This is a genomic window from Marinobacter sp. X15-166B (genome assembly GCF_001752365.1).
In the GTDB taxonomy this organism is placed as follows: Bacteria; Pseudomonadota; Gammaproteobacteria; order Pseudomonadales; family Oleiphilaceae; genus Marinobacter.
In genome coordinates this window covers 160,347-218,017 of the sequence record NZ_MEIY01000001.1, presented here as the reverse complement: position 1 = coordinate 218,017, position 57,671 = coordinate 160,347, and the positions used below count along the sequence as shown (strand labels likewise).

General features: G+C 55.0%; 54 protein-coding genes and 1 pseudogene (1 of these 55 only partly in view). 38 read left to right on the top strand and 17 right to left on the bottom strand.

Annotated features, from left to right (window positions below):
* The 13 genes from BG841_RS01020 to pilB all read right to left on the bottom strand — a co-directional run.
* A protein-coding gene (locus BG841_RS01020) for an acyltransferase (protein WP_070055958.1) crosses the window boundary here: on the bottom strand, positions 1-395 show its 5' portion. Its footprint begins 544 nt before the window's first position; only the first 395 of its 939 coding nucleotides appear in the window; it begins with the start codon at positions 393-395; the stop codon falls past the left edge of the window.
* A gap of 46 nt (positions 396-441) precedes the next feature.
* Complete coding sequence (locus tag BG841_RS01015) at positions 442-1,188, bottom strand: glucosaminidase domain-containing protein (protein WP_322853350.1); 747 nt, start codon at positions 1,186-1,188, stop codon at positions 442-444.
* On the bottom strand, positions 1,172-1,360 hold the full coding sequence (locus BG841_RS17575; RefSeq protein ID WP_322853349.1) for a hypothetical protein: 189 nt from the start codon (positions 1,358-1,360) through the stop codon (positions 1,172-1,174). Before BG841_RS17575 ends, BG841_RS01015 begins: the two co-directional genes overlap by 17 nt.
* A 124-nt stretch (positions 1,361-1,484) precedes the next feature.
* Positions 1,485-2,039, bottom strand: coding sequence for a YfaZ family outer membrane protein (locus BG841_RS01010; protein ID WP_070055957.1), 555 nt, complete (start codon positions 2,037-2,039; stop codon positions 1,485-1,487).
* A gap of 111 nt (positions 2,040-2,150) precedes the next feature.
* A complete protein-coding gene (yacG, locus tag BG841_RS01005; RefSeq protein WP_070055956.1) occupies positions 2,151-2,342 on the bottom strand; it encodes a DNA gyrase inhibitor YacG in 192 nt (63 codons plus the stop codon).
* The gene (locus tag BG841_RS01000) at positions 2,343-4,688 is read right to left on the bottom strand and encodes a hybrid sensor histidine kinase/response regulator (protein WP_228141559.1); all 2,346 of its coding nucleotides are present in this window, start codon (positions 4,686-4,688) and stop codon (positions 2,343-2,345) included.
* A 36-nt stretch (positions 4,689-4,724) separates the two neighbouring features.
* Positions 4,725-5,471, bottom strand: coding sequence for a tRNA (N6-threonylcarbamoyladenosine(37)-N6)-methyltransferase TrmO (tsaA, locus tag BG841_RS00995; RefSeq protein WP_070055955.1), 747 nt, complete (start codon positions 5,469-5,471; stop codon positions 4,725-4,727).
* Positions 5,468-5,731: a hypothetical protein gene (locus BG841_RS17245; protein ID WP_228141558.1), complete on the bottom strand. Its 264-nt coding sequence runs from the start codon at positions 5,729-5,731 to the stop codon at positions 5,468-5,470. The genes tsaA and BG841_RS17245 overlap by 4 nt, the downstream gene beginning before the upstream one ends.
* On the bottom strand, positions 5,731-6,576 hold the full coding sequence (locus tag BG841_RS17240) for a hypothetical protein (RefSeq protein WP_228141557.1): 846 nt from the start codon (positions 6,574-6,576) through the stop codon (positions 5,731-5,733). Before BG841_RS17240 ends, BG841_RS17245 begins: the two co-directional genes overlap by 1 nt.
* A gap of 38 nt (positions 6,577-6,614) precedes the next feature.
* Complete coding sequence (gene coaE / locus BG841_RS00985; RefSeq protein WP_070055954.1) at positions 6,615-7,214, bottom strand: dephospho-CoA kinase; 600 nt, start codon at positions 7,212-7,214, stop codon at positions 6,615-6,617.
* 95 nt (positions 7,215-7,309) lie between these two features.
* Positions 7,310-8,185: a prepilin peptidase gene (locus BG841_RS00980; protein ID WP_070055953.1), complete on the bottom strand. Its 876-nt coding sequence runs from the start codon at positions 8,183-8,185 to the stop codon at positions 7,310-7,312.
* 119 nt (positions 8,186-8,304) lie between these two features.
* Positions 8,305-9,525, bottom strand: coding sequence for a type II secretion system F family protein (locus tag BG841_RS00975; protein ID WP_070055952.1), 1,221 nt, complete (start codon positions 9,523-9,525; stop codon positions 8,305-8,307).
* 2 nt (positions 9,526-9,527) lie between these two features.
* Positions 9,528-11,243 (bottom strand): type IV-A pilus assembly ATPase PilB, encoded by a 1,716-nt coding sequence (gene pilB / locus BG841_RS00970; RefSeq protein WP_070055951.1) that lies wholly within the window; start codon positions 11,241-11,243, stop codon positions 9,528-9,530.
* A gap of 343 nt (positions 11,244-11,586) precedes the next feature.
* Between pilB and BG841_RS00965 the strand changes: the two genes are divergently transcribed.
* The 3 genes from BG841_RS00965 (at position 11,587) to BG841_RS00955 (ending at position 14,483) form a co-directional block, all read left to right on the top strand.
* Complete coding sequence (locus BG841_RS00965) at positions 11,587-12,027, top strand: pilin (RefSeq protein ID WP_070055950.1); 441 nt, start codon at positions 11,587-11,589, stop codon at positions 12,025-12,027.
* Positions 12,028-12,450: 423 nt separating this feature from the next.
* A complete protein-coding gene (locus tag BG841_RS00960; RefSeq protein WP_070055949.1) occupies positions 12,451-13,926 on the top strand; it encodes an O-antigen ligase family protein in 1,476 nt (491 codons plus the stop codon).
* A 116-nt stretch (positions 13,927-14,042) separates the two neighbouring features.
* A complete protein-coding gene (locus BG841_RS00955) occupies positions 14,043-14,483 on the top strand; it encodes a pilin (RefSeq protein ID WP_070055948.1) in 441 nt (146 codons plus the stop codon).
* Between the two features lie 72 nt (positions 14,484-14,555).
* Here BG841_RS00955 and BG841_RS00950 read toward each other — a convergent pair whose 3' ends face one another.
* Positions 14,556-15,230 carry a class I SAM-dependent methyltransferase gene (locus BG841_RS00950; RefSeq protein ID WP_070055947.1) on the bottom strand — a complete coding sequence of 225 codons (675 nt, stop codon included), beginning with the start codon at positions 15,228-15,230 and terminating at the stop codon, positions 14,556-14,558.
* A 375-nt stretch (positions 15,231-15,605) separates the two neighbouring features.
* Between BG841_RS00950 and BG841_RS00945 the strand changes: the two genes are divergently transcribed.
* From BG841_RS00945 to BG841_RS00930, 4 genes and pseudogenes are all read left to right on the top strand, one after another.
* Positions 15,606-16,712: a polyamine ABC transporter substrate-binding protein gene (locus BG841_RS00945; protein WP_070055946.1), complete on the top strand. Its 1,107-nt coding sequence runs from the start codon at positions 15,606-15,608 to the stop codon at positions 16,710-16,712.
* A gap of 4 nt (positions 16,713-16,716) precedes the next feature.
* Positions 16,717-17,800 (top strand): annotated as a pseudogene (locus BG841_RS00940) (ABC transporter ATP-binding protein).
* A gap of 34 nt (positions 17,801-17,834) precedes the next feature.
* Positions 17,835-18,734, top strand: coding sequence for an ABC transporter permease subunit (locus BG841_RS00935; protein WP_070058626.1), 900 nt, complete (start codon positions 17,835-17,837; stop codon positions 18,732-18,734).
* Positions 18,727-19,548: an ABC transporter permease subunit gene (locus tag BG841_RS00930; protein WP_070055945.1), complete on the top strand. Its 822-nt coding sequence runs from the start codon at positions 18,727-18,729 to the stop codon at positions 19,546-19,548. The genes BG841_RS00935 and BG841_RS00930 overlap by 8 nt, the downstream gene beginning before the upstream one ends.
* Positions 19,549-19,748: 200 nt before the next feature.
* Here BG841_RS00930 and BG841_RS16385 read toward each other — a convergent pair whose 3' ends face one another.
* Together BG841_RS16385 and BG841_RS00925 are read right to left on the bottom strand one after the other, a co-directional pair.
* On the bottom strand, positions 19,749-20,054 hold the full coding sequence (locus BG841_RS16385; RefSeq protein ID WP_074454269.1) for a type II toxin-antitoxin system RelE/ParE family toxin: 306 nt from the start codon (positions 20,052-20,054) through the stop codon (positions 19,749-19,751).
* Between the two features lie 6 nt (positions 20,055-20,060).
* Complete coding sequence (locus BG841_RS00925) at positions 20,061-20,303, bottom strand: type II toxin-antitoxin system ParD family antitoxin (RefSeq protein ID WP_070055944.1); 243 nt, start codon at positions 20,301-20,303, stop codon at positions 20,061-20,063.
* Positions 20,304-20,590: 287 nt separating this feature from the next.
* On the opposite strand from BG841_RS00925, the gene BG841_RS00920 reads away from it, so the two are divergent.
* From BG841_RS00920 to BG841_RS00885, 8 genes are all read left to right on the top strand, one after another.
* Positions 20,591-22,003: a MipA/OmpV family protein gene (locus BG841_RS00920; RefSeq protein ID WP_070055943.1), complete on the top strand. Its 1,413-nt coding sequence runs from the start codon at positions 20,591-20,593 to the stop codon at positions 22,001-22,003.
* A 194-nt stretch (positions 22,004-22,197) separates the two neighbouring features.
* Complete coding sequence (nagB, locus tag BG841_RS00915) at positions 22,198-22,971, top strand: glucosamine-6-phosphate deaminase (protein WP_070055942.1); 774 nt, start codon at positions 22,198-22,200, stop codon at positions 22,969-22,971.
* A 100-nt stretch (positions 22,972-23,071) separates the two neighbouring features.
* The gene (cysQ, locus tag BG841_RS00910; protein ID WP_070058625.1) at positions 23,072-23,839 is read left to right on the top strand and encodes a 3'(2'),5'-bisphosphate nucleotidase CysQ; all 768 of its coding nucleotides are present in this window, start codon (positions 23,072-23,074) and stop codon (positions 23,837-23,839) included.
* Between the two features lie 36 nt (positions 23,840-23,875).
* The gene (gene rfaH / locus BG841_RS00905; protein WP_070055941.1) at positions 23,876-24,355 is read left to right on the top strand and encodes a transcription/translation regulatory transformer protein RfaH; all 480 of its coding nucleotides are present in this window, start codon (positions 23,876-23,878) and stop codon (positions 24,353-24,355) included.
* Between the two features lie 357 nt (positions 24,356-24,712).
* The gene (locus BG841_RS00900) at positions 24,713-25,477 is read left to right on the top strand and encodes a Wzz/FepE/Etk N-terminal domain-containing protein (RefSeq protein WP_070055940.1); all 765 of its coding nucleotides are present in this window, start codon (positions 24,713-24,715) and stop codon (positions 25,475-25,477) included.
* Between the two features lie 447 nt (positions 25,478-25,924).
* Positions 25,925-27,460: a hypothetical protein gene (locus BG841_RS00895; RefSeq protein WP_228141556.1), complete on the top strand. Its 1,536-nt coding sequence runs from the start codon at positions 25,925-25,927 to the stop codon at positions 27,458-27,460.
* Entirely contained in the window at positions 27,457-28,353 is an 897-nt protein-coding gene (locus BG841_RS00890; protein ID WP_198929145.1) for an NAD-dependent epimerase/dehydratase family protein, read from the top strand. Before BG841_RS00895 ends, BG841_RS00890 begins: the two co-directional genes overlap by 4 nt.
* A gap of 184 nt (positions 28,354-28,537) precedes the next feature.
* The gene (locus tag BG841_RS00885) at positions 28,538-30,277 is read left to right on the top strand and encodes a thiamine pyrophosphate-binding protein (RefSeq protein ID WP_070055938.1); all 1,740 of its coding nucleotides are present in this window, start codon (positions 28,538-28,540) and stop codon (positions 30,275-30,277) included.
* A 542-nt stretch (positions 30,278-30,819) separates the two neighbouring features.
* Here the strand turns inward: BG841_RS00885 and BG841_RS00880 are convergent.
* Entirely contained in the window at positions 30,820-31,959 is a 1,140-nt protein-coding gene (locus tag BG841_RS00880) for an IS110 family transposase (protein ID WP_070055937.1), read from the bottom strand.
* Between the two features lie 327 nt (positions 31,960-32,286).
* On the opposite strand from BG841_RS00880, the gene BG841_RS00875 reads away from it, so the two are divergent.
* The 23 genes from BG841_RS00875 (at position 32,287) to BG841_RS00770 (ending at position 57,587) form a co-directional block, all read left to right on the top strand.
* Positions 32,287-33,444, top strand: a complete 1,158-nt coding sequence (locus tag BG841_RS00875) for a polysaccharide pyruvyl transferase family protein (protein ID WP_070055936.1) — start codon at positions 32,287-32,289, stop codon at positions 33,442-33,444.
* Between the two features lie 270 nt (positions 33,445-33,714).
* A complete protein-coding gene (locus BG841_RS16380) occupies positions 33,715-34,680 on the top strand; it encodes a glycosyltransferase family 2 protein (protein WP_074454268.1) in 966 nt (321 codons plus the stop codon).
* 167 nt (positions 34,681-34,847) lie between these two features.
* Positions 34,848-35,996, top strand: a complete 1,149-nt coding sequence (locus BG841_RS16785; protein WP_141737041.1) for a glycosyltransferase family 4 protein — start codon at positions 34,848-34,850, stop codon at positions 35,994-35,996.
* A 369-nt stretch (positions 35,997-36,365) separates the two neighbouring features.
* Complete coding sequence (locus tag BG841_RS16780) at positions 36,366-37,313, top strand: hypothetical protein (RefSeq protein ID WP_158007584.1); 948 nt, start codon at positions 36,366-36,368, stop codon at positions 37,311-37,313.
* A 352-nt stretch (positions 37,314-37,665) separates the two neighbouring features.
* Positions 37,666-38,820: a glycosyltransferase family 4 protein gene (locus tag BG841_RS00860; protein ID WP_198929144.1), complete on the top strand. Its 1,155-nt coding sequence runs from the start codon at positions 37,666-37,668 to the stop codon at positions 38,818-38,820.
* A 12-nt stretch (positions 38,821-38,832) separates the two neighbouring features.
* Positions 38,833-39,864: a polysaccharide biosynthesis protein gene (locus tag BG841_RS00855; RefSeq protein WP_070055932.1), complete on the top strand. Its 1,032-nt coding sequence runs from the start codon at positions 38,833-38,835 to the stop codon at positions 39,862-39,864.
* A gap of 5 nt (positions 39,865-39,869) precedes the next feature.
* A complete protein-coding gene (gene wbjC / locus BG841_RS00850) occupies positions 39,870-40,997 on the top strand; it encodes a UDP-2-acetamido-2,6-beta-L-arabino-hexul-4-ose reductase (RefSeq protein ID WP_070055931.1) in 1,128 nt (375 codons plus the stop codon).
* Between the two features lie 55 nt (positions 40,998-41,052).
* Positions 41,053-42,183, top strand: a complete 1,131-nt coding sequence (gene wecB / locus BG841_RS00845; RefSeq protein ID WP_070055930.1) for a non-hydrolyzing UDP-N-acetylglucosamine 2-epimerase — start codon at positions 41,053-41,055, stop codon at positions 42,181-42,183.
* 15 nt (positions 42,184-42,198) lie between these two features.
* On the top strand, positions 42,199-43,377 hold the full coding sequence (locus tag BG841_RS00840) for a glycosyltransferase family 4 protein (RefSeq protein WP_070055929.1): 1,179 nt from the start codon (positions 42,199-42,201) through the stop codon (positions 43,375-43,377).
* Positions 43,370-43,978, top strand: coding sequence for a sugar transferase (locus BG841_RS00835; RefSeq protein ID WP_070055928.1), 609 nt, complete (start codon positions 43,370-43,372; stop codon positions 43,976-43,978). The genes BG841_RS00840 and BG841_RS00835 overlap by 8 nt, the downstream gene beginning before the upstream one ends.
* A complete protein-coding gene (locus BG841_RS00830) occupies positions 43,971-44,624 on the top strand; it encodes an acetyltransferase (protein ID WP_070055927.1) in 654 nt (217 codons plus the stop codon). Before BG841_RS00835 ends, BG841_RS00830 begins: the two co-directional genes overlap by 8 nt.
* Positions 44,625-44,668: 44 nt before the next feature.
* Positions 44,669-45,853 (top strand): DegT/DnrJ/EryC1/StrS family aminotransferase, encoded by a 1,185-nt coding sequence (locus BG841_RS00825; protein WP_070055926.1) that lies wholly within the window; start codon positions 44,669-44,671, stop codon positions 45,851-45,853.
* A 115-nt stretch (positions 45,854-45,968) separates the two neighbouring features.
* Positions 45,969-47,135 (top strand): nucleotide sugar dehydrogenase, encoded by a 1,167-nt coding sequence (locus BG841_RS00820; protein WP_070055925.1) that lies wholly within the window; start codon positions 45,969-45,971, stop codon positions 47,133-47,135.
* A 51-nt stretch (positions 47,136-47,186) separates the two neighbouring features.
* On the top strand, positions 47,187-49,121 hold the full coding sequence (locus BG841_RS00815; protein WP_070055924.1) for a nucleoside-diphosphate sugar epimerase/dehydratase: 1,935 nt from the start codon (positions 47,187-47,189) through the stop codon (positions 49,119-49,121).
* Between the two features lie 68 nt (positions 49,122-49,189).
* On the top strand, positions 49,190-50,119 hold the full coding sequence (gene galU, locus BG841_RS00810) for a UTP--glucose-1-phosphate uridylyltransferase GalU (protein WP_070055923.1): 930 nt from the start codon (positions 49,190-49,192) through the stop codon (positions 50,117-50,119).
* 253 nt (positions 50,120-50,372) lie between these two features.
* Positions 50,373-51,794: an MBL fold metallo-hydrolase RNA specificity domain-containing protein gene (locus tag BG841_RS00805; protein ID WP_070055922.1), complete on the top strand. Its 1,422-nt coding sequence runs from the start codon at positions 50,373-50,375 to the stop codon at positions 51,792-51,794.
* Entirely contained in the window at positions 51,791-53,053 is a 1,263-nt protein-coding gene (gene tviB / locus BG841_RS00800) for a Vi polysaccharide biosynthesis UDP-N-acetylglucosamine C-6 dehydrogenase TviB (protein ID WP_070055921.1), read from the top strand. The genes BG841_RS00805 and tviB overlap by 4 nt, the downstream gene beginning before the upstream one ends.
* A gap of 116 nt (positions 53,054-53,169) precedes the next feature.
* The gene (locus BG841_RS00795; protein ID WP_070055920.1) at positions 53,170-53,538 is read left to right on the top strand and encodes a histone-like nucleoid-structuring protein, MvaT/MvaU family; all 369 of its coding nucleotides are present in this window, start codon (positions 53,170-53,172) and stop codon (positions 53,536-53,538) included.
* A gap of 93 nt (positions 53,539-53,631) precedes the next feature.
* Positions 53,632-54,663 (top strand): GGDEF domain-containing protein, encoded by a 1,032-nt coding sequence (locus BG841_RS00790; protein ID WP_070055919.1) that lies wholly within the window; start codon positions 53,632-53,634, stop codon positions 54,661-54,663.
* A 70-nt stretch (positions 54,664-54,733) separates the two neighbouring features.
* The gene (gene sbcB / locus BG841_RS00785) at positions 54,734-56,179 is read left to right on the top strand and encodes an exodeoxyribonuclease I (protein ID WP_070058624.1); all 1,446 of its coding nucleotides are present in this window, start codon (positions 54,734-54,736) and stop codon (positions 56,177-56,179) included.
* A 299-nt stretch (positions 56,180-56,478) separates the two neighbouring features.
* A complete protein-coding gene (locus BG841_RS00780; RefSeq protein WP_070055918.1) occupies positions 56,479-56,829 on the top strand; it encodes an endonuclease domain-containing protein in 351 nt (116 codons plus the stop codon).
* Between the two features lie 229 nt (positions 56,830-57,058).
* The gene (locus tag BG841_RS00775; protein WP_070055917.1) at positions 57,059-57,301 is read left to right on the top strand and encodes a type II toxin-antitoxin system ParD family antitoxin; all 243 of its coding nucleotides are present in this window, start codon (positions 57,059-57,061) and stop codon (positions 57,299-57,301) included.
* On the top strand, positions 57,294-57,587 hold the full coding sequence (locus BG841_RS00770; RefSeq protein ID WP_070055916.1) for a type II toxin-antitoxin system RelE/ParE family toxin: 294 nt from the start codon (positions 57,294-57,296) through the stop codon (positions 57,585-57,587). Before BG841_RS00775 ends, BG841_RS00770 begins: the two co-directional genes overlap by 8 nt.
* The last annotated feature ends 84 nt before the right edge of the window (positions 57,588-57,671 follow it).

Below are 57,671 nucleotides of genomic sequence, written 5' to 3'. Positions count from 1 at the left end.
GCCACTCCCAGCAGCGGCACCCAGATGAGCTCTTTTTTGAGAAAGAAGCGCAGCATGGGGATGCGGCGATTCAGCGCGAACTGGATCGCCGGAATGTCGGTCCACGACTGATGGTTGCAGGTGACAAAATACCAGTGATCCCGTGTCAGATGCTCCACCCCGCGAATGTCCCAGTGGATGTTGTGCAGCAGCCGGGTGATCAGGTTGTTGAAACTGGCCCAATTGCTGGCAATGATGTTCAGGCCGATGGTGCAGCCCTTGCGCACCGGGGGCAGGGGCACCACCAGTTTGACCAAGGCCAGCAACAGTAACAGGGGGAAAAATAGTAACGTATGGAACAGGATCAGCAGCGCGGCAAGGCCACCTTTTATCGGCGCTGGCAAAAAACTGAGCATGTCGGGGTCTCCGGATCAGAATGATGCTGGGTAAAATCGGTTACTGTTAACCTTCGGACGCCGGGGCATCCGCAGATTCGACCCTGGGCAAGAGGTCGGCGGAGCGGGCCGCGGTAACCAGCCGGGTCAGTGTCTGCGGTTGCACACCCGCAACGCTCCGCGCAAATTGCTGGTCATAAAAACTCAGGTTATTAAACCGGATCATACTGCGAATTTCATCAATATAGGGCTGGCCCCGCTCGGAGTAATTCATCAGCCCCGCCGCCAGTGTAACACCGTCGGCGAGGCGTTCCTCGTCCCGGTGCCGTGCGCGCAACTCGCGCAAGTGCTGGTAGGAAGTGTGGCGGTTCAGGTTCTGGATGTAGGCGCGCACCGATTCGTAAGGTGAGCGGAAGCGGGCGACTTCGTGGAGGGCGCCTGCTACCCGGCCGGTGGGCACCAGGCCGCAGCCCTTGGAAAAGCACCATTGCCCGAATAGATTGTTGCCGTCGCGGGCAAACCGGGACGTGCCCCAGGCCGATTCATTGGCCGCCTGCGCCAGCACCAGCGACGGCGGCATGGTGTCCAGCCGCCGCCCGAGAGCGGTAAACATGGCGTCACTGGCCAGAGCCGCGTCCACTCGCAAACGTTGGGCTTGCGCCGACAGCCACGCCTGCTCGGCCGCTGTGAGCCCGGCTTTGTTCTGCAGCGTTAACAGGTACTCGCGCTCCAGCAAGATGCGACTGTTGGCCAGTACAATACGGGGGTAGAGGAAGGAGAAGAACGCGGCTTTTTTTTTACGTGGTGTCGGCAATCACCGAAAAGTCCGGCAACGGCGCCCCGGCCCAGGACGGCAGGGGGGGCAGACTGGCAAGCACCGGCGCATCGATCTTCGTTTCGCTGGGGGCAGGGCGGTAATAGGTGCCCCAGAGGGCAAAGCAAAGCAACGGAAACAACAGCAAAAAAACGCGACTGCAGGCGGACATGGAGCCCCTCATCTGAAAAAAACATGTCGCGATTATAACAGGTTATAAATCGGTGATGGCAAAGGGGACAGACTCTAGTCTGTCCCCTGTCCGCGCGGGGGCATCGGTCGCTCCCCGTCTGGGGTCAGAAATAGATCTTCAGGCCGGCCAGCAACCCCTTGTCGAGTTTGATGCTGCCGGGGCCGTCAAAGTCGGATTTCAGATAGCGGTAGCCACCGAAGAGTTCCGCATTGCGGATGACCCGGTAGCTGGCCCGCAGCTCCAGACTGGTGAGGCTGTCGGTATCGCCAAAGGACAGAATGCTGGGGGCATAGTGGGCCGACCCGTGGACCGAAAAACCGGGCAGGGTGGGGATATTGACGGTGGCGAAGCCGCCCAGACCCACCGCGCCGCCGTCGAGCCGGTCATCGTCCCAGCCCACCGCACGCATGCCGATCCCGGCGGTGGTCGGCAGGTTGCCCAGCGCAGTACGCCCCTGGGCGTGAAAATCCACATTGCCGATGTGGCGGCCGCCTTCGTGGTAAGTGTAGCCGGCACCCAGCTGCAGATCCGACCGGGACTCAAAGAAGTTTACCTGGCCTTTAACGGAATCGTTGGTCAGGCTCAGGTCAAAGTCTGAGGCGAATACCGGAGCTGCCAGCAACGACAGGGCAACAAGCGGAATACGACAGTGCTTCATGCTGTTTCCTTTCTGGTTAGTAAACTGGGTTGATGGCGGCATAGTAGCCGCGCCGGGGCAGGGGCTCAACTTACAAGGGTGTAAGTTGTTCCTCCCACGCCGGTTGCACGGTCAGTGCAGGTCCTGGTGGTGATTGCCCTGATCAAGGTCATCCGGATCCACGTTTTCCGCCGGTACCCGGTACTCTTCGTTGGCCCAGGCTCCGAGATCAATCAGTTTGCAGCGTTCGCTGCAAAACGGGCGGGTCGGGTTGCCGGTGTCCCATTCGCAGGGTTTTTTACAGGTAGGGCAATTAACAAGCATTCAGGGTACAACCTCAGCGTATTGTTCCAGGACCGCCCGGAGCATATCGATATTAACCGGCTTGGCGACGAAGGAATCCATCCCCGCCAGACGGCAGCGCTCTTCATCTTCTTCCGTGGCGCTGGCTGTCAACGCCACCACCGGCACCGGGGTGCGTTGTTCTGCCTGTTCCCAGGCCCGCAGCCGGCGGGTGGCTTCAAAACCGTCCACTCTGGGCATAATACAGTCCATAAAGATGATATCAAATGGGTGCCACTGCCACAGGCTCGCCGCCGCCTCACCGTCGTTGGCGGTCATCACCTCGCAGCCCAGTTTTTCCAGCAGGCGGCGGGACAAAGTGCGGTTCACCGGATTATCTTCCACCAGCAAGACACGCCACTGACGGCTGGCAACCGGACTGCGCCGCTCCTGAAGGGTGTCGGTTTGCAACGAGAAACGGGTCAGGAACTGACGGTCCTCGTTGGCAGCGTCGGCAAACAACTGGTGCAGCATCGGCGCCAGGCAGGATTCCCGCAGGGATTTACTCAAAAACGCGTCGGCGCCGGCCTGACGGAAGTATTCCGCATCGCCCCGCTGCGGGTTGGAGGAGAGAATCAGCAGGCGGGTGTTGCGCCAGTCGGGGTTGCTGCGAATCTGCTGACACAGCAAATCGCTGTCCATGTCGGGCACAAACCCATCCAGGACTACCCCGTCAAACACGTTCCCGGTATCCGCCGAGGCCCGCAGGGCGGCCAGCGCATCCGCGGCCGAGCGCACGGCTTCAATGTCTACGTCGTGGCGAGACAGCATCTCCAGGGTGATCTTGCGGGACAACTCATAGGAATCGACCACCAGAATTCGGCGCCGGTTGACCATGCGGGTATCCGGGCTGCAACGGGTCGCACCGTCGGCCGCGGCGGCCAGGGTCACCTCCACCCAGAAGGTGCTGCCCTCACCGGGCAGGCTCTCTACGTGCAGGGAACCCTTCATCAGCGTGACCAGCTGGCGACAAATCGTCAGCCCCAGCCCGGCGCCGGGCAATTGCCGTTGGAACCGCTGCCCCAGCTGCATGTAGGGTTCGTACACCAGCGGCAGATCGTCCGGATCAATGCCCACGCCGGTGTCCTCGACCGCCAGACGCAAACGGACGTCCTCGCCCTGGCGACCGAGCACCTCGACGCTGATCAGCACGTGGCCGGAATCGGTGAATTTGATGGCATTGACGGTCAGGTTGATCAGCATCTGCCGTAACCGCACCGGGTCGCCGATCAGTCGGAACGGCAGGTTTTCATCGACCCGCAATTCCAGCGCCAGACCCTTGTCCCGGGCCCGGGAGCCCAGCATGTGCACCATGTCATTCAGGGTTTCCCGCAGATCAAACGCTATCTCGTCAAGCTCCAGCTTGCCGGCCTCAATGCAGGAAATATCCAGCAGGTCGTTAACAATGGACGACAGGTTCTCGGTGGCGTTCTGCAGGGTGTGCACGTACTCCCGCTGCTCCTGATCCAGCCGGGTCTCTGCCAGCAGGCTGGCGTAGCCGAGGGCCGATTGCAGGGGGATTCGCAGTTCGTGGCTGATGTTGGCCAGAAACTGGTTTTTGGCGTGGTTGGCGCGCACCGCCTGATCCCGTTCATCCTCGGACTTGCGGGTGCTCTGCCGCAGATGGTCGGCGTCGTTGAGCAATTGCTGGCGCATGGTGTTCAGGGCCTGCTCCATTTCGCTGAGCTCGTCGGAGTGTTTCAGCGGTTTGCGCTTGAGTTGGAGCGGCTCGATCAGTGCGTCCATGTTCAGCCGTGCCGCGTAGCGGGCCATGGCCTCCATGTGCCGGGACAGCGTGAACCGCACGATGGCCAGCAGCCCCAGGGAGCCCAGCATCACCACCAGCGACTGGAACAGCAAGGTATACAGGGCCCGGCTGAGCAGATCCTGATAGGCCTGCTCCAGCGAAGACACCAGAGTCAGCTCCCCCAGGTTGATCGGTTGCCCGGTTCTGGGCAGGGCCCGGGTAAGGGTAAAGGTTTGGGTTACGTGGCGGCCGGCGGGAACGCTCCCGGCGGACAGGCGTTCCTCGTCGCTGATGGCGAGGCTTGCGAATTGAATGCTGGGCAGGGTGAGGAGGGTGTCCAGGGTGCTGGCGGCATCCCTGTAATTGAGCACCCAGATGTCATGGCTCAGGTTGCCGGCGGTCAGGTCCACCGCCCGCTGCTGGATGGTCTCCAGATGAGTGGTGCGGCTGGCGAGTTCCCCCATCAGTTGCAGGCCGGTCGCCAACAGCGACAGCGCCAGGCTGAACAGCAGCACATACACCAGCAGCCGCGCGGCCAGTGGGCGGACACCGATTTTTTTAAACGTACCGATCAATGGCAAAATGTACGGTCCTTTTGAGCAACCCCGGCCAGCAGTCTAACAGACCGTCAGCACCTCGACACCTGCCGCCGCACCGTCCACCGCCAGGAACCGGAACCGCACGTTCAAATCGTACAAATGCGCGCCGTAAATCCGGTCCTCGTCCCGGCCGCGGCGGAACGAGGGGCGCGGGTCGTAACTGACCACATCGTTGATCAGACCGCGCAGATCCGGGTAGCGTTGCGGGGGCAGTGCCGCCAGCTGCCGCTCCGCTTCGGCGCTGAAATGAACCGGTAGTTGCTCGGCAGGGGCTGCCTGAGCCCAGTCAAGCCGGGCGTCCGGCAGCGCATCGGCAAACGGCAGGTAAGGCTTGATGTCGAGGATGGGGGTGCCGTCAATCAGGTCGTGATCGCGTATGTTCAGGATCAGCTGTTGGTCGCGCCGCACCAGGCCCTCGTTTTTGACCACCGACAGCCCCAGGCTGTTGGGGCGGAACGGGGAGCGGGAGGCAAATACCCCGATTTTCTGGTTGCCACCCAGCCTGGGGGGGCGCACCACCGGCCGCCATTCCGCCCGGATGGCCTGGTGAAACTGGAACGTCAGCCACAGGTGGCTGCAGGCTTCCAGCCCCCGGAAGGCGTCCTCCCGATCAAACGGCGGCTGGATGCACAGTTCAGCCCAGGCGTGGCGGGTCAGTCCGGGCTGGCGCGGCACTCCGAACTTGTCTTTGAAGCAGGAGCGGGTAATGGCAATGGGGGTCAGGGTCAGGGCGTCGGCGGCCGGTCTGGAAGGGTGGCGGCTCATCGGTTCAGATTCCCGGAAAAATACAGCTCCATCCGCAACAGGAGCGAGGCCTCGTCTTTATAACTGTTCTCCCGCACAAACTCGATCGCCGGGATGATCTCGCCGAACAGCCAGTCGCCGTGAAGGCGGTAGCGGAAGGTGATATCCCCATAGGCGGCGGTGGAGCGCCAGTTGGGTTTGCTTTCACCGAGCGCACCAATACGGGGGTTCAGACTGGCCCGGTTACTCAGCTGCTTGTGGAAATTGAAATTTTGCGACATCACAAACTCCGAGTCCCGGTGGACCCACTCCAGCTCGGACGACGCCAGAAAATGCCAGCCGTTGCCGATTGGCCGGCCGAACCCCAGCCAGCTGCGCTCGCCCCAGCCGGATTGATGAAAATAAAAAACCGTTGGTCAGCAATCATCAGCCAGTGCTCATCCAGGACCCACTGTTTGCGCGCGGTGGTGCGCCAGAACGCATCGGCGGGGAAGCGCAAGCGAACCCCCAGATCGGTGCTCAGGTTGATGGCGTCGCCGATATCGGACAGGTAACGCAGCGCGCCCGTAGCGCCGGTGGAAGTGCGCTCGTCTTCGGTCAATTGCCGGCTGCGGCGTCGTTCTGACTGGGGGATCAGCTCGTCGCTCTCACTTTCGATGACCAGGCGCAGTTTTTCCTTGACCGTGGGCGCATCCAGACGGAAGCGGGCTTCGGGTTTGAATCCGGCCAGCTCCCGGTAACGGGATTCGGTGGCAAAGCCCACACGCAGATAGCTGCTGTTGCCCGGCACGGCGATGGGGCTGCCGGCAAGGGTGCGGTCGGCCCACTCGCCGAACGCCTGCACCATCTGGGCATTGGTGCGTTGCTGCCCGAGCACCCAGTTGCTGAATCCCAGCCAGTAGCTGTCCAGGGGTTCGGCCCAGTGTTCGTCCGGGGTGAAATCGTAAAAATGGGGCGGAATGGAGTCGACAGAAAGCAGTACCCGGGCGGGTGGCGGCGCAAAGGAGATGATCTCATCCGCGCAGGCCAATGAGTTGACGGCCAGACCGGACAGGCACGCCAGCAACCGGGTGAGCCAGAGCGGAAGCTGGCAGCGTAGGAATCGGGCGGCGGACTGATTTCTCAAGTGAACCTTCTTGGGAACGGTGGCTGTGTCCCGTTATTCTAGCTGAACGCCGCCACAAATTGCCGATGCAAACGTAAAATCTGTTCCGCCACGTCCGCCAGGGGGCGGTCATTGTCGATAATGTGATCGGCCCGGGCGCGGCGCGCTTCCCGGGGCAGCTGGGCCGCCATGATACGCTCCACCTGAGCGCGGTCATTGGCGTCGCGGGCCATGGTGCGGGCGATCTGGGTCGCTTCCGGGACGTCCACCACCACCACCCGGTCAACCAGTTCGTGCTGGTCGGTCTCCAGCAACAGCGGCGTGACCAGCAGCGTGTAGGGCAGGGGGTAATCCCGCGGTTGCAGCTGGCGCAGCAATTCCTCGCGGATCAACGGGTGCAGCAACTGCTCCAGCCAGCGTCGCTCGTCCGGTGCATTGAACACGATCCCCCGCAGTGCCGCCCGGTCGAGGGCGCCGTCTGCCGTCAGAATGTCTGCCCCAAAATGCCCGGCAATGGCTGTCAGCGCTGCGGTGCCCGGCGCCACCACCTCCCGGGCGACCACATCCGCGTCCACCCAGTGCACCCCAAGGTTGCCAAACATCCCCGCCACGGTGGATTTCCCCGAGCCGATACCGCCGGTAAGCCCAACAATCGCCAATCCAGACCCCTTTTACTTCTGGCAGGGGACAGACTTAAGTCTGTCCTCGACATACTACACGCATCAGGGGACTGGCTTCAGCCCGCCCCCGGCTACTATACCCCCAGATACCCAAACCAGAGGGCTTGAATCTCCGGGCCGAACCACAGGCACAGCACCCCCGCTGCCGCCAGATAGGGCCCGAAGGGAATCGGCACTTCCCGGCCATGCTTGCGGAACACCATCAGCGCAATACCAACCGCCGCGCCGACCAGCGACGACAACAGAATCACCGCCGGCAGCAAACTCCAGCCCAGCCAGGCCCCGAGCGCCGCCAGTAGCTTGAAATCCCCGTGGCCCATGCCTTCCTTACCGGTCACCAGTTTGAACAGCCAGTACACCGACCACAGCGATAAATAGCCGGCCACCGCCCCCCAGAACGCGCTGTCAAACTCGCCAAGCACCCCAAAATAACTCAGCAGCAACCCCAGCCACATCAGCGGTAAGGTCATGCTGTCCGGTAACAACTGGGTGTCAAAATCAATCACCGTCAGCGCCACCAGCGCCCACACCAGCACCAGCGCCCAGAGCCCGGCAACCGAAGGCCCCAGCGCCAGCACGGTAATCACTGAAAGCACCGCGGTCGCCACTTCGATCAGCGGATAACGGGGGGAAATTGCCGTCTGGCAGGCGGCGCATTTGCCTTTCAACAAAAGATAGCTGAGCAGCGGAATGTTCTGCCAGGGTTTGATCCCATGGCCGCAGGCGGGGCAACTGCTGTTCGGCGACGACAGAGTGACTGGCGTATGTTTGACCCGTTGCGCCTCCGGCACCTCCAGCAGGTCCTCGCACTGGCAGCGCCAGTCCTGCTCCATCATCTTCGGCAGGCGCAAAATCACCACATTCAGAAAACTGCCCACGCATAAAGAAACCAGCACCACCGCGGTATAGAGCAACCACGGCGTGTTTACAAACGTATTGAGATCAAGCATCAGAACGATAAAGCCTTAAGGTAGAAGAAAACCGGGGACAGACTTAAGTCTGTCCCCGTCTTGCTCAGACATTGGGTGTTTACCCCCTCTCTCCTCGTGGGAGAGGGGGTGTGGAACCATCACCCAACCACGCTACCCATCTGGAAGATCGGCAGGTACATGGCAATGATCAACCCGCCCACCAGCACCCCCAGCACCGACATAATCATCGGCTCCATCAGCGCGGTCAGGTTGTCCACCATGTCGTCAACCACCCCTTCGTAATGGTCGGCCACCTTCTCGAGCATCTCGTCCAGATTACCGGATTCCTCACCAATCGCGGTCAATTGCACCGCCATCACCGGAAAGACCTCAACGCTGCGCATGGACGCCTGCAGCTGGGTACCACTGGCTACATCGTGTTTGATTTTCATGATCGCATCGCGATACACCGCATTACCGGTGGCCCCGGCAACGGAATCCAGCGCGTCCACCAAAGGCACCCCGGAGGCGAAGGTGGTGGACAGCACCCGGCCGTACTTGGCCACGGCGGATTTGTCGATAATTTCCCCGACCACCGGCAGTTTCAGTACCAGCCGGTCGACCAGATCAGAAAACTTCAGCGAGCGCCGCACTGCTTCCTTGAACAGAAACAGGGTACCGACGATGCCCAGCAACACCACAAACCACCAGGATTGCATCCAATCAGAGAGCCGCACCACCATCTGGGTAAATACCGGCAGGTCCGCGCCAAACCCCTGGAACAGGCTCTCGAACTGCGGCACCACCTTGACCAGTAGAATGGCGGTTACGATGAGTGCCACCACCACGACGGCAATGGGGTAGGTCATCGCTTTTTTGACCTTCTTTTTCAGCTCTTCGGTTTTTTCCAGGTATTGGGCCACCCGGTCGAGCATCTCTTCCAGGGCGCCGGCCTTTTCACCGGAATCCACCAGGTTGCAATACAGATCGTCAAAGTGCTTGGGGTGGCGCCGCAGCGCGCCCGCAAAGCTGGTGCCGGAGGCCACGTCATTGCGCAGCGCCATCACCAGTTCCTGCAGTCCCTTGTTGTCCATGCCGTCGGCAACGATGTCAAAGCTCTGCACCAGGGGCACCCCGGCTTTCATCATGGTGGCAAGCTGGCGGGTCAGCATGGCGACGTCAAACGGGGTGATTTTTTTGCTGCCCCCAAACAGCGGCTTGGGCTTCTTGCGGACCTTGCCGGGGAAAATGCCCTGTTTGCGCAATTGCGCTTTCACCAGCGCAGTGCTGACCCCCGAGATTTCCCCTTTGGTTTTATTGCCCTTGCGATCCTTCCCCTCCCACACGTAGGCGGAGAGTTTCTGAGCTTTTTCTGCCATGCTTAATCCTTGGTTACCCGGTTAGCTTCTTCCAGACTGGTTACGCCCTGAACGACTTTGACCAGCGCCGATTCACGCAAACTGGCAAAGCCTTCGGTCTGCGCCTGTTTGGCAATCTGGATAGAGCTGGCTTCCTCCATAATCATGTTGGCCAGCGTTTCGGTTATCGGCACCACTTCGTATATACCGACGCGGCCCTTGTATCCCCCATTGCATTTATCACAGCCTTTGGGGCGGTACAACGTAAAGCCTGTGTCAATTTGTGCCTCTGTGAACCCTTCGCTCAAAAGCACGTCTTTGGGGACCGTGGCCGGCTGTTTGCAGGCATTGCACAGCCGGCGGCCCAGGCGCTGGGCGATGATCAGGCTCACCGTGGTGGCGATGTTGAACGCCGGCACCCCCATGTTCATCATTCGCGTCAGGGTTTCGGCGGCGCTGTTGGTGTGCAGGGTGGACAATACCAGGTGGCCGGTTTGCGCCGCCTTGATGGCAATCTCGGCGGTTTCCAGATCCCGGATCTCCCCCACCATGATCACGTCCGGGTCCTGGCGCAAAAAGGCCCGCAACGCCTCGGCAAAGCCCAGGCCGACGCGGGTGTTGACGTTCACCTGGTTGATCCCTTCCAGGTTGATTTCGGCCGGGTCTTCGGCGGTGGATATGTTGCGCTCGTTGGTGTTCAGGATGTTGAGGCCGGTGTACAGCGACACCGTCTTACCCGAGCCGGTCGGGCCGGTCACCAGAATCATCCCCTGGGGTTGCTCCAGCGCATCCATAAACAGCTGCTTCTGGTCTTCTTCGTAGCCAAGGGCGTCAATGCCCAGCTTGGCCTGGCTGGGGTCGAGAATCCGCAGGACGATTTTCTCCCCCCACAGGGTTGGCAGGGTGTTCACCCGAAAGTCGATCGCCCGGGTTTGCGACAGCTTCATTTTTATGCGGCCATCCTGGGGGACGCGTCGTTCAGATATATCAAGCTGGGCCATGATCTTGACCCGTGCTGCGATCTTTGGAGCCAGCTTGATCGAAGGCTTGGAGATCTCCTTGAGAATGCCGTCGGTGCGGTAGCGCACCCGGTAGGTTTTTTCATAGGGCTCGAAGTGAATGTCCGAGGCGCCGGTGCGAATCGCGTCCAACAGCATTTTATTAACGTATTTGACGATGGGAGCGTCGTCAATTTCGGCGGCAGTCGCGTCGTCATCGTCATCCCGGTCACCGCCTTCGGTTTCAACCCCTTCCAGATCCACGTCGTCCAGGTCGCCCATGGAGGTATCGTGGGATTCCAGATGAGCCTCAATGGCCCGGCGCAGCTGGGCGTCGTCCACCAACACCGCATCGGTGCTGAGCCCGGTGTTGAACTTGATTTCATCCAGGGCCTGCAGGTTGGTGGGGTCGGAGACCGCCACAAACAGCCGGTTACCCCGTTTGTAGAGGGGCAGGGCGTTGTGTTTGCGGATCAGTTTTTCGTCCACCAGCTTGTCGGGCATCATCTCTGGCACAAACGCACTCAGATCCAGCACCGACACGCCAAATTCCATCGCCGCGGCAAACGCCAGACCGCTGCTGTCGGCCAGTTCGTTCTGCACCAGGTAGGTGATCAGCGGGGTCTTGTTTTCAGACGCCTGCAGGAAGGCGTCCTTCGCGGTGGCCTCGTCCAGCAGTTCGTCTTCCACAAAGCGACGGGCCAAACCGGTGAGCGTCACATTTCTTTTGTCTGTAGCCATAGAATCTGAAGCGAGCTTCCCAAATTGCTGAAAAGGAATCCAAATAAAGCGGAGTCTGAACGCTCTAGAGTTTAGAGCTCCGGCGGAAGTTTTGAAAGCCAATGCGGCGCTGGCGTCACAAAAGCTTGCGGTCGGGCAAAGAGTGACAAAAAGCGTCACTCAGTGCCAGCGAAGGGCAGGGGTTGCCGGCAATCGGGTGGCGACTGAAATTGCATTTGTGCGCTAGCTCACTGATTTGGAAGGCGAATATATTAAGTGCTTGTGTTTGGCATACTCGCTGCTACAGTACCCGCAGGCCGCTCAGCAATGGAGCGTTACTATCCAGAAGTCATGGAGTTATGACATGAAAAAAGCTCAACAAGGTTTTACGTTGATTGAATTGATGATCGTTGTGGCGATCATCGGTATTTTGGCTGCGATCGCGATTCCGCAGTATCAGGATTACACGGCGCGCACGCAGGTTAATCGGGCCTATAGCGAGCTGTCACAGTACCGAACTGCAATCGAGGAAAGCATTCAGCGCGGACAAACGACTATCGCTGGTGCGGATGCCGGATATGTTCAATCTAATTTGACCGACGATGTTTTCGCAGCTGATGCAGACTTTACGGGTGGCACAGGAACTTTAGTTGCTACCTTGGCAGGCAACGCCGGTGCGGGCATTCAGGGTGCAACGATTACCTGGGAACGTGAGGCCGACGGCACTTGGACTTGTGAAGTGGCCGGGGCGGGAGCGACCTCATGGAAAGATAGCTATGCGCCTGCAGGTTGCACCACTACCTAACTTCAAATACGCTGCTTGAACGTTTGAAGTGGTTGTAAGCTGAATTTAGGGTTGTAGATGAGAAGGGGCTTGGCGGTGTTTAACCGTCAAGCCTTTTTTATTGCCGCGTTGTTGTTAATGATAACGAAGGGGAGGGGTATGGTTTATATCAATCTTCTGCAGGGCTTAGTGAGCGAATTGCGCGGAGTAGTGATGGCCGCAGTACGCCATGAAGTTTGCTAAACATTATTCGGTCCATCGAGCACTTTTCTCCAGAGGCGGGGGTGTCGCACTGTATAAAATGCAGTGGTTGACTGGAGAGTGTTTTGGGTATTGCCTAGTTCCGCACTGCTTTTAACGATCTCATGCATTTTTACTGCGGAGAAAAAGTTTGGGCTCGCCGTTTACTGACGGTATTCATGTAGCTATTGTCTGACAGAGGTTATGGTGCAAAAAGACTGGGGTGCTTTTCGGTGGCTAATCGCTGTCGCAATATTTGTCAGCGTGCTATTTGCAGACTTGCTGCCTCTGTCAATAGGTAGCTATGCGTTCCAGCGATATATACTGGCAGGGGGATTGGCGTTGACCGTCAGTTTGTCCGGGGCGTATTGGGTGAACCAAAAAGGTTGGGGGGAGTGGAGGAATATTTGGCCGGTATTGCTGGCCGTCGCTAGTTTAGTATTGTTGGCGGCTCCATATCATGACCTTTTGTATGTTTGGGTTGAACCAGGAATGTATGTGGCTTTCTTTCTTGGGTTCGTGCTTGTAGGTGGTTTGTCGGGAGAGGGCGGGCATAAACAACGTTGGGTTATTGAATTGGTTTATATTGCAGCGGCTGCTGTGTTCGCGTACGGGGCCGCGACCATAACGGTATATTTGTTTGCCTTGTCTGACCGGGTGGCGCACTTATCCAACTATATACCTTGGGGCTTTGTCAGTATGCGTTACTGGAGCCATATAGCAACCTGGCTATTACCTATCTTACCTTTGGCTGTACTATTAGGGCCACTCAAAGATGAGCGTCTCTGGCGCTTTTTCGTAGCACTGGGCGCTGCGCTCTGGTGGTGGATAGAGTTTCTGTCGATGTCCCGGGGCAGCGTGCTGGGTATTGCCATCGGAGTTGTTCTGGCTGCTGTTCTGATTGGTCGCCCAGCGCTACCTTGGTTGCGGGTGTTTGTGCGTTACCTGGCTTATGGTGTGTTTGCCTGGGTGATATTGTCAGTAATTATTCCCTCGATGTTTCAAGACGAAGTTGGTATGCGAATTTTGCACACTACTTCTTCTGGTCGGGTGCCATTGTTTATCGAGGCCTGGCGTATGAGCCTTGAAAACTTCCCCTTCGGCATGGGGCCGCAGTCTTGGTTGACCCACGACATATTGACGGATGAGTACCGTCAGTCGCCTAAGTTTGGTCACCCCCACAATATGTATTTAATGTGGGCGGCAGAGTATGGCTGGATCTTGATTGGCGCGCTTTTTTTCCTGGTCGGGCAGGCGATTCGTTTGTTCTGGCAGAGACGAGCTGAGGTGCACGCTGGTGACCGTGATGGATTGGCGTTGCCCTTGGCCGCATTTACCGCCTCCGTTTCTGCGGCGATGTTGCATGCAGGCGTATCCGCGGTTTTTATGGCGCCCGGTTCGATGTTGATCGGCTTTTTGGTGTTGAGTGTCTTCTGGGTGTTGATCACCCCGGAGCATGATCCTGCTACGCCCAAGCGCTCCAGGCGCCGCTTTGTTGCGGCCGGATTGGTTGCGATGTTTCTCGGAGGGCTGAGCTTATACTGGTTCAGTGAAGTAAAAGCATATTACAGCGCCATGGAAAATGATCTCCAGTATTACCAAAAGCATGTTCCTGCAGGAACACTGCCGCGTTTTTGGTTTCACGGTAATTTCCCCCGCCATCCGGATCAGATGCCATAAATGCGATTAAGGTTTTTTGAAAAAAGCGCGGATTTGACTCTGTACTATGGCTAAAAACACGCTGGCCCGAGACTTGCTTCGTTGTGTGTATCATTCACGCTCATCCAGAGATATTCATGACAAAAAACTCCGGTTTTACCCTGATAGAGCTCATGATTGTCGTAGCCATAATTGGCATACTGGCCGCTGTAGCCATACCGTCCTACCAGGGGTATATAGCGAAAACACAGGTGAACCGCGCCGTGGGCGAGCTATCCGCGTATAGGGCGCCATTTGAAGAGCGGGCAGGCTCCGGGGCGGCGGTCACTAATAGTGATATTGGTTACGCCCCCTCGAACCTCACCACGGGTAACCCTGCAACCGACATTGCAACGCTGGGCGCCGACGGATCGGGGCACCTGCAGGTGACCATGGGCGGCAATGCCCAACCAAATTTGGCAGGCCTGGTGCTGCGGTTTGAACGCACCGCGACAGGGGAGTGGAGCTGCGTATTGGACATCACCGCCGTGGCGGCCACCTGGAAGGCGGCTTATATGCCGGCTGGGTGTCGGCTATAGTGGTGATGTTCATGCTTGATGCTGTGAGAAAGACGGGGACAGACTTAAGTCTGTCCCCTTGATTGAGGTAGCTCAGTTCACCCGCTGCTCACCCTTCCGCTTAAACTTTAATATATGCCCCTTAAACGGCTGGTCCAGGTAGCTGGTGTCGTCCGGCCGGATGTGGGTGTTGCGGTAGCCGAATTTTTCCATTTTCACGCTGATTTTATTCTTGCGGCCACGGCCGGGGTCCACCAGGATTACCTTGCAATCCGGCGCGGCGTGGCGTTCGATGAAGCGGGCCAGCAGTTTGATGTGCTCGTCTTCGTAGAGCAGGTCACTGCCGATGATCAGATCAAACTGGCCGAGGTGGCGGGTTTGGTCAGCCCAGTCGACTTGCTGGTAATTGATTGCATCGCTGTTGTTCAGCTGGGCATTGCGCAGCAAAAAGTTGCCGGTTTCCGGGTGGTAGTCCGTCGCGGTAATGTCCGCGTTTTGCTTGTTCAGGACCAGGCTGGGTAAGCCGATGCCGCAACCAATTTCCAGCACCCGCTTACCGGCGGTGTCGTAATCGGCCATGAAATGGGCGAGCACCAGGCTGGAGGGCCAGATGATCCCGAACAGGGGCCAGGTGGCGGAGGAGATGCCCATTTTTTTGGCGGCGCCGTCCGGGTCATAAAACTGCTTGATGTCACGCAATGTACAGACATGAATGTCTACGCTACCCACCTCGAGGGTCTGGTAGCGAACACGAATTGGGGAGTCCATTTTTATCACGCTAATGAAGTAAAGGGATGCCAGTTTTATCGATATTTTTAAAACTGTGCTGTTCCATCTTATCTCAAGCTGTGTTATTAGCAAACGGGATGCCAGCGTGTCCGTAGCCGGCCCCAGACGTTCTGGGCGGGCGTAGGTACAACTCCCTTGCACCGATGCAAAATTGTGGTAGCGCACGGGGCAATCTCGAGGTATAAAGCGCGCGAATACGGTCGGTACCTCCAGCGGAGCCCCCACCGCCGATTCCAGGGCAAGCCTCAAAGGAGTCTGCGACACCCTCGCGACCTTCCCTCAGCCCACCTGCACAACACCGCGTGCGTCCGGCACGCTTTTTCTCCAATCCCTTTTAAGTGAGGGACGTTACCCATGTTGAAGTTGTGTAAGCCACAGGCGCTGGTCGCCTCTGCTGCGTTGTCTCTGTGTGTCTGGTCCGCCAACGCGGCGGAACAAGTGCGTGTGTATAACTGGTCGGATTACATCGCCGAGGACACTCTGGCGAAGTTCACCCAGGAGACCGGCATCGAAGTCGTGTACGACGTCTACGACAGCAACGAGGTGCTCGAAGCCGCCCTGTTGTCGGGCCGTTCCGGTTACGATCTGGTGATACCGTCCAACCACTACGTGGCCAAACAGATCACCGCCAAGGCCTTTGTGGCGCTGGATCACGGCAAGCTGCCGAATATGGCCAACCTCAACCCGGCGCTGATGAACGAACTGGAAAAGGTCGACCCGGGCAGCAAGTTCTCCGTGCCGTACCTGTGGGGCACCAACGGCTATGGCTACAACGCCGGGCGTGTCGAGAAAGTTCTGGGTGAGGGCGCGCCCACCGATTCCTGGGCACTGGTGTTTGATCCGGTCGTGACCGCCAAGCTGGCCAAAGGCGGCTGTGGCATTGCCATGCTCGATTCCGGTGAAGAGATGGTGCGCGCCGCCATGGCGTATATCGGCCTGAACCCGAACAGCAACAACGCCGACGACATCAAGAAGGGCGGTGAGGTAATCAAGGCGGTGCGGCCGAACGTCACTTACTTCCATTCGTCCCGTTACATTGGTGATCTGGCCAATGGCGACCTGTGCGTGGCCGCCGGTTATTCCGGTGACATCCTGCAGGCTGCGGCACGGGCTGAGGAGGCCGACAATGGCAACGACATCCGCTACACCATCCCCAGGGAAGGTGCGGTGCTGTGGTTTGACATGATGACCATCCCCGCCGGCGCGCCCAATGTGGATAACGCCCACAAGCTGGTCAACTTCCTGATGAAGCCGGAGGTCATCGCCGAGATCACCAACTACGTCTGGTACGCCAACCCGAACACGGCGGCCAATGCGTTTGTGAGTGCCGAAATCCTTGGTGACACCAGCATTTACCCCACAGACGACGTGATAAGCAACCTGTACATCATGGAAGGTCGGCCGCAGGACGCCCAGCGTCTGATGACCCGTACCTGGACCAACGTGAAGTCGGGGCGCTAGTGACGTGTTACTCAGCATCCGTGGGATTTGCAAACGCTTTGACAGCACCCTGGCGGTGGACGACGTCAGTCTCGACATCCACAAGGGTGAGATCTTTGCGCTGTTAGGCGGCTCTGGCTCTGGCAAGTCGACCTTGCTGCGCATGCTGGCGGGTTTTGAAACCCCCGACAGCGGCCGCATCGTGCTCGACGGCCAGGACATCACCGGCCTGCCGCCGCACCTGCGCCCGACCAACATGATGTTTCAGTCCTACGCGCTGTTTCCGCACATGACCGTGGAGCAGAACATTGCCATGGGGTTGAAACAGGACAAACTGCCGAAGGATGAGATCCGCGATCGCGTCGCTGCCATGCTCAAACTGGTACAGATGGAGCCCTACGCCAAGCGCAGGCCCCAGCAGTTATCCGGCGGTCAGCAGCAGCGGGTGGCGCTGGCCCGATCCCTGGCCAAACGCCCCAAGCTGTTGCTGTTGGACGAGCCCATGGGCGCGCTCGACAAAAAACTGCGCACCGAAATGCAGTTGGAGCTGGTGGATATTCTGGAGAAAGTGGGCGCAACCTGCCTGATGGTCACCCACGATCAGGAAGAAGCCATGACCATGGCCAGCCGCATCGCCATCATGTCGACCGGCCGTATTGCCCAGGTGGGTTCGCCCATCGATATTTACGAGAGCCCGAACAGCCGCATGACGGCGGAGTTCATCGGCTCGGTGAATATCTTTGAGGCCAATATCATGGAAGATAATCCGGACAGCGTGCTGTTGCACAGCGAGCTGCTGGACGCCCCGGTCTTTATTGACCGGGGCGTGACCACGTCGGCCGAAAACACCGACACCCTGGTGGCCCTGCGCCCGGGAAAAAATCTACCTGACGCCGGACAAGCCGGCCGGGGAGAGCAACTGGAGCCAGGGCACCGTGGATAATATTGCGTATCTGGGGGACATCACCTCCTACTACGTCAAGCTGGCCAGTGGCAAACGGGTGCAGGCCACCATGACCAACGTGGAGCGCCGTGGTGAGCGGCCCACCTGGGGCGACACCGTGTTCGTCTCCTGGGAAGCGTCCAGTCCTATTCTGTTGGGGAATTGATGCCGTGAATCGAAACCTGATCGCCGCTCCCTGGGTGGAGCGGGCGCGCGCTGCGCTGTTCCATCGCCGGGTGCTGCTGGGCATTCCGTTCGCCTGGCTGTTGCTGTTTTTTCTGCTGCCGTTTGCGCTGATCCTCAAGATCAGCCTGACCAATGCGGTGATGGCGATACCCCCGTACGAGCCGGTGTTCCGGCTGGTGGACAACACCCTGTCGGTGGTGGTCAATTTTGGCAACTATCTGTTTTTGCTGTCCGACAGCCTGTACGTGGCGGCCTACTGGGGCTCGGTGAAAACCGCGTTTATGGCGACCGTCGCTTGCCTGTTGATCGGCTACCCCATGGCCTATGCCATGGCGCGGGCACCCAGGCACTGGCAGCTGGTGTTGCTGCTGCTGGTGATGCTGCCATCGTGGACTTCGTTCCTGATCCGGGTGTACGCGTGGATGGGCATTCTCGGCAATCAGGGGTTGCTGAACAGCTTCCTGTTGGGGTTGGGGGTGATCAGCGAACCGCTGAAACTGCTGAACACCAACTTTGCGGTGATTCTGGGCATTACTTACGCCTACCTGCCGTTTATGGTGCTGCCCATCTACACCAATCTGGTGAAGCTGGACGTGCGCCTGTTGGAAACGGCGTCGGATCTGGGCTGCCGCAGCCTGACCACCTTCTGGGCGATCACCCTGCCGCTGTCCAGGGCCGGCATTCTGGCGGGTTCCATGCTGGTGTTTATTCCTGCGGTGGGCGAGTTCGTGATCCCCGAGTTGCTGGGCGGCCCGGACACGCTGATGATCGGTAAGGTGCTGTGGGAAGAGTTCTTCAACAACCGCGACTGGCCGGTGGCGTCGTCTCTGGCGATCGTCATGCTGGCGTTGCTGTTAGTGCCGATTGTGTTGTTCCACCGCTTCCAGAGCCGGGAGATGGCGAAGAATGGTTAATGCACGGGGTGTCAGCTTCTCCAAAATCATGCTGATTGTGGGGCTGGTGTTTTTGTACCTGCCGATGCTGGTGTTGATCGTGTATTCGTTCAACGCCTCCCGGCTGGTGTCCGTGTGGGCGGGGTTTTCCACCCACTGGTACAGCGCGTTGTTTCAGGACCAGCAGATACTGTCGGCGGTGTGGATGAGTCTGAAAATCGCCTTCTACTCGGCCAGTATGGCGGTGTGCCTGGGCACCCTGTGTGCGTTCGTGATCACCCGCTTCAAGCGCATGGGCGGGCGCAACCTGCTGTCGGCGATGATCACCGCACCGCTGGTGATGCCGGAAGTGATCACCGGTCTGTCGCTGCTGCTGCTGTTTGTGCAGCTGGCGGAACTGACCGGCTGGCCGGGGGACCGGGGCATGGTCACCATCTGGATCGCCCACACCACTTTTTGCAGTGCGTACGTGGCGGTGGTGGTCAGCGCGCGCCTGCAGGAAGTGGACCGCTCCATTGAAGAAGCCGCCATGGATCTGGGCTGCACGCCGCTGAAAACGTTTTTCGTGGTCACCTTGCCGATGATTGCGCCCGCACTGGTCTCCGGCTGGCTGCTGGCGTTTACCCTGTCGCTGGACGACCTGGTCATCGCCAGCTTCGTCTCCGGCCCGGGCGCCACCACCTTGCCGATGGTGGTGTTCTCCTCGGTCAGAATGGGCGTCTCCCCCAAAATCAACGCCCTGGCGGCGCTGATCATCCTGACGGTGTCGCTGATCGCGTTCATCGCCTGGTACCTGATGCGCCGCAGCGAAAAACGACGCCGCAACGGTTTTTAACCTCCCTGCCAATGAAAGGGGGCAGACTTAAGTCTGCCCCCGGATCCATTCCCCCTATCCCACCAGGGGCGAGGGGCTACTGCAACGCCTCAGGCACCGAGTGTTTACTCCCCTCGCCCCTGGCGGGAGAGGGGCCGGGGGAGAGGGGGTGGGTGATCCGACGTATCGGAGAGGGGGCAAAGCCAGATTCAACATTCCGATCAGCGTTCTGTGCCCGGTGTTGAAGCTACCCAATCTTCGCGCTCATGACGAACCCGGATAATGAACACCTCATTATCCGGCTCGATCCGGTAGATCACCAAGTGAGAGCCGGATGGATGAATTCGTACCGGTGGAGTGATCTCTGTGCGTTGAGGTGCAGCAGTCGGGTTGTCAGCGAGGAACTGAAAGCATTTTTCCAGTTGCGAGTGATACCGTTCAGCTTGGTGTAGCCCGAAGGAATGGACGCCTTCAACAAAAATATTGATGACATCTTCTTCGGCTTTTCGGCTGAGCACGTAAGCCATGCTGAATTAGCGGCTTGGGGTCAGTTTTCGGGCAGCGTGATGGAGCTCATCCATTGATCGGGAGCCCTTACCGCTGTTGATACCTTCTTCTACCATCGCTTGCATCCTTGCAATTTTCTCGGCCTTGTCCTGATCTTTGCGAATCAGATCGCGCACATAGTCGCTAACATTGCTGTAGCGACCGGTGCGGGTTTGTTCTTCGGCCCATTGTTTCATTGCGTCAGGTAAAGAGACGTTCATTGTTGCCATAGTTTGAGTCCTCCTGAAAGAATCATGGCAGATAATAACAAACTATGCCATTCGCCAAGTTTCCCCTAACGCGGTGCATTAGCCCCCTCTCCCGCCAAGGGCGAGGGCTACTGCACTGCCTCAGGCACCGAGTGTTTACTCCCTCACCCACCAGAGGCGAGGGAGGTACAGCAAGGGGATAGACTTTAGTCTGTCCCCACCTTCGCAGATAAATGGTGGATAATGCCGATGCCGCGCCCATGGGGAGTGGGTATGATCCGCCATTCCCCAATGTCTGGATCAGATGAATGTGTACTAATGCCGCATGGCGCAGTGTATTACTGAGCGTGTGTTTACTGGCGTCCAACAGTTTTGCCGGCGAGCGGCAGGCGCTCAGTATCGTCAACCCAGGTGCCCAGCCCGGGGCAGTCGCGCTGGGCGCCGCAATCCGGGGTGGCACCAACCCTTATCGGGGGGTCAAGCACGTGTCCAGCTTGTTGAACGGCAACAAACACGACCTGATCCCGCTGTACCTGTACGAAGGCGAGTGGCTGTTTGCCCGTGGCAGCTCCGCAGGCATCCACCTGCTCAACAACGACCGGTGGGCGGTCGACGCACTGGTCGATTACCGCTTTGATCGCCTGGAGCCGGATGCCAACGACTACTTTACCGGAATGAGTGAGCGTCGGCAGACCGTCGACGGGGGCTTGTCGGTGGCCCTGAAGAACGGCTGGGGGGCGGTGTCGGCCGCCTGGGTAAGCGACCTGATGGGCCGTCACAATGGTTATGAGTGGAACCTGAGCTACCGGTACCGGTGGCGCTCCGGGCGATTGACGCTGTCGCCCTTTGTCAGCTACATCTATCAGGACCGTGACCTGGTCAACTATTACTACGGTGTCCGTGCCGACGAAGCGCGGGCCGACCGCCCCGTCTATCAACCCGGATCAACGGACTTTTTACGGTCCGGCATCAACGTCTCGTACCAGTGGACGCCCCGGGTGCTGGTGTTTTCTCATCTCGCCGTGGAGCAGGTAAGCGAAGAAGTGCACCGCAGTCCCTTGGTGGATGAGCGCCAGCTCGGCGCCGCATGGCTCGGGTTCAGCTACCAGTTTGGCAGCGTGCTGGGCGACGCCACCACACCGGGGCGCTCCAGGCGCGAAGGGGAGCGTTCCTGGCGGGTTAACGCCGGCTATGCCGCCGAAGGCCCGTTCCACCGCACCCACCGGGGCGATCTGACCCGCAGTCAGGACGCCCATACCTACATCGGAGGCCTTACCGTCGGCAGATTGCTCTCGGAGGGAAAACACCTGGATTACTGGGGCCGGTTGTCGGTCAACCGTCGCTTCGAAAACGGCTACCAGAGCGACATTTTTGAGTACAACGCCTATGTGATGGCGATGACCACCCGGCATTCGCCCAAAACTCGGGAAGAACTGTTCCGCTACGGTTTGGGGTTCGGGTTCTCCTACGCCGACCAGATACCCGCGGTCGAGCAGGTCAAACAGGCCCGCCGCCAGCGCAACTCCGGGCGCTTCCTCAATTACCTTGAGGCCCAGTTTGATGTGCCCCTGCAGCTGCTGTTCGGTGACAGCGCCCCCCGACAATGTTACACCGGCCTGTCCTTGCTCCACCGCTCGGGCATCTTCGCCAACTCCGATCTATTGGGGAACGTGTCCGGCGGCTCCGATATGGTCACCGGGCATATTGAGTGCCGGCGATAAGTATTCATTCTGCCGGGGGTGGACCCTAGTCTGTCCCCATTGGCGTCAGACTGCCCCGCCGCGCTTCTGAGCCGATCCTTGCCTTCGTCTTGCTATGCCTCTCAATCCCCGTAAAATATTGCCGCAACTCTCAGGTCGATACGTCCGTTTCTGACCGATACCAACCACCGGGCAGAAACAAGCCACTGATAATTATGTATAAGATCTTTGACACGACCGACGAAGTATCACACTACGCGGCGGCGCGCCTTCTGGGCACCATCAAGGCAATCCCGACCGCAGTACTGGGTTTGGCGACCGGCAGCACCATGGTGCCGGTGTATGCGCAGCTGTTGCGTGGCTTGCAGCAAGCAGCTGTGGATGTGTCGACCGTTACCACGTTCAACCTGGATGAGTACGTGGGCCTCAGCGCGGGGCATGCGCAAAGTTACCATTATTATATGTACCAGCATTTATTCAATGAGCTGAACATACCGGCGCAAAACATCCACCTCCCCGACGGCATGGCCAGCAATCTCGACGAGGCCTGCCAGTCCTATACGGACACCATCAAGATCAGAGGGGGGCTGGATTTTCAGTTGCTGGGCATTGGCACCAACGGCCACATCGGTTTTAACGAGCCGCAAACGTCGTTTGCCAGCCGTACCCATGTGGTGGAGCTCACTGCGCAAACCCGCCTGGATAACAGCCGGTTTTTTGCGGATAAACATGAAATGCCCACCCGTGCGATCACCCTGGGCATTCTGGATATCCTCGAAGCCAAAGAAATTGTCCTGGTGGCCACCGGTCGCAACAAAGCGGACATCATGGCGGAGCTGTATCACAGCGAAATCGACGAAGCCTTGCCCGCCTCGGCCCTGAAACAGCATGCCAACCTCACCATCGTGCTGGACCGCGAAGCCGCCTCCGCACTGCCCCGCGAAGCCGTCGAAAAGAAAATCGCCAGCGCGCCTGCTGATTTCCTTTAAGCCCCTCGCCCCCGGCGGGAGAGGGGTTGGGGGAGAGGGGCCGGGGTGCTATCATCCCCGCTCAACCCCAGCCGCCTGACCCTAGTGGATGACCGCGCCCATGCATTACCCCGATCTGCTCCCTGACGTCCTCAACATCGCAGATGCCGCGGGCGTCAAAGTCATGGAGATCTACAACAGCGACTTCAAAGTGGCCTACAAAGCGGATAACTCACCCGTTACCGCCGCCGACCTGGCCGCCCATACAGTCATTCTGGCCGGCTTGCAAAGCCTGACGCCCGACATCCCGGTGTTGTCGGAAGAGGCCGCCACCGCGCCCTGGTCACAGCGGCGGCGCTGGTTCCGCTTCTGGCTGGTGGACCCCATTGACGGCACCAAAGAATTCACCCAGCGCAGCGGCGAATTCACCGTCAATATTGCCTTGATTGAGCACGGCCGGCCGGTACTGGGCGTGGTTACCGCCCCCGCCTTGCAACAAGCCTATTGGGGCGCAGCAGGCGAGGGTGCCTGGAAGCGCGACGGGGAGCCGGGGCAGCAAAGGGTCCGCCGCATTCACGTGGTGGTACCCAGCCCCACGGCCCGCGTGCTCGCCAGCAAAAATCACCTCGACGACGCCACCCGAGCCTATATCGGCACGCTCGGGCCCCAACGGTTGGTGCAGGCCGGCAGTTCGCTGAAGTTTTGTCGCATCGCCGAAGGCAGCGCCGACCTCTACCCGAGGCTGGGGCCGACCTCTGAGTGGGACACCGGGGCGGGCCACGCCGTCCTGGCCGCGGCGGGTGGTCGGGTCATCACTTTCAGCGGCGGCCCGTTACGGTACGGTAAGCCCGATGTGCTCAACCCGCATTTCATCGCAGCCGGAAAATAAGCATCTTCCATTCATTAACAGCAAGGAGCGCAGGGTATGAAATGGTACGCACTGCAACACAAGCCCGCGCAGGGCGACCGCGCGGTCGAACATCTGCAAAATCAGCGCATTGCGTGTTTTTACCCCAAGGTGCCGGTGGAAAAAGTCCGCGCTGGCAAGCGGGTAACCCGGCTGGAGCCGCTGTTTCCCGGCTATCTGTTTGTACAACTGGAGCCGACGGACCCCGCCTGGTCCAAGCTGCGCTCCACCCGGGGGGTATTGCGGGTGGTCAGCTTTGCCAACAAACCGGCCTTCATTGCCGATGAGGTGATACAGGCCATCAAGGCCAGCCTGCGGACGATTGACGAACTCGGTGGCCTCAAACCGGGCCAGCCGATCGCCATAGAAGACGGCCCGTTTAAGGGGCTCGAGGCGATCTTTCAGAGTTACGATGGCGACGAGCGTGCCATAGTGCTGATCAATTTTATGCAGCGCCATCAGTCGGTCGCGGTACCGCTTGCCAATATAAAAACATAGGGTGTCAATGACTGACAGCAGCAGCTTACGGGTCAAACCTTGCGTTTCGTACGCTTTGTAACCTGCAGTAACCGTTGTCGCTTGATATGAGCGCTTGGTGACGTACAATTGGCGCGCTTTTGTGAACGAGTACCACTTTAAATGCTACCTCGCCGCTGCCCTTCAGGGGGGCCGGGTCTGTGTTTTAATACAATGACCTCAAAACACTGGACTCTGGTTGGTGGGGCGGTAGCGTGCTTCACAGCGGCTACCCAAAGGTTACGGCGCGGCCATCCGGTAGCTGGATAACACTCGGCAACCATTGCAATATTGCACTCCGTTCCACCCTTTCAACCCTTACCATCAGGCTCTTTGAAAATGAACGAATCGCTGCCCCAGCGTACTGATTACGCGGACGAAATCAGTTTGGTTGATTTGGCAACCACCTTCATCCGCCGTCGCTATGTGTTTTATGTGGTATCTATTACCGTCACCCTGTCGGGGATAGCCTACGCGTTACTAGCGCCGGAAAAATACGAATACATCAGTCTGATACAGGTTGCGCAAAAAAACAGCGATGAGCCCATACAGTCAGTAGAAAGCACCATCGCCACCCTGGAGAGCCGCTGGTTGCCGGAAGTGGCGACCATTTACCGAGCCAAACACGGTAACCCACTGCCATTGAGCGTGACGTTCAGCAACCCCAAAAACACTGGCTTGATACGATTCGCTACTGAGGCGAAAAAGACTGAGGCCGATACAGTGACAGCCACTCATCAGGCTTTGATTGAGAGCGTCAAGCGCCATCAAGACGGATTGATCAAACACGCGCAAACCGGTCTGGCGCGGCAAATGGATTCGCTGGAGCAAGTCTTAAACTCCCTGAGAGGGCAACAAAATGCGGGGGAAGCGCTGGCCGCTGCTCTTGAGAAACGCACCCAACTTGAAAGTATGGCGGAAAGCCTGAGAAGCGTGGAAGTGCTGGTGACCAGCCGGGAAAGCGCAGCAAGAACAAGCCCAAAACGCAGCCTGATTGTTGTTTTGGCGGTGTTGCTGGGGGGGATGATGGGGGTGTTTATGGCGTTTATGAGTGAGTTTTTTGTTGCAGTAAGAGAGCAGCTGATTACTGCAGAGCCTGAATAACACCAATCTTGAATGTTTTTTAATTGGTGCTGGCGTGCCTTTCATCCCATGTTGCCGGCGTGTTCTTGCTTGCGTTTTTTGGGCTGAATAGAGAGAAACTCTGGATAAGCGGCCCTTTTCAGTTTTAAGGATCCTTTATAATGAATAGGTTACGTTTGTGAGATTCCAGCGTTGGAAAGAAAGTTTCCAAGCTTTCTTGGCTTTTGGGGGTTAGACAATATTTCCAGCCTTGGAACACAAAGTTGCCCCTTTCCAACAGTGTAAAAGGGTTTTCCAAGGGATGTGTCGAATTATGACCTGTCAAGTGTTTCCAGAATCAGATATCCATTTACCAAACTTGATACCAAACTGGCTGTATTATTTCAGGCTAGCTCGTAGTTTTAGTCTAAGTCCCTGCGCTTTTCGTTAATTGAATTAACTCCATTTTTGAAGAAAACACTCCATTACATGACCTCAGTCCGTAACAAAAGAATAGCAAATAACACGCTGATGCTCTATTTTCGTCAGCTCTTAATCCTAGTTGTAAGCCTATACACCGTGCGGATCGTCCTCGATGAACTCGGGGTGGAGGATTATGGCATCTACGGTGCCATTGGGGGGATTGTTGCGCTCAGCACCTTTTTGCCGGGTTCTTTGGCCCAGGCAACACAGCGTTTTTTCTCTTTTGCCCTAGGCGAACAAAACGACGAGCGGTTGAAAAAGACCTTCTCCGTAAATCTTGTGCTCTACGCCTCAGTTGCTTTGTTTGCATTTATAATTCTCCAAACAGTCGGCCTCTGGTTTGTTGATGCAGAGCTTGCTGTACCTGAAGGGCGATTCGAGGCAGCTAAAGTACTTTACCACTGCGCAACACTCACTTTTTTGGTCAGTGTGATCACCAGCCCTTTCATGGCCATAATCATGGCCCATGAAGATATGACGCTCTACGCCTATGTCTCAATTCTTGAGGCGTTTATGAAGCTGGGTGTGGTGTTTATGTTGCAATATATAGCTTGGGATAAGTTGGAAATTTATGGGCTGCTGGTGCTATGTGTCGGTGTTGTAAACGCCATTCTGTATATCGGCATATGCTTGTATCGCTACGAGGAGTGTCAGTTTCGGAAGATCTATTGGGACTCCGCGTTACTGAAAGAGATTATCGGCTTTACTGGTTGGACAGTCTTTGGGCAGATATCGACCATCGCCCGTACTCATGCCGTTACAGTTTTATTGAACCAGTCTTTTAGTCCGGCAGTTGTCGCGGCTAGAGCTCTGTCGGTACAAATCGCCAGTCAGGTCAATATATTTTCCGGAAACTTTAACGCCAGCCTTTATCCGCCTATCATTAAAAGCTATGCCGCTAATCAACGACAGGAAATGTACGGACTGATCACCGGCGGGTCTAAAATCACCTTTTTCCTGCTTTGGCTATTTGCCTTGCCGATGATGGTTGAAATGGAAACCATACTGGGCATCTGGCTGACGACCGTACCATCGGATACAGTGCTTTTCGCGCAGCTAGCTCTTGTAGAGGCTCTGATACTATCGGTGAGTATGCCGTTAACAGCTGCCGCAAGGGCTCCAGGAAAAATGAAGGCCTATGAGCTCACTCTCGGCACAATTCAAATTGGGATATTACTTACGGCATGGGCTGTCATTGCCGGAGGTGCTCCGGCTTATAGTGTGTTTGTCGTAGCCATCGTGGCTAACATATTGATGTTTGGTGTTCGGCTGTTTCTCGTCAACCGGCTCACCGGATTCCCGATGGCAAACTTTCTACGGTCCACAGCATTACCGGTTTTGATTATTGTTTTTCTTACAGCGCTTCCTATTTACGCTATGAATCAGTTGTTGCCGGTTGGGTATTATTGGTCGGCGCTCGTCATTTTTACCAGCTTCATTGTTTCTACCGTTGCCATGTACTTCATCGGTCTCGATAAAGCATGGCGCATGAAAGTGGTTGCTATGATCCGTTCACGATTACCTACGTTGCAAAGTGCATGACAAAAATCTTGGTACTAGGCGGTACGGGTGCGATGGGTAAGCACCTGGTGAATCTGCTTTCGGAACGAGGCGATAAGATTTGGGTTACAACCCGCTCCCCCCGTCAATCTACTGGCAACATTGAATACATCCAGGGTAATGCAAAAGAGGACAGTTTTCTTTCTCCATTGCTAGCCCGTGAATGGGATGCAATTGTCGATTTCATGGTATATGACACGTCTGCTTTTAAGCAACGTGCGCCAAAACTGCTGGCCGCGACTACCCAATACATTTTTTTGAGCTCAGCCCGCGTGTACGCCGATAGCGTTGAACCAATCCAAGAAGATTCTCCACGGTTACTCGATCGGTCTGACGATGATGAGTTTCTCAAAACCGACGAGTATTCACTGGCCAAAGCGCGGCAAGAGAATACCCTCCGCCAGTCTGCCTGTAAGAATTGGACGGTTGTTCGGCCTTACATCACTTATAGTGAGGAGCGCCTGCAACTCGGCGTAATGGAAAAAGAAGGCTGGCTGTACCGAGCGCTCAGGGGTCGCACCATTGTGTTCTCGGAAGATATAGCCTCCAAGCTGACAACCCTCACCTACGGCCTGGACGTGGCAGGCGCCATGGCGGCTGTGATCGGCGCGCCCAAGGCACTGGGGCAAGCTTATCACATTACTCAACAGGACGCCCTCAGTTGGCGCGACGTTCTTAACATTTACCTGGAAGTGCTGGAAAAGAAACTTGGGCTCCCCCCAAGGCGCTGCTACTGGGGCTCAACGATTTTTCCCGTTGTAAGCCTGCTGAGTATCAAATTAAATACGACCGCTTGTTTAACAGGGTATTTGATAACTCGAAGGTTGCCGAATTTGCCAATTTGGACGCCTTCTGGCACACAGAACAGGGACTGACCCGTTGCCTAGAAGAGTTTCTGAATAACCCCGAGTTTCTGTCGATCGACTGGCGTTCTGAGGCAATAAAAGACCGTTACACCGGAGAGGTGGCAAGCCTTAAAGAGTTTGATCACTGGAAGCAGATGATCAAGTACCTTATCTACCGTTTTATCAAAAATTAAACATCTCGTTTGGTAGAATTATGAGCAAGTTTTACACTGATGAAAAAAACGCCCTGATTATCATCGCGCTTTTGAAAGCGAATGGTATCAGGAAGGTGATTGCGTCACCGGGTACTACAAATATGGCTTTGGTTTGTAGTATGCAGAATGATTCATATTTTCAGGTTTATTCTTCCGTAGACGAGCGGTCTGCTGCTTACTTGGCTTGTGGGTTAGCTCATGAATCTGGTGAGCCCATTGTTATCAGCTGTACCGGTGCCACTGCATCTCGAAATTACTTGCCAGGGCTAACGGAAGCGTATTATCGAAAACTGCCAGTGCTTGCGATTACATCAACGCAAATGGTCTGTAGGGTGGGGCACCATGTTCCACAGGTCATTGATCGTAGCGTTAAGCAGAATGATACCCACCGATTCAGTGTCGAACTTCCCATCGTTAAAGACGATGACGATTGGTGGGAGTGTGAAGTAAAAGTCAACCAAGCCATCCTTGCGCTCAAACGCGGCGGCGGTGGGCCTGTACATATCAACTTACCCACACGCTACAGCCGGTCATATGACACTCAAACCCTACCAGATTGCCGAGTAATGGATCGGTTCAGCACTACCGACAAACTGCCAGAACTGAGAGGCCGGGTTGCGGTGTTCATTGGTGCTCACCGGGAGTTCACCACTGAGCAAACAAAGGCTCTGGATAACTTCTGCAGCAGCAACAATGCCGTGGTTTTTTGTGACCATACCAGTGGTTACAAGGGGCAATATCGCTTGCTCTACTCTCTCGCAGCCAGCCAGGACCAGATGGACCTAGCCTCCGAAAGGCCGGATGTAATGATTCACATAGGTGAAGTGACCGGCGACTACGCCGGTATGAGAATGGTGGGCGAAGAAGTCTGGCGCGTCAGTGAAGACGGCGAAATCCGCGATACTTTCCGTAAGCTGCGTTACGTATTCGAGATGGATGAAAAAACGTTCTTCGAGCGCTATACAGATCCATCCAAAACTTCGTCCGATAAATACTTGCAGCAATGCCTGGCTCGCCTGAAGGAAGTTAAGGAGGAGATTCCAGAGATTCCGTTTTCTAACATTTGGGTAGCACAGCGCACCGCATACAGGATTCCTGAAGACTCGGTTGTTCATTTTGGGATCCTGAATAGCCTTCGCTCGTGGAATTTCTTTGAGGTACCACATTCTGTTAGGTCTATGTCTAACGTAGGAGGCTTTGGAATTGATGGAGGGCTTTCCAGTCTGTTAGGCGCATCGCTCGCCAGTCCTGACAAACTCTACTTCTGTATCATCGGCGATCTGGCGTTTTTTTACGACATGAATGCGCTCGGCAATCGACACGCAGGTAACAATCTGCGCATTATGGTCATCAACAACGGCAAAGGCACTGAGTTCCGCCAATATAACCATGTAGCTGCACATTTTGGTGAGCAGGCGGACGAGTTTATTTCCGCTTCAGGGCATTACGGCAACAAGTCTCCAACCTTGATTAAACACTATGCCCAGGATTTGGGTTTTAAGTACATCAGTGCATCGTCCAAGGAAGAGTATGAGGCGGTGTATGGTGAGTTCTTAACGAAGAATACCAGCGGGCAGTCTATCGTGTTTGAGGTGTTTACGGATAGTGAGGAAGAAAGCCGGGCGCTGGAGATGATTAGGAATATCAAGAAGGATCATAAGAAAACGGCCAAAAATATGGCGCGAGGAGTGCTTGGGGAACGCGGGGTTAAAGTATTGAAAAAGGCTTTGGGCAAGTAATGAACGGGCTTACCCGCAGCCAGCCCTTTAGCTAAAGGAACTTGAAGGCATAGCCTTCCGAAGCAAAGATCCGTCTCAACCCGCGAACGGATACATCACCTACGCTAAGGGCGGCTCCGGAGAAAAGGTAGTGCCCACCAATCAACTGTTCGGTGTAACGGGATCGCTTCATGGCATGATCTCCTGTTCAAGGTCCTATCATGCCGGATTTTCCAGTTTTAAATGGACCTGAATTCTGGGGTAGGGTCACGCGTTGATATGACTCCCCACGTCAAGAGGTACGCACCAGTCCAGGCCCATTTTTTCAGAGCTACGATCCCGCTATTAAAGGGCGGGTCAGGACAGACGCTGAGGCCAGTAATCGTCGACGGTTTTCATGCTGATATCCGTGGGTTCTCACCACCTTACTTTTCCGTCGTGAAGCCGGTCCTCCGTCTAGGAACGAGCGTCTGGTCTGAGTCTTCAGCCAGGCTTCCTAACGCGCGTCGAGGGTTGCTTCACACTCCGCGGCCTGAGAGGCCTGTCCTGCCCCATAATCGTTGTCATAGCATCAACCTTGGATCCGGCTTGGCGATGACCACTTCCCGGGCAATAGCCCAAATGTGGCCAACCAGTTCTCTGGCAATCGCGGCGACCACCACGTTGCGGTGTTTGCCGCGCTGCATCAGTGCTCGATAGCGCCGGCAGAGTCGGACCTGGGTATCCCAAGCCTTCTCTACAATGGCTTTGGGCAGATCCTCCTGACGGAGTTGCAGGATTTTTGAGGTTTTCGCCGGGTATCGATACGCATGAGCGGCCTCAATGAGCATCCGTCTTGCCCGTTTGTTACCGGCACAGGTCAAGGGTCCGATTCGTCGCCGGTTGCCACTGGAGCGTTCACTGGGTGTCAGGCCCACATAGGCCATCAGCTTCCTGGGGTTATCAAAGCGCTGAAGGTCGCCAAGCTCAGCCACGACACCGGTGGCAACCAGCAGCTGTACACCCCGAAGCGCCTGGACGGCTTTGACCAGCGGGTAAAAACGCCAGCGCCGTACCTGATAGGCCAGTTCGGTGTCGAGCCGTTCCAATCGTTTGTGGCGCTCTACGATGGTGTAGAGCATTTCCCGGAACACTGTGTTCTGCGTCGGCGTGGGCATGACCAATTCTGAGAGCCACCGGATGTGTGCTGCCGACCAGTTGGCCGAGCCGGTATATCGGATATCGTGTCTCAAAAGAAACGCCTTAAGTTGGCACTTGGCATTCTTCAGATCCCACATGGCGGTTTCCCGGCCCCGGGAGAGATCGCGGATGGCCTCATCTTCCGGTTCCGGCACGTAGATGGGGTCAACGTCCCCGCTACGGAGCAGCTGCGCCAGTTGCATGCAGTCGCGTTTGTCGGTTTTCACCTGCTGCCCGGGCTTCTTCGGAATCAGTGAAGGTGCCACGATGAAGCAGGGATAGTCCCAACTGGATAACAAACGATAAAGCCAGTAACCACAGGGACCGGCCTCATAAACGAACTGAAGTTGGCATCCGGGGTGTCGGGATTCAAACTGCCGGACCATCTTGCGGATGGCGTAGTGCTGGGTGCCGATGGCACCCAGGTAAGTCACCGGTTCTTTTCGGGAATCTGTGGCATAGGCCACGGCAATGGAGTCTTTGTGCGTATCCAGGCCAATGAACAATGTGCTATGTTTTTTCATAGTGCTGCCCCCCCAATTTTACGCATGTGAACACGTAAAGTATGGCTCTGGCTGAGGCTAACCCACGAGGCGGGGGCAGCCCCCTAGTGGGGAGTCATAATGTCTATGAAATGAAACGGCAGCGCTTAAGAACCGAGTGGAGGGCCCTGTCGCATCGGTCGTTTCAGAATGCAAAAGCGACGGGCGACCTGTCATATTATTTGGTCACGCTGAAACTTGTTTATTTTCGGGATGCTCGCCAGGGCGTTCGTTTACTCGTAGAGTGCTTTCTTTTGTGAAGCGTAAGCTTATAGCGTTAATTAGGTTTCGATGGGACAGGGCGTTTAAATGGTAAAAAAGAAAGTCGCAATCCTCACCCAACCTCTAGGCCACAACTATGGCGGTTTACTCCAAGCCTATGCCTTACAAACCTATTTAAAAAAGCTGGGGTGTGAGGTGGAAACCCTGGACAGGCGCGCACCAGAGGCCGGGCGGGTATCCTCTGCGAAAAGTCACGCTCTCAATCTTGCCAGGCTAATGTTAGGTCGCATTAAATCGATACCTACCGCTAAGAAACAGACGCGGGCATTGGAGGAGCTGGCTAATTTTCGTGATCGACGGATAACCATTTCGCCAAGAATCACAAGTGAGCAAGAATTGCGGGAGTATTACCGAAACCGAAAGTTTGACGCTTTCGTAGTAGGCAGTGATCAGGTTTGGCGGCCGCGATATTCCCCCAGTATTCTTAATTTCTTTCTGAATTTTTTGGATGATCTAGGTAGTAAAGCTATTCGTGTGGCTTATGCAGCTTCCTTCGGTGTAGATGAGTGGGAATATCCTGAGAATGTCAAGGAAAAATGCAGGCCACTGGTCAAGAAATTTGATGCAGTATCGGTTAGAGAAAAGTCGGCGATTGAACTTTGTAAGACAAAGTTCGGAATAAACCCGGACTGGGTTGTAGATCCCACGCTTCTTTTAGCCCCAAGCGATTACGAAGCACTTGTTGCCCAAGATGTTGAAAATGAACATAATTCTCTCGTACTTTCGTACATTCTCGACTCTAGCGAGGACAAGCAGAAGATCTCGAAAGCCGTGGCAGAAATACTTCAAATTGATTCGCTTTATATAATGCCCGAAAAGCTCGTTTCTGAAGTGCGCTCCACTGATATTGAACAGTGCATTTACCCTTCGGTCGAAGCGTGGCTGAAAAGTTTCAGAGAAGCGCAATTCGTCGTCACGGACTCATTTCACGGTACGGTATTTGCTATTTTGTTTAATAGGCCGTTCATTGCAGTGGGTAACTCGAAGCGAGGGCTGGCAAGGTTTAATTCTCTTTTATCGATGTTGGGGCTTGAAGATAGATTGGTGAGTTCAGTGGCCGACATTGCCCCCGAAATAATTACCGACCGGATTGACTGGGGTAAGGTAAACGAACTCCGTGAGGAATATGCGAATGAAGGTCGAAAGTTTTTGAAGAACCATTTGTTATGCGGAAAGGCAAAGTAAGTCGTCGTAATGATACCCTGATTTGCTTTAGAGTGACGTGCCAACAAGTGACCTTAATTCTAGGAAAAACTTTCGGAAATATCAAAAGGTCTTCGCTTAAGCTTTAAATAGCGGCCCGGGGAACAGGACGCTAATATGTGTGTTTTCGGACCCGTGTGATGGAAGTCATGAGCAACGTTATAGCTAGCTGCCGTAGATTGTTGTCTTGTAATTGCATAAGCAGGCCTAATAACTTCGATTAAAATGCAAAGTCGTACGTGGGGTAAATAATTGAAAGGCTTAGTTAGTATCATTGTGCCAGTATATAATTCTGAAAATTATCTAGAAGAGTGTATAACGTCGATACTTGAGCAGTCGTATAAAAATATTGAGCTTATACTCATAAATGATGGGTCGGATGATGAATCTTTAAAGATCTGTAAGGCCTTCGAAGAGCGTGATGAACGAGTAAGAGTCATCGATAAGGAAAATGCAGGTGTTTCTGCAGCAAGAAACGATGGTATCGCTGCCGCGCGAGGGATGTATGTCGGATTTGTTGATAGTGATGACACCGTAAAAAGAGATCTATATGAGAAGTTGGTTGGTTTGTTGTCGAAAGATTTATCTCAGTGTGCTGTTCTCTCAAGTTATACCATAAACAATGATCATGAAAGACAGACCAAAAAAGATGGGGTGGTAACAAATCAAGAGGCACTAGGGCTGTTGCTGGAACTTAAGTTTCCAACATCGTTGTGGGCTTATTTGTATAAAAGGGAAGTAGTTCAAGAGATCAGTCTTAAAGAAGATATTCATTTTTTTGAGGATTTTGAGTTTAATTATAGAATCCTAAAGTCCTGCAGACTGATCTCCTTGTGTTCAGAGAATCTTTATTACTATCGGGATAATACCTCCAGTATCAACTCTCAAGGTGCAAACTCTAAAAGGCTTACTTGTTTGCTGATTCCAGAATATATGCGACAAGATATGAAGCGGGAAAAAAACCGGGTGGGATTGCGGAGGTTGTGCTATCTTGAAAGCTACTTCATTGTCGCTTTGCTGGTAGTTCTTCGCGCGCCTCTGACTAGTTATGAGCAGGAATACCTGAAGAAAGTGTGTAGCCACATTAGACGAGTGTGGTTTAGATTGATTCTATCAACATGTACCCCGCTGAAGTCTAAGGTTTTTATATTGTTGGCTGCTTTAGATGGCCGAGCTGCTATATTCTGCTGGGATCTTCTTCGACGAAGTAAACACTAGGGAAGGTATGAATAACCGCTATTTTTGGTGATCATAGATTTAACCAGCAAAAAACGAAGATTCAGACCGTCCCTAGGTGTTTTTCTTTATAAGGCTCTTTCAATCGTTTGAGTTTCGTTTTTGCTAACGAGGCCGCGGGTGTTCGATGACAAATGAGGTGATTGTTTGTGAAGGTTTTGTTTATAGGCCACTTTAGTAACTCTGAAGATGTTCAGGTCGGAGCATCTGCAGCAGGTGATTCTGTCCAAAGAAGAATTGTAACCAGTCTAAAGTGCATATCTAACGCTGAAGTGAACGCCGTGGCACAAAGACCGGCAAAATCTTGGCCAAAAGGAAGGTTTATATTCCGTCGGGCTCAAGACAGTTACGCGATCTATCCAATTACAATCAATGTGGCTTTTGTTCGAGATTTTGTTTTTGCAATATATTGTTTCTTTACAATATTGATGCAACGACCTGGTAAGGTTGTTCAATATAATAGTTACTTTTTTGTTAATGTTTTCGTTGTTTTCGCTTCGATTCTCACTAAGTCTCATACTACTATTATTATCCAGGATCATCGTAGTGGAGAGTTATTTAAGTATTTTGATCGGTTACATGATCGGGTCGCGTCAAAGCTTGTTCGTTTTTATAAAGTCGCAGTTCCTGTGACCGAACCTTTGGCTTTTGAGCTCGCTTTAAAAGAAAATAGCTATTATGTTTTTCCTGGGGCGATGGAGTATGATCGTCCATTTGAAAGTCAAGGTGGTAAGTGCAAAGCAACGACTTCGGCTAACTCTATTGTCAGTAGTAGTGATCGAAAATTGACCATAGTGTTTGCGGGTGCGCTCGAAAAGCATAATGGTATTTGTAAGTTGCTTGATGCATGGAAGGTAATCCCTGATAATTATGAGCTAATAGTGTATGGCAAGGGAGGACTGAAACAGTACGTAGCCGAAATAGCCCAGTCCTTACCAAATGTTACGTATCGTGGTTACGCAAATAAGGACGTGATTCATCAAGAAATGATGCAGAGCGATTTTAATGTATGTTTTCGTTTTAGTGATGGTATAGATGAGCGGTTTTTCTTTCCGTCAAAATTTTTCTCTGTTAACTGTTATCCGGGGTTTGCCTTGGTTAATAATTTCAGTGGGTTGCCTAGAGAGTTTCAAGAAGTTGGCTTTGTTATTAATGATGACATGTCAAATATCGTTGAGGTTCTCGAGTCAAAGGTGATGGACTTAAAGAAGAAAACAGTCAAGCGTCAAGAGTATTTGTTTGGGAATTATAGTTGGAGTAAGCTTTTTGTTAATGTTTTCAATGGGACAAATAGTTAGAGCTATATGTAGATGTTGTCGCGATTTTTTAGGGCTAGCTAAAGCGTGAGGCGGTGAGTGAGTTCATAGGGCCGGGATTCGGCATTGATGTTTGATGGGGAATGCCAAAATCATTCGAAAAAACACCCACTCCTTTTGGTTATCTCACTTAATTAAACACAGAGGTTTGACAGGCGCGTGGCTCACACTGCAGTGTTTAAACTAAATGCAAGATATACCTTGAGGCGTAATGGCGGCTAAGAGCCGCTTGACTGGCTGGAATAGAGATCGTAAATTTAATAATAGAGCCAACCCCGTACGCATCTGATATGCTCAATAATAGGGCGAGCTGTAGTTGATACGGGCGGCTTTAAGTTCAGGTGATTGTTTTTGATTGTTTATCATGAGTTCTCGCGTTTTCTGATTTCTATATTTGCTTATATTTGGTCATGCTATTTGCTTGGTTGTTATGTGAATGGTGATCAGTATTATTATCATCAGTATTATATGGCCGCAAGTGAGATAGATATTTCTAAAGTCGTTCATCTTGGAACTGCGATGCTTGGCGCTAGCGAGCCAGTTTCTTTAAGCATTCTTTGGTTCGGAGCAAAAATAGGTATTCCAAAGAATGTTTACGTATCTGCGCTTAATGTGCTATTGATTCTTGGTGTTTTTAATCTGTGTCGTAAATATAAGTGCCCTTGGTATTCATTTTTACTTCTTGTTTTTGGTTATTATTTTTTGGTTTTGATGACTAGTGCTGAAAGACTAAAAATTGGTTATTTGTTTATTGTTTGGTCACTTTCTTACACTGGCTTCTTCAGATATGCACTGTCTTCGTTTTCTGTTCTGTCTCATTTTCAAATGCTGGCGTTCTTGGTAGTCATTTTTTTTAAGATTGTTTCGAATGAGTGTATTAATATCTTGCGATCGAAAAAGATTGGCAAAATGTTCTTGTGGTTTTTGTTTTTATTAATAATTTTTGTTTTTCCAGTTTTGTTTTCTGTGGCCGGAAAGGTATACGATAAGATTTACATATATTATGGTGATGGCTTAAAGTTTTTTGATGTTGTGAATGTTTTTGCTTTGTTTGTTCTTGTGTTTTTGGTTTTTCGCAGATGGGATTTTCGAGTCTGGGGAGTTCTTTTGTTCTTACCCTTTGTGATTGTACTGGGAGGGTCTAGAGTTAATGTCATGGCAGTTTCATTTGCTTTTTATTTTTTTATTGTTTACAGGAAGATGGCGAGCCCATTTGTTTTGTTGATGCTTTTTTATTTTGTTTTTAAGTCATATTTTTATGTAAGCTCAATTGTTTTGCATGGCGATGGTTTTGTATGATTCGTTTCGAACTTTGTCTATTTGCATATCTTGATTCTATCGTGCTGCTTGTAAGGCTCTGGTGTTTCAGTCGGCATTTCAAGTAGTGGGTTCAAAGTGATTATTTGTTCATTTAAAAATATTACGTCGTCAGGGTTAGTGCTGGTGACTACAGTTTTAAATACACAACCAATGCTATGGTGTGTTTGTCGGTGTTTAAATTATTTCTCGGTAATCATGATAGCGCTTCTCAGAAGCAGGGAGCGCATATTCCTTATGTGGGATTGGAAAGGCGTCACAGGGTTTGTCTTAAGATTAGCAAGGTTAGGCGATATTTAACCTTTTGAGTTGAATTTATGCGGGATTAATGAGTTTGAGTAAACAAACTGTTAGAGTTCTGGTGTTTACAGGTTTTTACCTCCCCGGCTACAAAGGCGGCGGCCCCATAAAAACCATCAAAAACCTTTTTGATCAGGTAGGGGATGAAATAACCTTCAAACTCATCACTAGCGACAGGGATCTGGGTGATACTTCTCCCTACACCTCGGTAAGCCGCGGGACTTGGAATCAGGTAGGTAATGCCTCGGTGTTCTACGCTCAATCAGGCAAAACCGGTTACGCTCAAATAGCCCGACAGCTGCGCGTTAAAGATTACGATCTGGTTTATCTAAACAGCTTTTTCTCTCCGCGTTTTTCTTTTTTACCTCTGCTGATGGCTAAGGCCCTCCGACAGAGGGTGGTGCTTGGCCCGCGGGGCGAGTTTTCTGAGGGTGCCTTGTCACTTAAGTCCGGTAAGAAGCGGGTTTTCATAAGAGTGTTCAAACTGCTGGGCTTACACCGGGGCACGGTATTTCAGGCGTCCAGTGATTTCGAAGCGGATGACATTCGCCGGACGTTAGGCCAGCACGTTGATGTTCAGGTTGCGGAAAATATCGGGGCTCAGGAGTATGCAGAACAGCTTCCGTCTCGAGCTACTGGGCCTCTGAAGGCTGTATTTGTTTCACGTATCTCCCCGAAGAAGAACCTGTTGGGAGCCCTTGAAATGCTGCAACAGGTTCAACATCCCCTAGTTTACGATATCTACGGCCCTGTCGAAGACGAAGAGTATTGGCAGCAATGTGATAAAGTGATTGCCGGTTTGCCTCCACATATACAGGTTCATCACAGAGGCTCGTTGACCCCTGATGATGTGGTTAAATATCTTGAGAAATACGATGTATTCTTCTTCCCGACTAAGGGCGAAAACTACGGACATGTGATTGCAGAAGCACTTTGTGCCGGTCTACCCACTTTGATTGCAAACACCACCCCCTGGCGAAACCTCCAAGAACAAGGCATAGGCTGGGATCTCCCCCTCAACAGCCCAGACTCATTCAGCGCAGTGCTGGATGAGCTGGCTACCATGTGCGCAGATGAGCACCATCAAATGCGCCAGCGAGTGCTCGCTTGGGCCAAAAACAAATTCTCCCAGCGTGACGCCATAAAAGCTAACATCGCCCTGTTTAAATACGCCTACGAAAAGAACTAAGGACCACCCGATATGCCTTTCAAGAAGAAGACCCTGTTAATCACCGGTGGCACCGGCTCCTTCGGCAACGCCGTTCTTAATCGCTTTTTGGATACCGACATCGAAGAAATCCGCATCTTCAGCCGGGATGAGAAAAAACAGGATGACATGCGTAAGCGCTATAACAATCCGAAACTCAAGTTTTACATTGGTGATGTGCGTGATTACCAATCCGTATTGAGTGCAATGCGCGGTGTCGACTATGTCTATCACGCTGCGGCCCTAAAGCAGGTACCATCGTGTGAGTTTCATCCGATGGAAGCAGTAAAAACGAATGTTCTCGGTACTGAGAACGTTCTGGAAGCGGCTATATCCTGTGGTGTGAAACGGGTTGTATGTCTGAGTACTGATAAAGCGGTGTACCCCATCAATGCCATGGGGATTTCCAAGGCGATGATGGAAAAAGTCGTGGTTGCCAAATCCCGTTCCAGTAACGGTACAGTCATCTGTGCCACACGCTATGGAAACGTGATGGCATCCCGCGGTTCAGTGATCCCCCTGTTTGTTGAGCAGATCAAGGCAAGACAGCCGATCACTATTACTGATCCGGATATGACTCGCTTCATGATGACGCTGGACGATGCGGTCGATCTGGTTCTGTATGCCTTTGAGCATGGTCAGCCAGGTGAAATCTATGTTCAGAAAGCTCCCGCTGCAACGATCGAGACGCTGGCTCACGCACTGACTGATTTAATGGGCGTACCAGAGCATGAAATTCGCGTGATCGGTACCCGTCACGGTGAGAAACTTTTTGAAGCCTTGCTCAGCCGGGAAGAAATGGTGGCCGCCGAGAACCTTGAAGGCTACTACCGGGTGCCGCCCGACCTGCGGGACTTGAACTACGGCAAGTATGTTGAGCAGGGCGAGCAGAAGATTTCAGATGCCGTCGATTACAATTCCCACAACACCACTAGATTGGATAAAGCCGGCATGCAGCAGCTTTTAATGAAGCTGGATTTCATTCAGGCCATCGTCAGAGGCGAAGACGCACAACCTCAGGATTGATAGTTATGCACGTAGTCATTACAGGCGCAAACGGTTTTATTGGCAGAAACTTGCGACAGCACTTATCCGAAAAAGAGGGTGTTGAGGTCTCGTTGGTCACTCGTGAGTCATCGGATGATGAGCTTCAGACAGCGTTACGTAAAGCGAACTTTGTGTTTCATTTAGCAGGGGTGAATCGCCCACAAAATGTGAGCGAGTTTAAAGAGGGCAATACCGATCTGACAGTAAAGATCAGTCAGCTTTTAGCGGCGAGGGTTCGGGAAACCGGGGAGAAAGTACCCTTAGTCGTTGCTTCGTCTACTCAAGCTGCAGTTGAAAATGATTATGGGATCAGCAAGCGCAAAGGTGAAGTTGCCGCGCAAAAAACCGCAAGTGAAGCCGGGTTTCCGCTGTACATCTTCCGCTTGCCTAACGTGTTTGGGAAGTGGTCACGTCCTGACTATAATTCTGTGGTAGCAACTTTCTGTTATAACATCGCCCGGGACAAGCCTATTCAGGTTAATAACCCGGATGCAGAAGTCACGTTAGTTTACATCGATGATGTCGTGAACCGTTTTCTACAGCTCCTGGACGGTGCTCAGCCGAATCCGGTTGCTGAAGGTTTTGAGCAGGTGCAGCCGCAATATAAAATCACTGTGGGTGCATTGGCTGACACCATACGTGCCTTTAAAGCGAGTCGGGAATCGTTAGTCACCGAGCGGGTAGGGCAAGGGCTGATCAGGGCGCTTCATTCGACCTACGTCAGCTTTTTACCGCCGGAAGAGTTCGCCTATAGCGTACCCATGCACGGCGATGCCCGGGGCGTGTTTGTTGAAATGCTTAAGACGCCGGACTGTGGTCAGTTTTCTTACTTTACCGCGCATCCTGGAATTACCCGCGGCGGACATTACCATCACTCCAAAACCGAAAAGTTTCTGGTAATCAAGGGGCAAGCTCGATTCAAGTTTCGCCAGATTCAAACCGGTGAAGAGTATGAATTGGTTACCGATGGAACGGAAGCGAAGATCGTAGAAACGGTGCCAGGCTGGACCCATGACATCACCAATATCGGTGACGGCGAAATGGTGGTTATGCTCTGGGCCAACGAGATTTTTGAACGGAAAAATCCAGACACATTTGCCTGCCCCCTATAATTCGCAGGGTTGTTCCTACGTTTCAGTCAACAGATAACTGAGTACAGTTCTTACTATGAAAAAACTTAAGGTAATGACGGTTGTAGGCACTCGTCCCGAGATCATCCGCCTTTCCCGCGTAATGGCTAAGCTGGATGATTATTGCGAGCACATTCTGGTGCACACCGGCCAGAACTACGATTTCGAGCTGAATGAAATTTTCTTCCAGGATCTGGGCATTCGCAAACCGGATCACTTCTTGAGCGCCGCCGGTGCTACGGGAGCAGAAACCATTGGTAACGTGATTGTCGCGGTTGATAAAGTGCTGGCAGAAGTTCAGCCTGAAGTTCTGCTGGTACTGGGCGATACTAACAGTTGCATGGCGGTGATTCCCGCGAAGCGCCGCAAAATACCGACCTTCCATATGGAAGCCGGCAACCGCTGCTTCGATATGCGCGTACCGGAAGAGATCAACCGTCGCATTGTGGATCACACGGCGGATATCAACCTCACCTACAGCACCATCGCCCGCGATTACTTGTTGCGCGAAGGCCTGCCGCCCGACCGTGTGATCAAAACCGGCAGCCCGATGTTTGAAGTGCTGAACTACTTCCGTGACGGCATTGACGCTTCCGATGTTCTGGAGCGCCTGGGCCTGAAGGAGAAGCAGTTCTTCGTGGTCAGTGCCCACCGGGAAGAGAACGTGGATTCCGGCAGGAACTTCCTGGCTTTGGTCGACACCCTGAACGCAGTGGCGGAGCAGTACGGCTACCCGGTGATTGTCTCCACCCACCCCAGAACCCAAAAGCGGGTGGATGCCATGGGGGTGCAGTTCCACCAGAACGTGCGTCTGCTGAAGCCCCTGGGTTTCAAAGATTACAACAAGCTGCAACTGAGCGCCAAAGCGGTGTTGTCGGACAGCGGTACGATAAGTGAAGAAGCCTCTATCCTCAACTTCCCCGCTCTGAACATTCGCGAAGCCCACGAACGCCCCGAAGGCATGGAAGAAACTGCCGCTATGATGGTGGGCCTGAAAACTGAACGCGTACTGCAGGGTTTGGCCATTCTTGATAATCAGAGCAGGGGCGATGAACGCTCCATGCGGTTGGTGGAAGACTACAGTATGCCGAACGTGGCGGATAAGGTTGTGCGGATAATCCACAGTTATCGGGATTATGTGATGCAGACGGTTTGGAAGCAGTATTAAGGCAGCATAGCCCCTATGGCGCGTAAAAAAACGGGTTTGGTGATTGTTAATCGGAGTTTTTGGCCTCAAAGTCAGGTAATTGGCGAGGGGTTGTTGCAGTTTGCGGAGCAGGTGGCCGAGCACCATTCCGTGTGTGTGATTACCCAGGCCGATGGTGACCTTTCAGGCCTTTTGGAGAGCAAAGGGCGGGGTAAAGACGTTCAGGTTCGAGCCTGTAAGTCTTACACCACCTCAGCCAGTGGTGTGATAAAACGCATTGCTGAAGCCGTGTTCTTCATGCTGTGGACCTTCATCAGTCTGTTGCGCGCCAGGCCAGAGAATGTGTACGTATCCACCAACCCGCCGGTGGTGGTTCCGTTTATTGTGGCGGTTTATTGCCGGTTATTTGGTGCCCGCTATGTTTATCACCTTCAGGATATTCACCCGGAAGCCGCCAATATTGTGGTACCTGTAAACCGGGTATTGTTCCGATTGTTGCAAAGGGCAGACAATTACACACTGCGCCATGCGGATGCGATTATCACGCTCTCTGAAGATATGAAGTCCTATATCCGACAGCGCAGCGGCACTCAACGCCCAATACACCTACTGGACAATCCATCATTTGAAGTGACCGCAGTTTCGACGGAAAAGCGCACCAATGGTATCGTGTTCTGCGGTAACGCCGGCCGCCTGCAGCGTATCCCCCTGTTAATGGCGGCCATTCGGGATTACTTGCAACAAGGTGGTAAGATGCGTTTCACCTTCGCTGGTGGTGGTGTCCATGCGCCGGATGTGCAGGCATTGGCAGATACCTACGAGCAGGTGGACTACTTGGGCATTATTCCCGCCACGGAGGCCGCAGAACTGGTCAACCAGCACCGCTGGGCGCTGTTACCGATTGATGATGAAGTCACGAAATACGCCTTTCCTAGTAAGTCTTCCGGGTATGCCTTATCGGGCGCTGGGGTGTTGGCAGTGTGCGGCGAAGACACGAGTGTTGCCCGGTGGGTGGAGCAGTTGCAGATTGGGGTGGTTTGCCCGGCGAATCACGCTGCTCTAGTAAAGTGTTTTTTTTCGCTTGAGAAGCGTGGGGACGAGAATTATATGATGCGCTCAGGAATGCGCGAAAAGCTGTATATTCCATATTTTGCAAAGGAGCTTCGGCATATAACGGTTCCGGGTTCTATGAACGGTGAAATAAATTATGCTTAAGAGGCTCCTCGACATCATTGCTGCCACTTTCGGTCTGTTACTGCTATCGCCGGTCATTCTCATTGTTGCCTGGCAAGTCCGCCGCAAACTTGGCTCCCCCGTACTCTTCCGCCAAATTCGCCCAGGCCTCCATGGGAACCCGTTCGAATTGGTGAAATTCCGCACCATGTGCGATGCCTACGATGAAAGCGGAAAGCCGTTGTCGGATTCTGAACGGATCACGCCCTTTGGCCGTTTTTTGCGCTCCACCAGCTTGGATGAGTTACCCGGCCTTTGGAACGTGTTGAAAGGTGATATGAGCCTGGTCGGCCCAAGGCCGTTACTGATGGAATACCTTCCGCTGTACTCCAAAGAGCAGTATCGCCGTCATGAGGTTCGTCCAGGTATAACGGGGTGGGCGCAGGTTAACGGACGTAACGCCATTTCCTGGGAAGAAAAGTTCAAACTGGATGTGTGGTATGTGGACAATCGCAGCTTGTGGATTGATATCAAGATACTGATTCTAACTGTTAAAAAAGTTCTGGTGAGAGATGGGATCAGTGGTGAGGGTGAGGTGACCATGTCACGATTTGAAGGGGCCAGTAGAGGTAAATATGACTGATTGCTTAGTTGGAGTTTATGGCGCCAGTGGCTTTGGGCGTGAAGTACTTCCCTTGGTAAGAGAGCAGTTAGAAAGTCAGTATAATAATCTAAAATTGGTTTTCGTGGATGACGGCTCCGACGAGAGAGAGTTAAACCAGTATCCGGTTCTTCGGTATGAAGATTTTTTGCAGCTCGATGCGAATAAGAGGTTTGTGGTTTTTGCGATCGCAAACAGCCAGGTTAGAGAGGCTTTGGAAGCTAAGTGCGCAAAAGATAACCTTGAAGTGCTTAGTGTTGAGGCCGATAACGTAGTGGTTCTCGATTCGGTAGATGTGGGTAAGGGCGCCATTTTATGTCACTTCACGCAGCTTACCTCGAACATCAAAATCGGTAAGCACTTTCACGCCAATATTTACAGTTATGTGGCGCATGATTGTGTGATTGGGGACTATGTGACCTTTGCGCCGAGTGTGCGTTGTAACGGTAACGTTCATATCGAAGATCACGCCTACATCGGCACCGGTGCGGTTATTAAGCAGGGAGCCCCTGGGAAGCCTCTGGTGATTGGTAAGGGAGCAATAGTTGGAATGGGCGCCGTAGTAACCAAAGATGTTCCCCCCGGCGTAACCGTTGTCGGAAACCCTGCCCGCCCGTTTTCTCGTTAATTTCTGATCGCGCTTGCACTCTTTCATCGTTTAAGGACGAAGTGATGCTAAACACCCCCTTTTCCCCTTGGCCGTCCTTCACCCAGGAAGAAGCCGATGCTGTTTCCCGCGTGCTGCTTTCCAACAAAGTGAACTACTGGACCGGTAAGGAATGCCGAGAGTTTGAAAAGGAATTCGCTACCTTTTCTGACAGTGAGTACGCCATTGCCGTGGCGAATGGCACGGTCGCTCTGGATCTGATTATACAGGGGCTGGGTATTGGCGCTGGTGACGAGGTGATTGTGACCTCGCGCACCTTTTTGGCCTCAGCGTCCAGCATAGTGTTGGCCGGTGCGGTGCCGGTGTTTGCCGACGTGGATCGTGACTCCCAGAACGTCACCGCCGAAAGCATTGCGGCGGTGATGACCGACAAAACCCGCGCGGTGATGTGCGTGCATCTGGCGGGCTGGCCCTGCGATATGGATCCAATTATGGAGCTGGCCGAGCAGCACAATCTGTTTGTGATTGAAGACTGCGCCCAGGCCCATGGAGCACGTTATAAAGGGCGCTCCGTAGGTGGCATCGGTCACGCCGGAGCTTGGTCGTTCTGTCAGGACAAGATCATGACCACCGGTGGTGAAGGTGGCATGGTGACGTGTAACGACAAAGAGTTATGGTCGCGAATGTGGTCGTTTAAAGACCATGGTAAAAGTTGGGATGCGGTCTACGAGCGTGAGCACCCCGCCGGTTTCCGCTGGTTGCACGAAAGCTTTGGTACCAACTGGCGGATGACCGAGATGCAGGGCGCGATCGGCCGCATTCAGCTTGCCCGCATGGCGCAATGGCGAGAGGCTCGCCAACATAATGCCAGCATGCTCTGGGACTGCGCGAAAACGTTACCTGGTTTACGAGTGCCTGCTGTTCCAGAGACCATCGAGCACGCCGCTTATAAGTGCTATGTCTTTGTCGATACGAACAAACTGGCCGAAGGTTGGAGCCGGGATCGTATCCAGAATGCGATTGTTGAAGCTGGAGTGCCGTGTTTCTCGGGGTCTTGCTCAGAAGTTTATTTGGAAAAAGCCTTTGATGACACCGAGTGGCGGCCGAAGGTATCGCTACCAGTCGCTAAAGAACTGGGCGTCACCAGCCTGATGTTCTTGGTGCACCCCACGTTAACAACCGGTGAAATGGAAAAAACTTGCCGAGTGCTGACAGAAATTATGATGAACGCAACTCGCAATAATACTTGAATCTCGCCTGAATCTTAGTCATTCCAGAGCATGATACTTTTCGGGATGTAGAGGTTTTATTCAGTTGTTTTAATCGAGCGGTGTTAAAGCTGTTCAAAGTTATGGTGTTTGACTGATGAAAATAGCGGTCGTAGGTACAGGATATGTGGGCCTGTCTAATGCGGTATTGTTAGCGCAAAGCAATCAAGTGGTCGCGCTGGATATCGACCCAGAGAGAGTGGGCTTTCTGAACGATCGGATAAGCTCGATTGAAGATGCGGAAATCTCCGACTACCTGGCCAACAAAGACCTGAACTTTACCGCCACTCTTAATAAAGAGCAGGCCTATCAAGGTGCAGTTTATGTTGTCATCGCTACACCCACAGACTACGACCCCAAAACCAACTACTTTGACACTCAAACGGTTGAGTCTGTGATTCAGGATGTCCTGGACATTAACCCGCAAGCAGTAATGGTGATTAAATCGACGGTGCCTGTGGGCTATACCCGTGAGGTGTGCGAGCGCTTTAAAACCAGTAACATTATTTTCTCGCCGGAGTTTCTGCGCGAAGGTAAGGCGCTGCACGACAACCTGTATCCGTCGCGTATTATTGTGGGTGAGCGTTCCGAACGGGCCGAGGTGTTCGCCAGCCTGCTACAGCAGGGCGCCATCCGGGAGGATGTGCCCGTGTTGTTCACCGACAGCACCGAAGCGGAAGCCATCAAACTGTTTTCCAACACCTATCTTGCAATGCGTGTGGCTTACTTCAACGAGCTGGATAGCTACGCCGTCCGCCACGGTTTGGACACCCGCCAGGTTATTGAAGGTGTGGGTCTGGACCCGCGCATTGGCGACCATTACAACAATCCCTCATTCGGTTATGGCGGCTATTGCTTGCCCAAAGACACTAAGCAATTGCTGGCCAACTACGAGGAGGTGCCCAACAACCTGATCAAAGCCATTGTGGATGCCAACCGCACCCGCAAAGATTTCATCGCCGATGACATCCTGGCACGTAAACCGCAGGTGGTGGGTGTATACCGACTGGTGATGAAGTCAGGGTCTGATAATTTCAGGGCGTCGGCTATACAGGGTGTGATGAAACGTTTAAAAGCAAAGGGCATTGAAGTGGTAGTGTATGAGCCAGAACTGGAGGCCGAGCACTTTTATAACTCCCGGGTGCTGACCGACCTGGCGGAGTTTAAACAGCTGTCCGATGTGATTGTTGCCAACCGTCACCATGCGGACCTTCAGGATGTGGTAGACAAGGTCTATACTCGGGATCTTTTTGGTAGCGATTAGCAGGCTCCAATACTGGATTGTTGTAATAATAACCACTGGCCGGAGGCCGTTTTGTTCGATTCCTTCCTAAAACTCTCCCGCTTAAACAAGCGCATCATTTCCGTGTGCGTAGATAGCGTGGCGCTGTTCTTTGCACTCTGGGCCGCCTTCGCTCTCCGCCTGGAGCAGAGTTTTTGGGTGCCCAACAAGGGCGAATTGCTGATCTCTGCGCTCACCGTGGTGTTCACCCTGGGTGTGTTCGTGCGCCTGGGCTTGTACCGCGCGGTGGTGCGTTACATGAGCGATCAGGCGTTTGTCACCATCATTACCGGCGTGGCGGTTTCGGCCGTGCTGTTGATTGTACTGGGCTACAGCCTGCACGTGCCGGTGCCCCGTTCGGTGCCGCTTATCTACGCGGCGCTGGCGTTTATTTTTGTTGGCGGCAGCCGCATGAGTGTGCGCATGCTGGTCAATCGGTCGTCGGCGCGGGGAAAAGAGTACGTCGCCATTGTGGGGGCCGGGGAAACCGGGACTCAGCTGGCGCAGGCGCTGCAACAGGGTACGGAGTACCATCCGGCGGTGTTTATTTCGTTGATTCCGGCCAACCACCGGGCGGTGATTGCCGGGTTGCCGGCGTTTTCCTTGGATCATCTGCAAGAAGTGGTGGAGCGCCATCAGGTCAAGCGTCTGCTGTTGGCCTTGGATGCGGACGCCAATGTGGACCGCCGGCGCTTGCTGCAACAACTTGAGAAGCTGGGGTTACCGGTGCAAACCGTGCCCTCGATGGCCGAGCTCATGGCCGGCCAGGCGCGCATCAACGACATCCGCGATCTGGAACTGGAAGACCTGTTGGGCCGTGACCCCGTCCGCCCCAATTCGGCGGTGGTCGCACAGAGTCTGTATCAGAAATCGGTGATGGTCACCGGGGCCGGCGGCTCCATTGGTTCGGAACTCTGCCGGCAGATCATTCGCCAGAAGCCCAGTAACCTGGTGCTGTTTGAACGCTCCGAGTTTGCGCTCTATTCCATCGAGAAAGAACTGGCCACCATCAACCAGGTCGAAGAGCTCGGGGTCACCATTCACCCGTTGCTGGGTTCGGTATCCCACCGGCGCCGCTGTGAGACGGTGATGCGGGCGTTTGGGGTGCAAACGGTGTACCACGCCGCCGCCTACAAGCACGTGCCACTGGTGGAGCACAACGTGATTGAGGGGGTGCAGAACAACGTGTTTGGCACCTGGCACACCGCCGAGGCGGCGATTGCGGCAGGGGTGGAGCGGTTTGTGCTCGTATCCACCGACAAAGCCGTGCGCCCGACCAACGTGATGGGGGCCAGTAAACGGCTGGCGGAACTGGTGCTGCAGGGGCTGGCTCAGCGCCAGCAGGATACGGCGTTTTCCATGGTGCGTTTCGGCAACGTGCTGGGTTCCTCCGGGTCGGTGGTGCCCCTGTTCCGCGATCAGATTCGCGACGGCGGGCCGGTCACGGTTACCCACCCGGACATCATCCGCTACTTCATGACCATCCCCGAGGCCAGTCAGCTGGTGCTGCAGGCGGGCAGCATGGGCCGGGACGGTGAGGTGTTTGTGCTCGACATGGGGGAGCCGGTCAAGATTGCCGATCTGGCCCGCAAGATGATCAATCTGATGGGGCTTACGGAAAAAACCGCCGATCGCCCGGACGGCGACATTGAAGTGGTGTTTACCGGCTTGCGCCCCGGAGAAAAACTGTTTGAAGAGTTGCTGATTGGCGACGACCCGCAAGGCACCGCCCACCCAAGAATCATGATGGCCCGGGAGGTGTCCATGGCCTGGCCGGAGGTGGAGTTGATGCTGCAGAACCTGAGCGCCGCCAGCCGGGCGTTTGATTGCTCCCGCATCATCCAGCTCCTCAAGGAAGCGCCCACCGGGTACACGCCCAATGGCGATACCGCCGACCTGGTGTGGTGCACCGAATCCGGCAGCCAGCTACAGGCCACCGCCAGCAATGTGACGCGGCTAACGGTATAAACGTTTGGGGCAGGGTGAAGCCTGCCTCCGCTACCGGTAATTATTCTCCATTCAAGTAAGGTTGTTTGATGACTCCAATTCGTAAAGCGGTGATACCTGTCGCCGGTCTCGGTACGCGCATGTTGCCAGCCACCAAAGCCATCCCCAAAGAGATGCTGCCCATAGTGGATAAACCGCTCATTCAATACGTGGTCAACGAATGCATCGCGGCGGGCATTAAAGAGATTGTATTGGTGACCCACGCCAGTAAAAACTCGATAGAGAACCATTTCGACACCAGTTTTGAGCTGGAATCGATGCTGGAAAAGCGAGTAAAGCGGCAGCTGCTGGATGAGGTGCAGTCCATTTGTCCCAGCGACGTGACCTTGCTGCACGTGCGTCAGGGTGAAGCGAGGGGATTGGGGCATGCCATTGCCTGCGCCCGCCCGGCGGTGGGTAATGAGCCGTTCGCGGTGGTGCTGCCGGATGTGTTGATTGATGACGCTATGTCTGATCTGCACACCGAGAACCTGGCGGCGATGATTGCCCGGTATGCGGAATCCGCTAACAGTCAGATCATGGTCGAGCCGGTCCCCCAGGACAAAGTCTCCAGCTATGGCGTGGTGGATATTGGCGAGGTCACGTTGGGTGCGGGTGAATCGCAGCCGATGACGGCGATAGTGGAGAAGCCGCCGGTTGATCAGGCTCCGTCGAATCTGGCGGTGGTGGGGCGTTACGTCCTGTCGGGCGCGATCTGGGAGCTTCTGGAGCAAACCCCGGTCGGTGCGGGTGGGGAAGTCCAGCTGACCGATGCCATCGGCATGTTGATGGATCAGGAGGTTGTGGAGGCGTTCCAGATTCAGGGTCGTTCCCACGATTGTGGCAATAAACAGGGCTACATGCAGACGTTTGTCACCTACGGCCTGAGACACCCGGAACTGGGGGAGGAGTTTGCTCAGTTCATTGAGGGGCATGACGCGGAACCCAGCGCCGGTCACGCCAAACGAATATCGGCCTAACACTGGGCTAGGAACAGGCTGAAGCCGGTCCCCAATGGTGCGGCCCTCCTCGCGCCTCACGGGCTTGCACATTCTAACCCCCTCTCCCGCCGGGGGCGAGCGGCTGACTGGATTGCCTCAGCGTTGAATGTTTACTCCCCTCTCCCCCCGTGGGAGAGGGGTCGGGGAAGAGGGGGGATCCCAAGAACTGACTTCCCTCCGCCCCCGATCTACCCTGTGCAAGGACGCACAAAATGATCAACAAGGACGCACCATGATCACTATCAAGCACCACGGCGCCGTGAAGGGCGTCACCGGTTCCTGCCATGAACTGACCGTCGGCGACGCTGGCATCCTGGTGGACTGCGGCCTGTTTCAAGGCCAGGAGGCGGCCGGGAGGGCGTCGGCGGCAGAGCTGGCGGTCGACTTTCCCATTGCGCATATCCGGGCGCTGGTAGTCACCCACGTGCACATCGACCACGTGGGCCGCATTCCTTACTTGCTGGCGGCGGGCTTTGCTGGCCCGATACTCTGCTCGCAACCTTCCGCGATTCTGCTTCCGGAGATTCTGGAAGACGCTCTCAAAATCGGCTTCACCCGAGATCGCCCCTTGATCGAGCGGGTCTTGGGGCTGATTCGTTCCCGTCTGGTTCCCCTGCCTTATAACCAATGGCACCCTGTCGTTACTGCACGCACCACCGGCGGCAGCCACGCCTCGCTGTCGGTGCGCCTGCAGCGGGCCGGCCATATTCTCGGTTCGGCTTATGTGGAGTGCGACGCCCGCGTTGGTGATGACGAGCAGCGGGTGTTGTTCAGCGGCGATCTGGGGGCACCCCATGCGCCGCTATTGCCGCCGCCGGTATCGCCGGAACGGGCCGACCGGCTGGTGATTGAGAGCACCTACGGGGACCGGGACCACGAAGGACGGGCGGCGCGGCGCTACCGGCTCAAGGCCATTCTGGAAAACGCCCTCGCCGACGGCGGTACGGTGCTGATCCCGGCGTTCAGCATCGGTCGTACGCAGGATCTGCTCTATGAAATCGAAAGCCTGATTCACGAGTTTGGCGACCAGGCGGTCAGCCGCGGGCTGACCTGGCGGGATCTGGACATCGTGGTGGACTCGCCCCTGGCGGCCAATTTCACCCGCATCTACCGGCAACTGAAACCCTTCTGGGACGACGAGGCGCAGGCGCGCCTGAGTGCCGGCCGTCACCCGCTGTCGTTTGAGCAGCTGACGGTGATTGATGACCACGACGACCATTTAAAGGCGGTCGAACACCTGGCCCGTTCCCACCGTCCCTGTGTGGTGCTGGCGGGCTCTGGCATGTGCGCCGGGGGCCGGGTGGTGAATTACCTGAAAGCACTGCTGGGCGAGCCACGCAATGACGTGTTGTTTGTGGGCTATCAGGCAGCGGGCACGCCGGGGCGGGCTATACTGACTTATGGCCCGGGTGGCGGTTGGGTGGAGCTGGAGGGCGAACGCCACCCCATCCGTGCCCGGGTCCATCAGGTGGGGGGTTATTCGGCCCACGCCGGGCAATCGGATTTGCTGGCGTTTGTGCAGGGCATGGCCACCCCGCCGCAGGAGATCCGCGTCGTCCACGGCGACGATACCGCCAAGGCCGCCTTTGCACGGCGGTTGCAATCGACCCTGCCGGCAACGCAGGTGGTCATCCCAAAAGGACATTGGCAATGAAAAAAGTCGCGGTAATTGGTCTGGGTTATGTCGGCTTGCCGTTGGCCGCCGCCTTCGGCGAGCAGCGGGCGGTGGTCGGGTTTGATATCAGCAGCAAACGCATTAATGAATTGCACGACGGCATCGATGTCACTCTCGAGGTGTCGGCCGGGGAATTACAACGGGCGCAACATTTGTCGTTCACCGATTCCCTGGAAGGCATTCGGGACTGCCAGATATACATTGTCACCGTGCCCACCCCCATTGATGAATTCAAATCCCCCGATTTAACTTCCCTGATCAAGGCCAGTGAAACCATTGCCCGGGTATTAGCACCGGGAGATCTGGTCATTTATGAATCCACGGTATTCCCCGGCGCCACCGAAGAAGTATGCGTGCCGGTGTTGGAACGGGGGTCCGGGCTGGTTTTTAATCAGGACTTTTATGCCGGTTACAGCCCGGAGCGCATTAACCCGGGCGATAAAGACCACCGCATCACCAACATCAAAAAAGTCACCTCCGGGTCCACATCGGCCATTGCCGACGAAATCGACGCCTTGTATGCGGGTATTATTACCGCCGGTACCCATAAAACCAGTTCCATTAAAGTGGCGGAGGCGGCCAAAGTCATCGAGAACACCCAGCGGGATTTAAACATTGCCTTAATGAATGAGTTGTCGATGATTTTTGCCCGCCTGGGTATCGATACCCACGAAGTGCTGGCGGCGGCGGCCACCAAATGGAACTTTCTGCCCTTCCGGCCCGGTCTGGTGGGCGGCCACTGTATCGGTGTGGATCCCTATTACCTGACCCATAAAGCTCAGGCGGTGGGCTATCACCCGGAGGTCATCCTCGCTGGCCGGCGGGTCAACGACAACATGGGCCCGTACGCCGCAGCGGCGCTGGTGAAGGCGATGATCAAGACCGGGCAGGCCATTGCCGGGGCGCGGGTACTGATCATGGGGTTGGCGTTTAAGGAGAATTGCCCGGATTTACGCAACACCCGCATTGTGGATGTGGTGGCGGAACTCGAAGAGTTCGGGTGTGAAGTCGACATCAGCGATTGTTGGGCGGATCCGGCGCAGGCGCGTTATGAATATGGCATTGAATTACTGGCGGAACCGGAACCCGGCCAATATGACGCGGTGGTGATTGCGGTGGCCCATCGGCAGTATAAGGCAATGCAACCGGAATCATTTCGGGAAATGCTTAAAGACAATGGGGTGCTGTTTGATCTGAAGGGTATTTTGCCATTAGGGACGGCCGATTTACGATTATAATGGCATTAAAACGCATATATGTGGGATATATCTTTGCCAAGGTGTTTCGGGTGTTATATTATTTGCGCGAATTCGGGGTACAATTGAGTTAAATTTAACCACAAGGGTTTATCTCCATGGCGAAGATTAACGATTACTACCAGAAGAAGCAGCTTATGGAAAAGCTCTCCGAAGAATTGCGTGCACTTGAGCAGGATCAGACTCTGCAACAGCAGCTCAAGTTTGAAGACGAAGTACGCGCAATGATGAAGGAATATAACAAGTCCGCCAAAGACGTGCTGCAGGTATTGAAAGCGATTGATCCGTCCATTGCGAACGCCAGCACCGAAGCGGCCGCCTCTACTCGTCCCCGTCGCCCGTTGCGCGTATACAAGAACCCGCACACCGGCGAAGTGGTCGAAACCCGCGGTGGTAACCACAAGGTCTTGAACGAGTGGCGGGCAGAGCACGGGAAAGACGCGGTACAGAGCTGGCTGCAAAGCTGAGTGGTACCCGTTAACCAAGCAGATTGTACAAAAAGCCGGTGACCCTTGGGTCGGACCGGCTTTTTTATTGGACCCACGAACAGGGATGCTCATATGCAGTCCAACCAACGCCGTCCGCAATTCTGGCAAGTCGCCATGCGTGGCTGTGTGTTGGCCGCGGCGATCGACGTCGGCTTGTTCATCATTTTTTACCTGCTGGATTCGCCGTTGCTGGCCTGGATTAACGTCGTCAGCGTGGCCATGTACATCGGCGCCTACTACGCCTTCAAATACCGCAGGAACAAACTGGCGGCGGCGCTGTTCTGGATCGAGGTCACGGTCCACGCCGCAGTCGGCATTGTGGCCCTGGGTTGGGACAGCGGTTTTCACTATTATCTGCTGATTTTTATCCCCGCGCTCTGTGTCACCACCTCCCGTGTCAAGGCCGTGGCCGGGTTGTCGCTGTTGTGGGGCTGTTACGTGGCCCTGCTGGTGTTGATGTGGTTCATCGAGCCCCTGCAGCCCATTTCCCCGACGGCCCTCAAATCGGTGTTCCTGTTCAACCTCACCGTGGTGTTCGGGTTGTTCGCCTATTTGTCGTTTTTCTACCTGGGGCTGGTGGCCCGGACCCAGGAGCGGCTGCGCCGATTCGCGGCCACCGATCCGCTCACCGGCTTGCTGAACCGCCGCCACATGACCGAGCAGGTGGAAAAAGCTGTGTCCCTGGCCGAGCGCCGCCGGTGCCCGCTGAGTTTCCTGTTGCTGGATGTGGACCGTTTCAAGGCGATCAACGACACCTACGGCCACGAGGTCGGCGACCAGGTGTTGCGCGGGGTGGCCGGGGTGTTGCGCCAACAGTTGCGCAAACAGGATCTGATCGCCCGCTGGGGCGGGGAAGAGTTCCTGGTGGCCTTGCCGGACACCGGCAGCGACAGTGCCGCTGTCAGCGGGGAGCGGCTGCGCCGTGCCATTATGGCCACCGACTGGCAGGCGCTCACCGGCCAGCCCATACAATTGACGGTCAGTGTCGGGGTCAGCCAGTTGCAGCCCGGTGAAAGCCTGAGTGCCGGGGTCCGCCGTTCCGACGCGGCCATGTACCGGGGCAAGGCGCAGGGGCGCAACGCGGTGGTCACGGTGCAGGCCTGAGCCCAGTGCAGGGCGGAATTCTGCTAGACTGGCGGGCAGATACCAATTTCTATTGCGGGAGCTGTTTGCCTTGATGCGCTCATTTTACTGGCATGATTACGAGACCTTCGGGGTCGATCCGGTGCACGATCGGCCGTCCCAGTTTGCGGGGGTACGCACCGATCTGGATCTGAACATCATCGACGACCCTCTGGTGATCTACTGCCAGCCCAGTGACGACTACCTGCCATCCCCCGAAGCCTGTCTGATCACCGGCATCACCCCGCAAAAAGCCCTGGCCGACGGCTTTCCGGAAGCCGAGTTCATCGCCCAGATCAACGACGCCTTCAGCCAGCCCGGCACCTGTGTGGTCGGTTACAACAACCTGCGCTTTGATGATGAAGTCACCCGGCACACCCTGTACCGCAACCTGCGGGACCCTTACGGGCGGGAGTGGCAGAACGGCAACTCCCGCTGGGATATCATCGACATGGTGCGTCTCACCTACGCGCTGCGCCCGGAGGGCATCGTGTGGCCGAAAAAAGCCGACGGCAGCCCCAGCTTCAAACTGGAAGAGCTGACCGCCGCCAACGGCATCGCCCACGAAAGCGCCCACGATGCGCTCTCCGATGTGAAAGCCACCATTGCGCTGGCCAAGCTGATCAAAGACAAACAGCCCAAGCTGTTTGATTTTGTGCTGCAGCAGAAAGACAAGCATTCGGCCCGTCAGATGCTCGATACCGTGAACATGAAGCCGGTGTTCCACGTCTCCGCCAAATACCCGGCCACCCGCGGTTGCAGTGCGCTGGTGGCCCCGGTGGCCGAGCACCCCACCAATAAAAACCTGGTGATCGTCTACGACCTGCGGGAAGACCCCGGCGAGCTGCTTACGGCCACGCCCGAACAAATTCACGCCCGGGTGTTCACCCGCCAGGCCGACCTGGAGGAGGGCGTCAGCCGCTTTCCGTTAAAAGGCGTGCAGCTCAACAAGTGCCCGGTGCTGGCCCCGGCCACCATGCTCACCACGCTCACCCCCGAGCGCCTGGCGGAACTGGAGCTGCACGGCGACACCCTGCGCCACAACCTGGCCCGGCTGAAAAGCGCCCCCGACCTGGCCGCCCGCATCGCCGCCGCCTTCGACCAGCCCCGGGACAGCGACCTGACCGACCCGGACGAGCAGCTCTACGCCGGCGGCTTTATCAGCAAAACCGATCGGGACACTTTGAACTGGGTGTTGCAGCAACCGGTCGACACCCTGGGTGAACAGGACGTGCGCTTCAACGACGAACGCCTCCCCGAACTGCTGTTCCGCTACCGCGCCCGCAACTACCCCCACACCCTCAGCAGCGAAGAAGCCGAGCGCTGGGAAACTTTCCGCAGCCAACGCCTGATGACCCCGAAAAAAGGCTGGCGGTCGTTAGAGGCCTTCGGCCAGGAGCTGCAGCGCCTCGCCAGCGACCCCGCGCTGACCCCGCAGAAACTGCAGATTCTGGAAGAGCTGCACTTGTATGGGGAGTCGTTGGTTCCTTATATTTGATAGGGATGTTGGCGTGCGTACGCTGCGTCATGCCCCACTCCCCTGGCAGTTGACGAATGGTGTTGGCCCTGCGGGCCGCCACGTCATACCCCCTCTCCCCCAGCCCCTCTCCCGCCAGGGGCGAGGGGAGCAAACACAAACACCCAGTGCCTTTAGCAGTGCAGTAGGCCCTCGTCCCATCGGGAGCGGGGAGGGTAAACACCCAGTGCCCGAGCCAGCGCAGTAGCCCCTCGCCCCTGGCGGGAGAGGGGTTGGGGAGAGGGGGGCAGTCACACACCAACACAGCCAGGGATGGCCGCATGGACAAAACCAACTTCGCTAAACACCTCCGCCAAAACATGACGGATGCCGAACAACTCCTCTGGTACCACCTGCGAGCCTACCGCCTCAACGGCAAACGCTTCCGCCGGCAGCAGCCGTTAGGCCCTTACATCGTTGATTTCGTTCATTTCGGTTCACGGGTGATCGTTGAAGCCGATGGTGGCCAGCACAATGATTCGCTGAGTGACAAAAAACGAGACGCCTGGCTGCACGCGCAAGGGTTTCGGGTGCTGAGATTCTGGAATCATGAAGTACTGATGCAGACGGATGCTGTGCTGGCGGTGATATATGATGCATTGAAATCTACCCCAGCAGCCAAGTCTGAGTAGCCCCCTCTCCGATACGCCGGACCGCCCATACCCTCTTCCGCCAAGGGCGAGGGGCTGCTGCAGATGCCCGGGCATCGGATGTTTGCTCCCTCTCCCCTGGTGGGAGAGGGCCGGGGAGAGGGGGAGCACACCCACAGTGATCTGCGAAACGAGAAAATTCCGGCTTGTTGATCGGATTTTGCACCGCTACACTTGTGTTAACTATTAACACAGAAGAAGAGGTGCTTCCATGGCCAGAACGACAAGTGTGACTATCGGGGCTCCGCTAGATGAATTTGTGGGAAAGCTGATTGAGTCTGGGAGGTACGGCTCAACCAGTGAGGTGGTTCGTTCAGCCTTGCGGTTGCTTGAGCGCCAGGAAAATCAGTTGGCAGCGTTAAAGCAAGCGGTCGAAGCTGGCGAGCAAAGTGGCGAAAGTAACCTTTCTCTGCATGACATTGCCGCTCGGGTGAAACAGCAGCACGATGTATAAGCTCTCGAACCTGGCGGCTGAAGACTTTGCAGGCATCTACGAATACACTCTGCTCAACTTCGGGGATCATCAGGCGAATGCTTATACTGACGATTTGGATAGAACGTTGAAGTTGTTGTCAGAGTCACCATTGATGGGTTACGAGTGCCCTGAAATCGCCGCCACTGTCAGGCGGCTTGATCATCGGAAACACGCCATTTTTTATCGCCAACGTGAACGCGATATTTTTGTAATCCGCATACTTCATCAGCAGATGGAGCCAGGGGTGCATTTCTTCGAACTTTGACTGCACAGTCTTACCCCCTCTCCCTAGCCCTCTCCCGCGAGGGGAGAGGGAATAAACACCTAATGCCTGATGTGGTGCAGTAGC

Excerpts from the sequence above, each read along its gene's own strand:
- cysQ (WP_070058625.1), top strand. The coding sequence starts at position 23,072 with ATGCATTACCCCGATCTGCTCCCTGACGTCCTCAACATCGCAGATGCC.
- BG841_RS00780 (WP_070055918.1), top strand. The coding sequence starts at position 56,479 with ATGGACAAAACCAACTTCGCTAAACACCTCCGCCAAAACATGACGGAT.
- BG841_RS00965 (WP_070055950.1), top strand. The coding sequence starts at position 11,587 with ATGAAAAAAGCTCAACAAGGTTTTACGTTGATTGAATTGATGATCGTT.
- BG841_RS00980 (WP_070055953.1), bottom strand. The coding sequence starts at position 8,185 with ATGCTTGATCTCAATACGTTTGTAAACACGCCGTGGTTGCTCTATACC.
- BG841_RS00925 (WP_070055944.1), bottom strand. The coding sequence starts at position 20,303 with ATGGCAACAATGAACGTCTCTTTACCTGACGCAATGAAACAATGGGCC.
- BG841_RS00975 (WP_070055952.1), bottom strand. The coding sequence starts at position 9,525 with ATGGCAGAAAAAGCTCAGAAACTCTCCGCCTACGTGTGGGAGGGGAAG.
- wecB (WP_070055930.1), top strand. The coding sequence starts at position 41,053 with ATGAAAAAACTTAAGGTAATGACGGTTGTAGGCACTCGTCCCGAGATC.
- BG841_RS00775 (WP_070055917.1), top strand. The coding sequence starts at position 57,059 with ATGGCCAGAACGACAAGTGTGACTATCGGGGCTCCGCTAGATGAATTT.
- nagB (WP_070055942.1), top strand. The coding sequence starts at position 22,198 with ATGTATAAGATCTTTGACACGACCGACGAAGTATCACACTACGCGGCG.
- wbjC (WP_070055931.1), top strand. The coding sequence starts at position 39,870 with ATGCACGTAGTCATTACAGGCGCAAACGGTTTTATTGGCAGAAACTTG.
- BG841_RS00950 (WP_070055947.1), bottom strand. The coding sequence starts at position 15,230 with ATGGACTCCCCAATTCGTGTTCGCTACCAGACCCTCGAGGTGGGTAGC.
- BG841_RS00895 (WP_228141556.1), top strand. The coding sequence starts at position 25,925 with ATGACCTCAGTCCGTAACAAAAGAATAGCAAATAACACGCTGATGCTC.
- BG841_RS00835 (WP_070055928.1), top strand. The coding sequence starts at position 43,370 with ATGCTTAAGAGGCTCCTCGACATCATTGCTGCCACTTTCGGTCTGTTA.
- BG841_RS00880 (WP_070055937.1), bottom strand. The coding sequence starts at position 31,959 with ATGAAAAAACATAGCACATTGTTCATTGGCCTGGATACGCACAAAGAC.
- BG841_RS00830 (WP_070055927.1), top strand. The coding sequence starts at position 43,971 with ATGACTGATTGCTTAGTTGGAGTTTATGGCGCCAGTGGCTTTGGGCGT.
- BG841_RS17575 (WP_322853349.1), bottom strand. The coding sequence starts at position 1,360 with ATGTCCGCCTGCAGTCGCGTTTTTTTGCTGTTGTTTCCGTTGCTTTGC.
- BG841_RS00885 (WP_070055938.1), top strand. The coding sequence starts at position 28,538 with ATGAGCAAGTTTTACACTGATGAAAAAAACGCCCTGATTATCATCGCG.
- rfaH (WP_070055941.1), top strand. The coding sequence starts at position 23,876 with ATGAAATGGTACGCACTGCAACACAAGCCCGCGCAGGGCGACCGCGCG.
- tsaA (WP_070055955.1), bottom strand. The coding sequence starts at position 5,471 with ATGAGCCGCCACCCTTCCAGACCGGCCGCCGACGCCCTGACCCTGACC.
- BG841_RS00855 (WP_070055932.1), top strand. The coding sequence starts at position 38,833 with ATGCCTTTCAAGAAGAAGACCCTGTTAATCACCGGTGGCACCGGCTCC.
- BG841_RS00840 (WP_070055929.1), top strand. The coding sequence starts at position 42,199 with ATGGCGCGTAAAAAAACGGGTTTGGTGATTGTTAATCGGAGTTTTTGG.
- BG841_RS00770 (WP_070055916.1), top strand. The coding sequence starts at position 57,294 with ATGTATAAGCTCTCGAACCTGGCGGCTGAAGACTTTGCAGGCATCTAC.
- yacG (WP_070055956.1), bottom strand. The coding sequence starts at position 2,342 with ATGCTTGTTAATTGCCCTACCTGTAAAAAACCCTGCGAATGGGACACC.
- tviB (WP_070055921.1), top strand. The coding sequence starts at position 51,791 with ATGAAAAAAGTCGCGGTAATTGGTCTGGGTTATGTCGGCTTGCCGTTG.
- BG841_RS00875 (WP_070055936.1), top strand. The coding sequence starts at position 32,287 with ATGGTAAAAAAGAAAGTCGCAATCCTCACCCAACCTCTAGGCCACAAC.
- BG841_RS16385 (WP_074454269.1), bottom strand. The coding sequence starts at position 20,054 with ATGGCTTACGTGCTCAGCCGAAAAGCCGAAGAAGATGTCATCAATATT.
- BG841_RS00825 (WP_070055926.1), top strand. The coding sequence starts at position 44,669 with ATGCTAAACACCCCCTTTTCCCCTTGGCCGTCCTTCACCCAGGAAGAA.
- BG841_RS00960 (WP_070055949.1), top strand. The coding sequence starts at position 12,451 with ATGGTGCAAAAAGACTGGGGTGCTTTTCGGTGGCTAATCGCTGTCGCA.
- BG841_RS00920 (WP_070055943.1), top strand. The coding sequence starts at position 20,591 with ATGTGTACTAATGCCGCATGGCGCAGTGTATTACTGAGCGTGTGTTTA.
- BG841_RS00890 (WP_198929145.1), top strand. The coding sequence starts at position 27,457 with ATGACAAAAATCTTGGTACTAGGCGGTACGGGTGCGATGGGTAAGCAC.
- galU (WP_070055923.1), top strand. The coding sequence starts at position 49,190 with ATGACTCCAATTCGTAAAGCGGTGATACCTGTCGCCGGTCTCGGTACG.
- BG841_RS00790 (WP_070055919.1), top strand. The coding sequence starts at position 53,632 with ATGCAGTCCAACCAACGCCGTCCGCAATTCTGGCAAGTCGCCATGCGT.
- BG841_RS00900 (WP_070055940.1), top strand. The coding sequence starts at position 24,713 with ATGAACGAATCGCTGCCCCAGCGTACTGATTACGCGGACGAAATCAGT.
- BG841_RS17245 (WP_228141558.1), bottom strand. The coding sequence starts at position 5,731 with ATGTCGCAAAATTTCAATTTCCACAAGCAGCTGAGTAACCGGGCCAGT.
- BG841_RS00945 (WP_070055946.1), top strand. The coding sequence starts at position 15,606 with ATGTTGAAGTTGTGTAAGCCACAGGCGCTGGTCGCCTCTGCTGCGTTG.
- BG841_RS00955 (WP_070055948.1), top strand. The coding sequence starts at position 14,043 with ATGACAAAAAACTCCGGTTTTACCCTGATAGAGCTCATGATTGTCGTA.
- pilB (WP_070055951.1), bottom strand. The coding sequence starts at position 11,243 with ATGGCTACAGACAAAAGAAATGTGACGCTCACCGGTTTGGCCCGTCGC.
- BG841_RS00805 (WP_070055922.1), top strand. The coding sequence starts at position 50,373 with ATGATCACTATCAAGCACCACGGCGCCGTGAAGGGCGTCACCGGTTCC.
- BG841_RS00820 (WP_070055925.1), top strand. The coding sequence starts at position 45,969 with ATGAAAATAGCGGTCGTAGGTACAGGATATGTGGGCCTGTCTAATGCG.
- BG841_RS00795 (WP_070055920.1), top strand. The coding sequence starts at position 53,170 with ATGGCGAAGATTAACGATTACTACCAGAAGAAGCAGCTTATGGAAAAG.
- BG841_RS00930 (WP_070055945.1), top strand. The coding sequence starts at position 18,727 with ATGGTTAATGCACGGGGTGTCAGCTTCTCCAAAATCATGCTGATTGTG.
- BG841_RS01010 (WP_070055957.1), bottom strand. The coding sequence starts at position 2,039 with ATGAAGCACTGTCGTATTCCGCTTGTTGCCCTGTCGTTGCTGGCAGCT.